The 57,671-nt window shown below is 58.2% G+C and carries 47 protein-coding genes and 1 tRNA gene (2 of these 48 cut by a window edge); 33 read left to right on the top strand and 15 right to left on the bottom strand.

What is annotated here, in order from left to right:
• Positions 1-744 carry the start of an HD domain-containing phosphohydrolase gene (locus tag C7H09_RS19160; protein WP_165794848.1) on the bottom strand. The gene continues 2,058 nt to the left of window position 1, outside the view, so the window shows 744 of its 2,802 coding nt (coding positions 1-744); it begins with the start codon at positions 742-744; its stop codon lies beyond the left edge, outside the window.
• Between the two features lie 132 nt (positions 745-876).
• On the opposite strand from C7H09_RS19160, the gene alkB reads away from it, so the two are divergent.
• Positions 877-1,518 (top strand): DNA oxidative demethylase AlkB, encoded by a 642-nt coding sequence (alkB, locus tag C7H09_RS19155; RefSeq protein ID WP_106765650.1) that lies wholly within the window; start codon positions 877-879, stop codon positions 1,516-1,518.
• 11 nt (positions 1,519-1,529) lie between these two features.
• Here the strand turns inward: alkB and C7H09_RS19150 are convergent, their stop codons facing one another.
• Positions 1,530-2,810 (bottom strand): MgtC/SapB family protein, encoded by a 1,281-nt coding sequence (locus C7H09_RS19150; RefSeq protein WP_106765649.1) that lies wholly within the window; start codon positions 2,808-2,810, stop codon positions 1,530-1,532.
• Positions 2,811-3,128: 318 nt separating this feature from the next.
• Here C7H09_RS19150 and C7H09_RS19145 point away from each other — a divergent pair, with 318 nt between their 5' ends.
• The 3 genes from C7H09_RS19145 to C7H09_RS19135 all read left to right on the top strand — a co-directional run bounded on the left by C7H09_RS19145 (position 3,129) and on the right by C7H09_RS19135 (position 7,119).
• Positions 3,129-4,616, top strand: a complete 1,488-nt coding sequence (locus C7H09_RS19145; RefSeq protein WP_106765648.1) for a SulP family inorganic anion transporter — start codon at positions 3,129-3,131, stop codon at positions 4,614-4,616.
• Positions 4,617-4,692: 76 nt separating this feature from the next.
• Complete coding sequence (locus C7H09_RS19140; protein WP_240616669.1) at positions 4,693-5,556, top strand: universal stress protein; 864 nt, start codon at positions 4,693-4,695, stop codon at positions 5,554-5,556.
• A 9-nt stretch (positions 5,557-5,565) separates the two neighbouring features.
• Positions 5,566-7,119, top strand: coding sequence for a phospholipase D family protein (locus tag C7H09_RS19135; protein WP_240616666.1), 1,554 nt, complete (start codon positions 5,566-5,568; stop codon positions 7,117-7,119).
• On the opposite strand, the gene C7H09_RS19130 is transcribed toward C7H09_RS19135, so the two are convergent.
• Genes C7H09_RS19130 through C7H09_RS19115 form a run of 4 tightly spaced genes read right to left on the bottom strand, consistent with a single transcriptional unit; the run spans position 7,114 to position 11,019 of the window.
• On the bottom strand, positions 7,114-7,608 hold the full coding sequence (locus tag C7H09_RS19130) for a DUF2478 domain-containing protein (protein WP_206074364.1): 495 nt from the start codon (positions 7,606-7,608) through the stop codon (positions 7,114-7,116). The two genes, C7H09_RS19135 and C7H09_RS19130, sit on opposite strands and share 6 nt — an antisense overlap.
• 25 nt (positions 7,609-7,633) lie before the next feature.
• On the bottom strand, positions 7,634-8,824 hold the full coding sequence (locus C7H09_RS19125; RefSeq protein WP_106765645.1) for a BaiN/RdsA family NAD(P)/FAD-dependent oxidoreductase: 1,191 nt from the start codon (positions 8,822-8,824) through the stop codon (positions 7,634-7,636).
• Positions 8,825-8,866: 42 nt separating this feature from the next.
• Complete coding sequence (locus C7H09_RS19120) at positions 8,867-9,523, bottom strand: response regulator transcription factor (RefSeq protein WP_106765644.1); 657 nt, start codon at positions 9,521-9,523, stop codon at positions 8,867-8,869.
• Entirely contained in the window at positions 9,523-11,019 is a 1,497-nt protein-coding gene (locus tag C7H09_RS19115; protein ID WP_106765643.1) for a PAS domain-containing sensor histidine kinase, read from the bottom strand. Before C7H09_RS19115 ends, C7H09_RS19120 begins: the two co-directional genes overlap by 1 nt.
• A gap of 146 nt (positions 11,020-11,165) precedes the next feature.
• Between C7H09_RS19115 and C7H09_RS19110 the strand changes: the two genes are divergently transcribed.
• Both C7H09_RS19110 and C7H09_RS19105 read left to right on the top strand, forming a co-directional pair.
• Complete coding sequence (locus C7H09_RS19110; RefSeq protein WP_106765642.1) at positions 11,166-12,794, top strand: acyl-CoA synthetase; 1,629 nt, start codon at positions 11,166-11,168, stop codon at positions 12,792-12,794.
• Between the two features lie 92 nt (positions 12,795-12,886).
• Complete coding sequence (locus tag C7H09_RS19105) at positions 12,887-14,263, top strand: solute carrier family 23 protein (RefSeq protein WP_106765641.1); 1,377 nt, start codon at positions 12,887-12,889, stop codon at positions 14,261-14,263.
• Between the two features lie 85 nt (positions 14,264-14,348).
• On the opposite strand, the gene C7H09_RS19100 is transcribed toward C7H09_RS19105, so the two are convergent.
• From C7H09_RS19100 to C7H09_RS19085, 4 genes are all read right to left on the bottom strand, one after another.
• Positions 14,349-14,936, bottom strand: coding sequence for a DUF6448 family protein (locus C7H09_RS19100; protein WP_240616665.1), 588 nt, complete (start codon positions 14,934-14,936; stop codon positions 14,349-14,351).
• 189 nt (positions 14,937-15,125) lie between these two features.
• The gene (locus C7H09_RS19095) at positions 15,126-16,289 is read right to left on the bottom strand and encodes a helix-turn-helix domain-containing protein (protein WP_106765640.1); all 1,164 of its coding nucleotides are present in this window, start codon (positions 16,287-16,289) and stop codon (positions 15,126-15,128) included.
• Positions 16,280-17,629: an ATP-binding protein gene (locus C7H09_RS19090; protein WP_106765639.1), complete on the bottom strand. Its 1,350-nt coding sequence runs from the start codon at positions 17,627-17,629 to the stop codon at positions 16,280-16,282. Before C7H09_RS19090 ends, C7H09_RS19095 begins: the two co-directional genes overlap by 10 nt.
• The gene (locus C7H09_RS19085) at positions 17,619-18,284 is read right to left on the bottom strand and encodes a response regulator (RefSeq protein ID WP_106765638.1); all 666 of its coding nucleotides are present in this window, start codon (positions 18,282-18,284) and stop codon (positions 17,619-17,621) included. The genes C7H09_RS19090 and C7H09_RS19085 overlap by 11 nt, the downstream gene beginning before the upstream one ends.
• A gap of 163 nt (positions 18,285-18,447) precedes the next feature.
• Here C7H09_RS19085 and C7H09_RS19080 point away from each other — a divergent pair, with 163 nt between their 5' ends.
• The 5 genes from C7H09_RS19080 (at position 18,448) to C7H09_RS19060 (ending at position 24,122) form a co-directional block, all read left to right on the top strand.
• Positions 18,448-19,752 carry a ferredoxin reductase family protein gene (locus C7H09_RS19080; RefSeq protein WP_106765637.1) on the top strand — a complete coding sequence of 435 codons (1,305 nt, stop codon included), beginning with the start codon at positions 18,448-18,450 and terminating at the stop codon, positions 19,750-19,752.
• 77 nt (positions 19,753-19,829) lie between these two features.
• The gene (locus C7H09_RS19075) at positions 19,830-20,228 is read left to right on the top strand and encodes a PepSY domain-containing protein (RefSeq protein WP_106765636.1); all 399 of its coding nucleotides are present in this window, start codon (positions 19,830-19,832) and stop codon (positions 20,226-20,228) included.
• A 58-nt stretch (positions 20,229-20,286) separates the two neighbouring features.
• Positions 20,287-20,757 carry a DUF2271 domain-containing protein gene (locus C7H09_RS19070; RefSeq protein WP_106765635.1) on the top strand — a complete coding sequence of 157 codons (471 nt, stop codon included), beginning with the start codon at positions 20,287-20,289 and terminating at the stop codon, positions 20,755-20,757.
• A 21-nt stretch (positions 20,758-20,778) separates the two neighbouring features.
• Positions 20,779-22,998, top strand: coding sequence for a PepSY domain-containing protein (locus tag C7H09_RS19065; protein ID WP_106765634.1), 2,220 nt, complete (start codon positions 20,779-20,781; stop codon positions 22,996-22,998).
• A 173-nt stretch (positions 22,999-23,171) separates the two neighbouring features.
• Positions 23,172-24,122, top strand: coding sequence for a DegV family protein (locus C7H09_RS19060; protein ID WP_106765633.1), 951 nt, complete (start codon positions 23,172-23,174; stop codon positions 24,120-24,122).
• 67 nt (positions 24,123-24,189) lie between these two features.
• Here C7H09_RS19060 and fdxA read toward each other — a convergent pair whose 3' ends face one another.
• From fdxA to C7H09_RS19040, 4 genes are all read right to left on the bottom strand, one after another.
• A complete protein-coding gene (gene fdxA, locus C7H09_RS19055) occupies positions 24,190-24,513 on the bottom strand; it encodes a ferredoxin FdxA (RefSeq protein ID WP_023009330.1) in 324 nt (107 codons plus the stop codon).
• Between the two features lie 177 nt (positions 24,514-24,690).
• On the bottom strand, positions 24,691-27,309 hold the full coding sequence (mutS, locus tag C7H09_RS19050) for a DNA mismatch repair protein MutS (protein WP_106765632.1): 2,619 nt from the start codon (positions 27,307-27,309) through the stop codon (positions 24,691-24,693).
• 77 nt (positions 27,310-27,386) lie between these two features.
• A complete protein-coding gene (locus tag C7H09_RS19045) occupies positions 27,387-28,031 on the bottom strand; it encodes a TIGR04282 family arsenosugar biosynthesis glycosyltransferase (protein ID WP_106765631.1) in 645 nt (214 codons plus the stop codon).
• Positions 28,028-28,735: a TIGR04283 family arsenosugar biosynthesis glycosyltransferase gene (locus C7H09_RS19040; RefSeq protein ID WP_106765630.1), complete on the bottom strand. Its 708-nt coding sequence runs from the start codon at positions 28,733-28,735 to the stop codon at positions 28,028-28,030. Before C7H09_RS19040 ends, C7H09_RS19045 begins: the two co-directional genes overlap by 4 nt.
• A 118-nt stretch (positions 28,736-28,853) precedes the next feature.
• Here C7H09_RS19040 and C7H09_RS19035 point away from each other — a divergent pair, with 118 nt between their 5' ends.
• From C7H09_RS19035 to C7H09_RS18995, 9 genes are all read left to right on the top strand, one after another.
• Complete coding sequence (locus C7H09_RS19035) at positions 28,854-29,978, top strand: FAD-dependent oxidoreductase (RefSeq protein WP_106765629.1); 1,125 nt, start codon at positions 28,854-28,856, stop codon at positions 29,976-29,978.
• Positions 29,975-30,475 (top strand): nicotinamide-nucleotide amidase, encoded by a 501-nt coding sequence (pncC, locus tag C7H09_RS19030; RefSeq protein WP_106765628.1) that lies wholly within the window; start codon positions 29,975-29,977, stop codon positions 30,473-30,475. The genes C7H09_RS19035 and pncC overlap by 4 nt, the downstream gene beginning before the upstream one ends.
• Before the next feature lie 156 nt (positions 30,476-30,631).
• Positions 30,632-31,675, top strand: coding sequence for a recombinase RecA (gene recA, locus C7H09_RS19025; RefSeq protein WP_106765627.1), 1,044 nt, complete (start codon positions 30,632-30,634; stop codon positions 31,673-31,675).
• A gap of 22 nt (positions 31,676-31,697) precedes the next feature.
• The gene (locus tag C7H09_RS19020) at positions 31,698-32,159 is read left to right on the top strand and encodes a flavodoxin family protein (RefSeq protein ID WP_106765626.1); all 462 of its coding nucleotides are present in this window, start codon (positions 31,698-31,700) and stop codon (positions 32,157-32,159) included.
• Positions 32,160-32,267: 108 nt separating this feature from the next.
• Positions 32,268-34,676, top strand: coding sequence for a Lon protease family protein (locus tag C7H09_RS19015; protein WP_106765625.1), 2,409 nt, complete (start codon positions 32,268-32,270; stop codon positions 34,674-34,676).
• 38 nt (positions 34,677-34,714) lie between these two features.
• Entirely contained in the window at positions 34,715-35,335 is a 621-nt protein-coding gene (gene fixJ / locus C7H09_RS19010) for a response regulator FixJ (RefSeq protein WP_106765624.1), read from the top strand.
• A gap of 50 nt (positions 35,336-35,385) precedes the next feature.
• On the top strand, positions 35,386-36,957 hold the full coding sequence (locus C7H09_RS19005; RefSeq protein ID WP_106765623.1) for an ATP-binding response regulator: 1,572 nt from the start codon (positions 35,386-35,388) through the stop codon (positions 36,955-36,957).
• A 282-nt stretch (positions 36,958-37,239) separates the two neighbouring features.
• On the top strand, positions 37,240-38,271 hold the full coding sequence (locus C7H09_RS19000; RefSeq protein ID WP_106765622.1) for an AraC family transcriptional regulator: 1,032 nt from the start codon (positions 37,240-37,242) through the stop codon (positions 38,269-38,271).
• 139 nt (positions 38,272-38,410) lie between these two features.
• Positions 38,411-38,487 (top strand) — tRNA-Asp (locus C7H09_RS18995).
• Positions 38,488-38,510: 23 nt separating this feature from the next.
• Here the strand turns inward: C7H09_RS18995 and C7H09_RS18990 are convergent.
• Complete coding sequence (locus tag C7H09_RS18990) at positions 38,511-39,551, bottom strand: AraC family transcriptional regulator (protein ID WP_106765621.1); 1,041 nt, start codon at positions 39,549-39,551, stop codon at positions 38,511-38,513.
• A gap of 138 nt (positions 39,552-39,689) precedes the next feature.
• On the opposite strand from C7H09_RS18990, the gene C7H09_RS18985 reads away from it, so the two are divergent.
• The 13 genes from C7H09_RS18985 to C7H09_RS18925 all read left to right on the top strand — a co-directional run.
• A complete protein-coding gene (locus C7H09_RS18985; RefSeq protein ID WP_106765620.1) occupies positions 39,690-41,753 on the top strand; it encodes an NADPH-dependent 2,4-dienoyl-CoA reductase in 2,064 nt (687 codons plus the stop codon).
• A gap of 97 nt (positions 41,754-41,850) precedes the next feature.
• Positions 41,851-43,092: a coiled-coil domain-containing protein gene (locus C7H09_RS18980; protein ID WP_106765619.1), complete on the top strand. Its 1,242-nt coding sequence runs from the start codon at positions 41,851-41,853 to the stop codon at positions 43,090-43,092.
• A 140-nt stretch (positions 43,093-43,232) separates the two neighbouring features.
• Entirely contained in the window at positions 43,233-44,117 is an 885-nt protein-coding gene (locus C7H09_RS18975; RefSeq protein ID WP_106765618.1) for an NAD(+) kinase, read from the top strand.
• 2 nt (positions 44,118-44,119) lie between these two features.
• Positions 44,120-45,133 carry a metallophosphoesterase gene (locus C7H09_RS18970; protein ID WP_106765617.1) on the top strand — a complete coding sequence of 338 codons (1,014 nt, stop codon included), beginning with the start codon at positions 44,120-44,122 and terminating at the stop codon, positions 45,131-45,133.
• A gap of 18 nt (positions 45,134-45,151) precedes the next feature.
• A complete protein-coding gene (locus tag C7H09_RS18965; RefSeq protein ID WP_106765616.1) occupies positions 45,152-45,832 on the top strand; it encodes a rhomboid family intramembrane serine protease in 681 nt (226 codons plus the stop codon).
• Positions 45,833-46,000: 168 nt separating this feature from the next.
• On the top strand, positions 46,001-46,291 hold the full coding sequence (locus C7H09_RS18960) for a YeaC family protein (protein ID WP_106765615.1): 291 nt from the start codon (positions 46,001-46,003) through the stop codon (positions 46,289-46,291).
• Positions 46,288-47,124, top strand: a complete 837-nt coding sequence (locus C7H09_RS18955; protein ID WP_106765614.1) for a DUF2797 domain-containing protein — start codon at positions 46,288-46,290, stop codon at positions 47,122-47,124. The genes C7H09_RS18960 and C7H09_RS18955 overlap by 4 nt, the downstream gene beginning before the upstream one ends.
• Before the next feature lie 33 nt (positions 47,125-47,157).
• Positions 47,158-49,800 (top strand): aminopeptidase N, encoded by a 2,643-nt coding sequence (gene pepN / locus C7H09_RS18950; RefSeq protein ID WP_106765613.1) that lies wholly within the window; start codon positions 47,158-47,160, stop codon positions 49,798-49,800.
• A 173-nt stretch (positions 49,801-49,973) separates the two neighbouring features.
• Positions 49,974-51,362 (top strand): DUF1329 domain-containing protein, encoded by a 1,389-nt coding sequence (locus tag C7H09_RS18945; protein ID WP_106765612.1) that lies wholly within the window; start codon positions 49,974-49,976, stop codon positions 51,360-51,362.
• Between the two features lie 75 nt (positions 51,363-51,437).
• Positions 51,438-52,586, top strand: coding sequence for a WD40/YVTN/BNR-like repeat-containing protein (locus tag C7H09_RS18940; protein WP_240616664.1), 1,149 nt, complete (start codon positions 51,438-51,440; stop codon positions 52,584-52,586).
• A 48-nt stretch (positions 52,587-52,634) separates the two neighbouring features.
• Positions 52,635-55,025, top strand: a complete 2,391-nt coding sequence (locus tag C7H09_RS18935; RefSeq protein WP_106765610.1) for an efflux RND transporter permease subunit — start codon at positions 52,635-52,637, stop codon at positions 55,023-55,025.
• Between the two features lie 184 nt (positions 55,026-55,209).
• Positions 55,210-56,193, top strand: coding sequence for a TAXI family TRAP transporter solute-binding subunit (locus tag C7H09_RS18930; protein WP_106765609.1), 984 nt, complete (start codon positions 55,210-55,212; stop codon positions 56,191-56,193).
• A gap of 81 nt (positions 56,194-56,274) precedes the next feature.
• Positions 56,275-57,671 carry the 5' portion of a TRAP transporter permease gene (locus C7H09_RS18925; RefSeq protein WP_106765608.1) on the top strand. 1,204 nt of this gene lie beyond the right edge of the window, so the window shows 1,397 of its 2,601 coding nt (coding positions 1-1,397); the start codon lies at positions 56,275-56,277; its stop codon lies off the right edge, out of view.

The raw sequence follows: 57,671 nt of genomic DNA, 5'->3' as shown, positions 1-57,671 counted from the left end.
CCGGCTGCCGGGGGTCTGCCTCAGTTCCCCGAGTTTGGTACCCAGGTCGGTGACGGTAACATCCACACCCAGCACGGTACCGGGTGCCGCTTGAGCATGGCGTGACAGGGTCAGGCCGGTTTCCTGAGTGGTGAAAAAGACGTAGGGTGATGACAGTTGCAGTCTGTCGTTATGCCGGGCTATCCGGTACCAGGGCCGTTGCCGCGGGTCGTAGTCGTAGGATGCCAGAGGGCGATGTTCCAGCAGCTTTAAATCCGCATCGTAGAACCGCCAGACCCCGTGCCGTTTGCCATTGACCACTTCCAGGCTTTGCAACAGGTAACGGCTTTGCGCCGGTATGTCGGTAAAGCGTTTGGAATCTGTGGAGCGAAGTTTGCGGAACAGAAAGAAATCGCCGGTGTCATACCCGGCGTATACCGCACTGACAATGTCGCTGCTGAGCAGCACATCGGCAATTACCGGCAGGCGTTCCAGGCGCCCGGCCAGTGAGGATTGTTGGACGAGTGGGTCGTGCCGGAGTACCGCCAGGGCGGTCGATGGCGGTTGGGTGATGGCCCGGATGCGGTCATCGACACTCACGGCCAGTTGCCTGGCGGTGCTGGCAGCGGCGGTTACCTTGGCTTCTTCCATGCCCCGATAACTTTGTGCCACCAAGACAATGGCAAGGGCCAGCATACCCAGGGTAATGGCCGAGGCAATCAGAAACGCCAGCGAAACCCGGGCACTTTGGCGGTTGGTCTGCATGGAATGATTCCGGCCCAGAAGAAGTTTCAACCCGGTCGCCCGGCCTCAGGGTTCAGGCGAGGGGTGTTGATTGGGTAAGTGTAGACCTTGCCGGGCACATTGGCTGGAATTTATCAGAAGAATGATTGGCTTATGACTCAGGATCTGTTTTCCAACCCGGCGGGCCCGGAACCGCTCGATGAAGGTGTGGTGCTGCTGCATGGTTATGCCCTGGATTGTGCAGAGCCGTTGATGGAGAGTATTCATCGGGTTGCTGAAAAAGCGCCTTTTCGCCATATGGTCACGCCGGGCGGGCATGCCATGTCCGCCGCCATGACGTGCTGCGGGCCGCTGGGCTGGGTTACGGATGCCCGGGGCTACCGTTATCAGGCGCAGGACCCCGAATCCGGTGTGCCCTGGCCGGAAATGCCGGAGGTATTCCGCCATCTGGCCTGGGCGGCAGCGAAAGAGGCCGGGTTTCCGGGGTTCAAGCCGGATGCCTGCCTGATCAACCGCTATGGACTGGGGGCCAGAATGGGCCTGCATCAGGACAAAGATGAACGGGATTTTGCCTGGCCTATTGTTTCGGTGTCGCTGGGGCTGCCGGTGGTATTCCAGTTGGGCGGCCTGCGCCGCAGTGATCGCCCCCAGCGGGTTTTGCTGGAACATGGCGACGTGCTGGTGTGGGGTGGCCCGGCGCGGATGCGGTATCACGGCGTGTTGACATTGAAAGCCGGAGCGCATCCGTTAACCGGTGCTAATCGCTATAATCTGACCTTCCGGAAGGCCGATTAGCGGTCTTCTGGTTACTGTAGCCAGGCCACCAGCAGCCCCGCCAGCAGCGACAGCACCATGGGGCCAGCTACCAGCATACCGGTGTGTCGGTTGCCGATGCTCCAGGCCATGCCGGATTTCACCAGGTTATTGACCGCTGCGGCCACCACAATACCCAGTACCGCCGTGCCCATGGCCAGGCCGTCGTTGGACATGCGGGTGAGGGACAGGGTAATGGCGTCGACATCGGCGACACCGGAGGTAGCGGCCAGCGCAAAGATGCCCGCGTCACCGAAAGCGTTCTTGAGAAATTCTCCCAGCAATAAAATGGCGGTCAGCAAAAAGCCGAACACCAGCGCCGAAGACAGATCCAGCGGGTTCTGGTTCATGGTAGGCTGGCTGACGTGTACTTCTTGTGCGTTGCGGCGCCAGATCAGCCAGGCCGGGGCATAGAGCAGCGCGGTCATGGTTACAACCGGCCACACCAGGCTGGGCAGCAAGGCTTTGTTGATCACCAGGCAATACACCAGAATCCTCGGGAACATGGTGCCGCAGGCAATCAGAATACCAGCGGCATATTGCGGGCTTAGCTCCGGTGTTTTCGCCGATTGCCGGGCAAAATGCAGGGTCAGGGCGGTGGATGAGCTCAAACCGGCAAACAGGCTGGTGAACAGGATGCCCTTCTGGGTGCCAGCTACCCGGATGGCGAAGTAGCCAACGAAGGAAATCGACGCAATCATCACCACCATCCACCAGATTTCCCGGGGATTGAGCACGCCCCCCGGGCCCATGGCGGCATTGGGTAGCAGCGGCAACATCACCACCGAGATCAACAGCAGTTTGAGGGCGGCATCCAGTTCGCTGGCCTGCAGCTTGTGAACCCAGCCGTGAATTTCTTCCTTGTTGTCCAGAATAATCGCGGTAATTACCGCCGCTGTGGAGGCCATTACCGGATCAACCGCTACCGCCATAGCCCCGAAACAGAAGGTGAGCAGCATGCCGACCATGCCGGTGATGCTGAAATTGCGAATGTGCTCCAGACGCTCGCTGTACGACACCAGGGACATGGCCACCACGCCCACCAGCAACACCGGAAATGCCCAGGGCGTGAGAGCTTCTGCCAGTACTGCAGACACACCCCCCAGTAAACCGATCAGAGAAAAGGTGCGGATCCCGGCAATGCGGTCGCCGGATTTCTGTTCCCGGGCATCCCAGCCCCGCTCCAGGCCAATGATCGCCCCCAGCAGCAGGGCAACCGCCAGGTTCAGGGTGGTCTGGTTGTTGGCAATAAACTGGCTGGCAACATCATCCATGGAGTCGGATCCGTTCTGGTGGCTATGGGGTGGCATTCTAGGCGTTCCGGTGCGGGTTGGTCACCTTTCTGTCGCCGAACCGGCCCGGCTCTGGTTACTTTGTGGCCGCTAATCTGCTAAGCTTCGCCGCCCTGATTTACGCATTAACTGATATTCATCAAAGCCGGACAGACCGTGACGATTCTTCCGCCCTAGCGTTTTATCTACTCCAAGCTGGCCACGCCAGGCTCCCACGCAGACATCTCAGGTAAGTCCGTGCCCGGGCTCGGTGCCATGAGACTGTATTACTCGATTTTCAGCCATAACCGGATCCGATTCATGGTGAATGCACTCAAGCAAAACTGGTTTTCCAACGTTCGCGGCGATCTGCTTGCCGGCACCGTTGTTGCGCTGGCCCTGATCCCCGAGGCCATCGCCTTTTCCATTATCGCAGGGGTTGACCCCAAAATCGGCCTTTACGCCTCTTTCTGTATCGCTGTGATCATTGCCTTTGTCGGTGGTCGCCCGGGCATGATCTCGGCGGCCACCGGCGCCATGGCGCTGCTGATGGTGACCCTGGTGAAAGACCATGGCCTGCAGTACCTGCTGGCGGCGACGCTGCTGACCGGTGTGATCCAGATCGCCGCCGGTTTCCTCAAGCTCGGCGGCCTGATGCGATTTGTTTCCCGCTCGGTGGTCACCGGCTTTGTGAACGCCCTGGCCATTCTGATCTTCATGGCCCAGCTACCGGAACTGACCAACGTTACCTGGCACGTGTACGCCATGACCGCGGCCGGGCTGGGCATTATCTACCTGTTTCCGCTGATACCGACCATCGGTAAACTGATTCCCTCGCCGCTGGTATGCATTGTTGGCCTGACCCTTGTCTCGATGATGCTGGGGCTGGATATCCGCACGGTGGGCGATATGGGCGAGCTGCCGGATACCTTGCCGATCTTCCTGTGGCCGGATGTGCCGATGAATCTGGAAACCCTGATGATCATTTTGCCGTACTCGGTGGGGCTTGCCGTGGTGGGTCTGCTGGAATCGCTGATGACCGCCACCATAGTGGACGATCTCACCGACACCACCAGCGACCGCAACCGGGAGTGCAAGGGCCAGGGCATCGCCAACATTGGCGCCGGTTTGCTGGGCGGTATGGCCGGTTGTGCCATGATCGGTCAGTCGGTGATTAACGTGAAATCCGGTGGCCGAACCCGTCTGTCGACCCTGACCGCCGGTGTCTTTTTGCTGATTCTGGTGCTGGTGCTGGATCAGTGGCTGGTGCAGATCCCCATGGCCGCGCTGGTGGCGGTGATGATTATGGTGTCCATTGGTACCTTCAGCTGGGATTCCATCCGCAATCTGAAGGAATATCCAGTGTCCACCAACATTGTCATGCTGGTGACGGTGATTGTCGTGGTGGCCACCCATAACCTGGCGTTCGGGGTACTGGCCGGTGTGCTGCTGGCAGCACTCTTCTTCGCCAATAAAGTGGGCCACTACATGGTAGTGACGTCGGAGCTGGAGGAAGCCAGCAACACCCGCCGCTACACCGTAACCGGCCAGGTATTCTTCAGCTCCTCGGAAAAATTCCTGGAATCGTTTGACTTCAAGGAAGCGGTCGATAACGTAGTGATAGATCTGAGCCGTGCGCACTTCTGGGACATCACCGCCGTGGGCGCTCTGGATAAAGCGGTGATCAAGTTCCGCCGGGAAGGCTCGGATGTGGAAGTGATTGGCCTGAACGAAGCCAGTGCCACCATCGTTGACCGCTTTGGGGTGCATGACAAGCCGGAGTCGGTCGATCAGTTGATGGGCCATTAACATGACCTGGGCCCGCGACAACGGCAGTAATCGCGGCGATACTGAACGCCGGAACCACCCGCAACGAGAGGCAGATATGTCGGCAGCGAATTTGAAAGTAGTGGCCTGTATTGATGGCTCCCGGGCGGCGCCTGCGGTGTGTGATTATGCGGCCTGGGCCAGCCGGCACATGAACACGCCGCTGATGCTGCTGCACGTGCTGAGTGAAGACCACTACCCGGCGGAGCCGGATCTGGCCGGCAATATTGGCCTGGGCAGTCGGGAGCAACTGCTGGATGAACTGGCCGAGCTGGATCGCAAACGCGCCAAACTGGCCCTGGAGCATGGCCATCATTTGCTGGATGAGGCCGAGGCGCGGGTGCAGCAGGCCGGTATTGCTGAGACCATAAAACGCCAGCGCCACGACAAGCTGGCGGAGGCCCTGACAGCGCTCGAAGGCGACACTCGCCTGTTCGTGATGGGGCTGCATGGCGAAAGCAGTTCCGACCGGGATGTGCATATCGGAAGCCAGCTGGAGACCGTTATTCGCAGCGTTCATCGCCCGGTGCTTCTGGTGCCTGATGATTACTCAGAACCTCGCAGTGCCATGGTTGCCTTTGATGGCAGCGCCACGGCGTTCAAAGGGATCAATATGATTGCGGCCAGCCCGGTGCTGCGGGGAATGCCTCTGCATCTGGTGATGGTGGGTGAGGACACCGCGGAAACTCGGCAGCAACTGGAGAGCGCCAAGGATGTGCTGGCGGGCCTCGGCGTGGAGATTACCGCCGCCATTCGCCAGGGTGACGTGGAGCCTACCCTGCACGCCTATCAGGATGAACACGACATCGACATGCTGGTGATGGGGGCTTACGGCCACTCCCGGATTCGCCAGTTCCTGGTGGGCAGCACCACCACAACTATGCTGAAAACCGCGCGCAAGCCGCTGGTGATCCTGAGATAAGGCGCCGGTTTGCGAACCCTGAAGTGTTCAACCAGTGTCATTGCCGGGCGTGTATTCACGCTGTTGCTGGCACTGGCGCTTGCCGGTTGTGCAGGAGGCATCAGACCCATGGAACACGGGCCGGAGCTACCGGTAAGTTCGGAACCTGACCGGTTTCTGCAAGACCAGGCTCAAGCTCATGGAGCCGAAGGCCTGGCGTCTGTTCGCTTGCTCAACACCGGGCAGGAGGCCTTCGAGGCCCGGGCGGCGCTGATTGAAACCGCCCGTCAGCGCATTGATGCCCAGTATTACATCTGGAACGACGACGCCACTGGCCGCTACCTGGCCAGCCGATTGGTGGCGGCGGCCGACCGGGGCGTGGTGGTTCGACTGTTGCTGGATGACATCAACGTTGCCGGCAAGGAATCCCTGTTTGCCTTGCTGGATGCCCACCACCGCATTGATGTCCGTATTTTTAACCCCTCCCGCGCCCGGGACGGTTTTGGCCGCTGGCTGTCGTTCATTACCGATTTCGATCGCATTAACCGGCGCATGCACAATAAAACCTTTGTGGCCGACGGGCTGGCAGGCATTGCCGGTGGCCGCAATATCGGTGATGGCTATTTCGACCAGCACCCGACCCTGAATTTCCGGGATCGGGACGTACTGGTGCTTGGCGATCTGGCCAATGCCATGACCGACAACTTCGAGGCCTACTGGCGCAGTGCCTGGACACTGCCGTTGGCGGCGCTTTATGAACGCCCGGAAGCGCACAGCGCGGAACCGGATCTGGCGACGTTGGCGGTGGCCGGGTCGCAACATCTGGTGGTTACGCCGCCGGCTGACCGGGACACTGCCCGCCGTTATTTGGTGGAGAGTTTTAATAGCCTGGTGCAGGCGCCTGCCGACCTAGTGTTCGACCCACCCCCGGAAGACCCTGCCGCCCCGGCCGACAAGCCCCAGCAAACGGCACAAGCGCTGTACCGCCTGATGGATAGCGCCCGTTCCGAAATTCTCATTGAGTCTGCCTATCTGGTTCTGGATGACCAGCAGATGAAGATTATGGACAGCTTCGGCAACAGTAAAGTCGACGTTGCCGCGCTGACCAATTCCCTGGCCACCAATGATCTGGTCACCAACCACTCCGGCTACGCCCGCTGGCGAAAAGCCATGCTGCGACAAGGCATCGATTTACACGAACTGCGCCCGGATGCCCCGGCCTGCCACCGCTGGGTGGCGGCGAATGCTGCTTGTCGGGCGGGCGAAGTGAGCCTGCACTCCAAGGCGGTGGTGTTCGATAGGCAAACCCTGTTTATCGGTTCGTTCAACGTAAACCTTCGGTCTATCTACCTGAACGGTGAAACCGTGCTGATCATCCGCAGCCCGGAACTGGCCGGGCAGGTGGCCGACGACATCCGCTATGCCATGGAGCCGGAGAACAGCTGGCAGGTAACCCTGGATGACCAGGGCGGTCTGCTCTGGCACGGCGGCGCTCAGCAGTTTGCCCACGAGCCGCGGGTCGGCTTCTGGCGCAGGGCCATGTCGCGGGTGTTGTCCTGGTTGCCGATTGAGAAGTATCTATAGTGTTTTTGCCCACTGCAGTATGGTGTCGATACTCTGTGGTAAAAGCCCGCCCTGCTCGCCGGTGAATGCCAGCCACTGTTGCTGATACTGATGGCTGGTAACGGTCAGAACCGGAATATCCTCCGCCATGATAGCCAACATTTCGGCAGCGAACCCCTGGCCTTTGGCTTCCATATTCCCGAAACGGTTCACGATGACCAGGTCCGGCTTATCTGCTAAAGCTGCGCGCAACACGGCGCTGGCATTGGCCAGTGCGCCGGGATTCAGGCTGCAGGATTGAGATCCGCTACCCAGGGGCTGAGAAATTGGATAGATATCGCCCGTGTGAATATCCTGAATCAGCATCGGCAATCGCCCGTTCGGGTCTTTGCCGCGCCAGGTTTGCAGACCACGAATGGGCAGCTGGCTTGCTTTTAGTTGTTCTACAACGGCCTGCATCAGCGCATCGCAGCTGCCATGGCCCTCGTGTAAAACAGCTGCAAAACGCATAAGACTCCCCTTATATCTGGAATTTTCAGGCCTCATTACCCGCCGCCACTCCGGACGCCCAGGCCCACTGGAAGTTATGGCCGCCAAGATGACCGGTAACGTCAACCACCTCGCCGATAAAGAACAGATTGGGCCTGTCGAGGGTAGCCATGGTTTTGGAGGATAGCTGGCGGGTATCGATGCCGCCGAGGGTGACTTCGGCCGTCCGGTAACCTTCGGTTCCGCCGGGCTTGATGCACCAGTTGCCCAAGGTGCTGGCGATCTGTTCAATGTCCTGATTACGACAGGCCTGCAGCGGGCCATGCCAGCCATGCAGTTCATTGAATGCTTGCGCGAAGCGTTTGGGCAGATGCTGGTTGAGGTACTGGGCCAGTGTGGACTGGGGTTTTTCCTTACGCAGCGCCAGAAGGTCGTCCTGAATGCTGCGCCCGGGTAACAGGTTGATGTGAACATCGTCCCCGGGGTGCCAGTAGCTGGACACCTGTAACATGGCAGGCCCGCTCAGGCCCCGGTGGGTCACCAGCATGGGCTCGCGAAAATGCTGGTTATGGCAGTGAGCATCCACCGGGCAACTGACGCCTGATAGCGGCGCCAGTTGTTGTTTAAGCTCCGGCTGGAGCGTGAAGGGCACCAGTCCCGCCCGGGTGGGTAACACTCGCAGTCCGAATTGTTTTGCCAGCTCGTAACCAAAGCCGGTGGCGCCCATGGTGGGAATCGACAGGCCGCCCGAGGCGACAACCAGAGAATCACAGGTGAGCAGTCCACCACTGGTGGCCACCTGATATCCGCCACCGGTCTGGCGCACCTCCCGCACCTGGGTTTTCAACCGGATTTCCGCCCCCGCCCAGTCACATTCGGTGAGTAGAAGGTTCAGGATATCTTTGGCGCTGTCCCGGCAGAATAGTTGGCCGGGTCCCTTTTCCTCGTAGTCCACGCCATGGCGATCCACCAGTTCCAGAAAATCCTGGGGCGTATATCGCTTCAGTGCCGAGATGCAGTAGTGGGGGTTGTCCGAGAGGAAATTGGCAGGCGTGCTGTTCAGATTAGTGAAATTGCAGCGCCCGCCTCCGGACATCAGGATTTTCTTTCCCGGCTTGTTGGCGTGATCCAGCACCAGCACACGTCGGCCACGGTAACCCGCAGTAGCCGCACACATCAGCCCGGCTGCGCCTGCACCGATAATAATCACGTCGTATGCTGATGAAGAACCTGCCATGCCACTGCCCGCTGTTGAGGAAAACGGTGGGCAGTATATCAGTCAATTCTCATCGGCACGCAAAGCCAGGGGATCAAGCAAGCCCGCCGCAATCGCCAGCCCGGTAACATCCGGCAGGCGCTCGGCACCCAGGCGTTTCATTACTCTGGCGCGGTAGAGGTCGATGGTTTTTACGCTTACGTCCAGTTGTTCGGCAATTTCCTTGCTGGTGTAGCCCTGAGCCAGGGGCAGGAATACGTCTTTTTCCCGGCGGGTAAGGCTGGCCAGTAGGCTTTCGGTGTTGCCGTCAGGCACGAAGTCGGGGGTGTTGCCGGGCGCGTCCTGCAATGCCTGTTGCACGCTGTCCAGCAGCAACTGTTCGTTGAAGGGTTTTTCGATAAAGTCGAAGGCACCGGATTTGAAGGCGCGCACCACAATGGGCACATCGGCGTGGCCGGACACAAAGATAATGGGTACGTCGATACCCCGTTTCTGCAGTTCTTCCTGAACGTTCAGTCCGCCCAGGCCCGGCATGCGGATATCCAGTACCACGCAACCGGGGCGCCGGGTTTCCACTGCATCCAGAAACTGGCGCCCGTCGCTGTAAGCTTTTACCTGCAGGCCCACGGACTCCAGCAGCCATTGGGTGGATTCCAGCATGCCGGCGTCGTCATCCACTACGTACACGGTATTGGTGTGCGTTGTCTGGCTCTGGGGCATTAGGGGGTTTCTCCTGAAGATGGGGTGGTGTTTCGGTTGCAGCCCTGTCGGTGTTGATTGGGGGGGAAGCGGCAGATCAGGGACAGGCCGCCGGTACTGGCCGGGACAGCATCCAGAAAACCACCGAAACCTTCAATGATTGAACGGCTCATGGATAAGCCCAGCCCCAGGCCTTTGGGCTTGCTGGTGTAAAATGGCTGAAACATCTGGCGTATGCCTTCGTCGTCCAGGCCGGTGCCTTCGTCGGTCACCTGAATCAGGGTTTCCTGCTGCTCGTTGATGCAGGTGCTGATGGTGATTCTGGAGGGCCCCCGGGAGCTAGCTTCCACGTTGGCCTCAATACCGTTGCGGATGAGGTTGATCAGCACTTGTTCCAGCAATACCGGGTCGGCGTTGATCACCGGTGTGTCAGCAGCCAGGTGTTCGCGCAATCGTACGCCGTTTTTCTCGGCCTCCCAGTGGCACAGGCGAACCACATCGCTGATCACCGCATTCAGGGCAATCGGCGCCATACGTTTCTGGCCTTTGCGCAGAAAGGCCCGCAGTCGTTTGATCACTTCCGAGGCCCGGTTGGCATGGTGCACGATCTTTTGCAGGCCGTCGTCGACTTTCGCCAGGCGGTCTGGCTGGTGCCGGGCCTCCCGTAAGAAGCGCTGACTGGCACTGGCAAAATTTACAATCGAGGCCAGTGGCTGGTTCATTTCATGGGCAATGCTCGATGCCAGTTCGCCCAGAGTGGCAAGCCGGGCGGTGTGGGCCAGTTCGTCGGCCAGTAACCGGTTTTGTTCTTCCGATTCAACCCGGGCGGTGATATCCCGGGACACACTGATGACCTCCACCACGGCGCCGGTGTAGGTTTCCCGGATGGCGCGGCTGGCAATTTCGAACCAGCGGCGGTTGCCGTTGCGATGGGTAATTTCCAGGGTCATGGTGGCGTAGCCATCTTCCCGCAACCGGTGCCGGGCAATGGCCAGTTGCTCGGCTACGTTTTCGCCCTCGAAGATCTCTTCCAGAGCCTTGCCCCGGAGTTCCTCAGGCCAGAAACCCAGAAGGCGCCAGGACGCCGGGGTGGCGTCGATAAAGCGCCCGTCCGGAGCGTGGCGTGAGATCAGGTCGGTGGTGTTTTCAGTAATCAGCCGGTAAAGCCGGTTCGAACGCACCGCCTGCTGCTGCCGGGTCACTTCCTCTGTGGCATCGCGGCCACGGGCCAGCAGCAGGGCGGCATCTACCGGGATAAACGTCCACAACAAAATCCGGTCACCAACCCGGGCTTCCACATTTTCAATCGCCCGGCCCTGGCTCAGTGCCGATTGCACCAGCGCCGCCGAGTTTACGGGCAGCAGGTGCTTGCGGGTACTGCCTATACTGGTGGGTACCAGAGCCTGGGCGGCGCTGTTCAGGCCCTGGATCTGCAGTTGGCTGTCCACAAGCAGCGCGGGCTGTGGGTCGCTGTCGAGTAAGGCATTGATTTTCGGCGTCTTGGTAGTGGGTGTCATTTTTTATAGTGTTTGTACCATAATACCATGGTAGAGTTTCTAGTAAGGTTTCTGTGATCTACTATTTTTGGCAATTCCGAGTATAGCTGCTTTAGCGATTCTTCTGAATACGCCACAAAAACAACATCAGAGTAAGAGGGCCACACATGACTTCGATCTTTGACAAGGGCCTTGAGCCCCAGGGCGCCAACTACGCCGTCCAGTCCCCCATTGATTTTATCGAGCGCACCGCCAACGTTTACCCGGACTACCCGGCGATTATCCATGGTGCCATCCGTCGCAACTGGGCAGAAACCTACGACCGTTGTCGTCGCCTGGCCTCGGCCCTGAAGGGTCGCGGCATTGGCCGCGGTGATACGGTGGCGGCCATGCTGCCGAATATTCCCGCGATGGTGGAGTGCCATTTCGGGGTGCCGATGATCGGTGCGGTACTGAATACCCTGAACGTGCGTCTGGACGCGGAAGCCATTGCCTTCATGCTGGAGCACGGTGAAGCGAAAGTGGTGATCGCCGACCGCGAATTTGGTGAGGTTATCAAGGAAGCGGTCAGTCACCTTGAAGACAAGCCCCTGGTGATTGACGTTGACGACCCGGAATACGGTGAGGGCGTTCAGGTGAGTGATCTCGATTACGAGGCCTTCCTGCAGGAAGGGGATCCGCAATTCCAGTGGAGCTTCCCGGACAACGAGTGGGACGCCATTTCTCTGAACTACACCTCCGGCACCACGGGTAACCCAAAAGGCGTGGTGTATCACCATCGTGGCGCATACATCAATGCCCTGGGCAACCAGACGGTCTGGTCTATGGGTATGCACCCGGTGTACCTGTGGACGCTGCCCATGTTCCACTGCAACGGCTGGTGCTTCCCCTGGACGATCACGGCCATGGCCGGTACTCATGTGTGCCTGCGCCGGGTAGACCCGGAAAAGATTCTGAAGCTGATTCGTGATCATCAGGTAACTCACATGTGTGGCGCGCCGATTGTTCTGAACGCGCTGCTCAATGCCTCGCCGGAAGCGAAAGCTGGTATCGATCACGAAGTGAAGTCGATGACCGCCGGTGCGGCGCCCCCCGCGCAGGTAATCGGTTCCATTGAGGAGATGGGCATCAAGGTGACTCACGTATACGGCCTGACCGAAGTCTATGGCCCGGTGACGGTGTGCGCGTGGAAATCCGAGTGGGATGAGTTGCCGCTGCAGGAGCGTGCCAAAATCAAAGCCCGCCAGGGTGTGCGTTACCACACGCTGAGCGGCACCATGGTGGCAGACCCGAATACCATGCAGCCAGTGCCGAAAGACGGCAAGACCATTGGTGAGATCTTCCTGCGTGGCAACACCGTGATGAAGGGCTACCTGAAGAACCCGAAGGCCACCGAAGAAGCCTTCAGGGGTGGCTGGTTCCACACCGGCGACCTGGCGGTCTGGCACGAAGACGGTTATATGGAAATCAAGGATCGTCTGAAGGACATCATTATTTCCGGGGGTGAGAACATTTCCACCATCGAAGTGGAAGACACGCTGTATCGTCACCCGGCGGTGATGGAGGCGGCGGTTGTGGCCCGTCCGGATGAAAAATGGGGCGAAACCCCCTGTGCCTTCATTACCCTGAAACCGGAGGCCGGTGATGTCTCCGAGGACGACATCATCAACTTCTGCCGGGAGCATCTGGCCCGGTTCAAGGTGCCGAAGACCGTGGTCTTCACCGACCTGCCAAAGACCTCAACGGGCAAAATCCAGAAGTTCGTCTTGAGGGACCAGGCCAAAGAGCTGAGCTGATTCTCTGAACGGCTGCGCCCACCGGCGCAGCCAACCTCTCCACAAAAACAACACAGGCTGGCATCTGAAACACGGTGTCTGGAGGTCTCGTTATGCAAATGTTCCACAGAAAGAATGGTGAAGAGCAGCCGTACTGGCCTGCTGGTCCCTTCAAAGTCCGACTGCCGTTTGTCCATTACCGCTGGGAATTTGCGGAAATGGTGCAGGCGCTGATTATGTTCGTGGTCAGTCTGGCCATGATCCCGCTGCTGGAAAAATATCTGGGCGTTCCCTACGACGTGGCGCTGGCCTACGTGGTGGTGTGTGGCATCGGCTTTATGCTGCCCGCTTTGCTGGGTGTGCCGCTGGTACCTGGCTGGATCACCCCCGGTATTCCGGTGGTGTTGCTGTTCCTTTCTGACTATGAGCCGGGCCCCGAGGCCATCCAGGCGCTGTTCGCGTTACAGTTTCTGGTCTTCATCATCTTCCTGGTCCTGGGTGTAACCCGCCTGGGCAGCAAGCTGGTGGAGTGGATTCCCCGTTCCATGAAAGGCGGCATCATCATTGGCGCCGGTATCGCCGCTCTGATGGGTGAGATTGAAGCCGGTGGCCGCCTGGCGAATACTCCGATCTCGCTGATTGTCGGTGGGCTGGTGTGTCTGTACCTGATGTTCTCGGTGTCGTTCAAAGGCTTTGTCGACAAGAGCAACATTGCCCGCAAGATTGCCAACTACGGCATGGTGCCGGGCATGGTGGTTGCGATCCTGGTGGGCTTTGCTACGGGCGAGTACGACGTTCCGAATGTGGAGTGGGGCATCACCAAACCGGCTTTTGACCAGCTCTGGAACTACCTGCCGTTCAGTGTCGGTTTCCCGGATATGAGCGTGTTCCTGTACGCGATTCCCACCGCCGTGATTGCTTATGTGATTGCCTTCGGTGACATCGTGGTGGGTCAGTCCCTGATGAACCGTGTGGATCACCTGCGTAAAGACGAAGACATCGACAACAGCATCGACCGGGTGCACCTGGTAACGGCGATCCGTAACGGTGGCCATGCCTTCTTCGCGCCATACCCCGGCCTGGCTGGCCCGATCTGGACGGCCGTTACCGCCACTATGGCTGAGCGCTACAAGTACGGCCGCAACGCCATGGACTCCATCTACAGCGGTGGCGGCACTTTCTGGATTACCGGTTTCATTGCGCTGTTCGTACTGCCGCTGGTGAGCTTCTTCCAGCCGGTACTGCCGATTGCACTGTCGCTGACCCTGCTGCTGACCGGTTACATCTGTCTGATGGTGGGCCTGGAGCAGCTGGAGAACAACACCGAGCGTGGCATTGCCGGCACCATGGGTGTAGTCCTGGCGGTGTACGGTGCAGGCTGGGGCCTGGCCACCGGTGCGGTGCTGTACTTCCTGATTGAGCGCACCCGCTTGCTTGGCTTCACGCCAGACCCCGAAGCCCCGGGTGTTGAACCCATCAAAGAACACTGAATCCGATGCCGCCGTGTTCGGCGGCATCTACCCTCTGTGTGTCCTTGGGAGGCCTTCGTGCCTTCCTTTTTTTTTGGGGGCCAGTTCAGTGCCCGTGCCCACTTGCCCCGGCGGCATGGTGAACGGCTTCTACATAATGAATGTAATCCACATAGTCGGTGACGTAGTGACGACCTTCATCGACACCCTTGCTGGCCGTGCTTAACGAGAGGTGTGCCTGGTCGTAACGTTCCCGAATCCCGGTTTCTATTTTGTGTGTGATCTTCGCAATCAGCTGGTTAATCTCGCCGTTGTTTAGTGCCGCATCCGCAGCCTTGATGGCGGGATCAATGTTGCCTGCGGGTTTGATGCCGGTGTAGGGCGCGCCCTCGGATGCCCGGTGAACCTTTACCAGCGTTGCAAACAGGTGTGTGTCTGCAATCTTCTGCACCTTCTCACTCTGGCTCCGTATGTCGCGGACATCAGCGAACAGACGCCTGATCTCTGCTTCGTTCTGAGCAGGGACCCATTTCAGAAGAGGGGTAACATCACCGGCCTCCAGTGCTGCCCTGGCCTCGGTAATGACAGGGCCATCCATCGCATCGCAATGTGCCTGAGCCTGGCTGGTCAGCAGGAGTCCCAGGACGAAGGTTGCGCTGGTGGCAAAGGTGGCTTTTCGTAGTTTGATTGTCATGGACATTTCCTCGCGTTTGATGACGGATACAGGCTCCGGATAAACCGGAACCCGAACGTCAGCTTACGGAAAATGCTCCGGCCGGGCGTTCTAGAACCTGCAGTCAGACCAATAATCCGCCGGCATGGAAATGCTTTAAAAACAGAGGTTTGATGGTTCTGGTTTGCGAATGCAGAAAGCCGAACCCGATCAGTGGCTTTCCGATGACACCTCGTTACTACGGTTGGAGTCACGGGTATGCAGCCGCCGGTATTCGCTGGGGGTCAGACCGGTGGTGTTTTTGAAAGCTGTGTTGAAAACGGATTTGGAATTGAAACCCGCATCATACATCACCTGCAGAATGGTGGACGTATCCGCGGGATCGGCCAGGCGGAGTTTCGCTTCCTCCACACGAAAGCCACTGACAAACTCGAAGAAATTACACCCGAACCCCTGGTTGATGGCCCGGGAGACTTCTTTGGGATGGGCGCTGACTTTTTGGGCGAGTTGATCCAGGGTCAGATTCGAGAACAGATAGGGTTTGTCCTCCGCCATGAACCGGGCCAGTTTTTGTTTCAGGTGCTGATTGAATTCCGGTTCGCTAGTTTCGGCTAACAGTGCTTCTTCATCTGCTGCCAGTCCGGTGAAGATAGCCGGTTGTCGAAGCGCGTTGACCGTCAGGAAATTGATGAAGAAAAAGCCGGTAAGGGCGCCAGCCCCGGCCACCCATTCAGTGCCCAGTGAGCTCTTGAAAACATGGGCTGTCAAGCAATAGAACATACTCACAGTCCAGGCAATGGCGTAGCCGATCAGCAGTATTCTCAGCCAGGAAAGCTGTTTGTTTTCGATGCTTGAGAAAATCTGTCGGAGGCTGAGGCCGAAATGATTGATTGTGCGAATAGTGGCATACAGGTATCCGAGAAAAACGGCGTGAATTGCGACGGCAAGCAGGGGCGAGGTCAACACACCGGGGTGGTCACGTTCGTTAAGAATCCGCAGTTTTACGTCGTCAGGTTGTAAATAGTATTCGACCAGGAAAATGGCACCGAGGACCCAGAACAGCAGGGTGTGCACGAAATGGGCCCGGCGCAATCGGAACTCTCGAAACATCAGTGATTGGGCGTACAGAAACAGGGTGCCCGCCTGTAATAGTCCGATCAGGGTGCCCAGGTAGGCCAGATTTGGGTGTTCAAGGGCCAGGTTGCTGCTGTAGAGAAAAATTTCTCCGAGCCCGGCTGCGAAGCAAATCAGTGTTGCAACAAGAAGTTGATTGCTTGTCAGTCGACAGTTGGATGGAAGCAACAGGAAGCTGGCCAGGCTCAGTGCCTGAATAATGCTGGTCAGCAGGATGAGGTCGGTCAAGGTCAGGTACACGGTTCAGAATTCCTGCCGGCATGAGCGATATTGACCTCAACCTCAAAACCGTCTGCCTGCCCGGTTGCCGGTGAGCGGATAGCCAGGGGCATGCCGGAACCCGAGGCAATGGCCTCGGCAATCGCAAGCCCGAGGCCGGAACCCGAGGGTCTGGTGTGATAGCGGGTAAATCGGTTACGAAGCCGGGCCAGCCGTTCCGGGGGCACCACCTCTCCAGCATTGCAGACTCTGAGCCTGCCGTCGTCGTTCAGGGTGACCTCGATGGGGTGGTGTGTCGCGCCGTACTTCAACGCGTTCTCAATCAGATTACGCACAAGGATTGCAAAGGCATCCGGGTCGAGGAGAGACGTCACCGGCAGGCCGGGAAGCGACAGCCGAAGCCTGCCGGGTGCCCGGAATTCAAAATCCCGGGCCACCATCGCCAGAATGGGCACCAGATCCTGAGGATGCTCTGAGAGTGCAGCGCCACCTTCGGCCTTGGCCAGCTCGAGCAGTTTTTCCGACAGCGTTGATAGCCCGCGCAGGGCATTTTCAATCTGCACGGTATCTTCGAACAAGTGATGGCCTTCAAGTTGTTTTTTCAGACGTTGCACTTTGGCCAGCGCGGTTGCCAGAGGGGTTCTCAGTTCATGGGCGCTATTGGCGGTGAAACTTCGCTCAGCATCAAGTGCCCGGTTCAGGCGCTTCAGTAACCGGTTTACCGCAATGGCTGTGGGCTGAAATTCCGTGGGTAGTCCATCGGTATCAACGGGAGACAGATCACTGACGCCTCTCGCTTCGATCGAATGCTGAAACCTCGCCACCGGGCGCAGGGACAGCCGCACGATCCACCAGATGCCCAGCAGACTGACCGGGACCAGAAAAAGTAGCGGAACCAGCAACGCCACGCCAGCCTCCATGGCGGCTTCGCGCCGGTGCGCCAGAGGTTCTGCAATCTCAATGAACAGCGTATCGCTGATGGCCGAGGCGCCGTAGATTCGGTGGCTCCCGGTGGTGTGGAAGCCTTCTCTGGGGGGACCCTGGAACACGCTCAGGTCGGCGTCGTGAGACTGAAGCAGCAGCTGGCCCTGACGGTCGCGAACTACATAGGTGAGGTATTCGTCGTGTTCTTTCAGGGCCGGGGCGGTCTGGCTGCCGGTGTCGGTTTCCCGGTTCAGGATATCCGTTACCGCCAGCGGCAGAATGCGCTGGGCAGTTTCTTCCAGGGCACTGTCAAAAACCTCGTCCATTTCGTGCTGGGCCACCAGGCCGGAGGCGGTCACGCCCAGTAGCCAGAGCAGTGTCGCGCCCACCGTGAGGCTGATGCCCAGTCGCTTTTGCAAGCTGCGATCAGATTTCATGGGTTTCCAGTCGATAGCCCATCCCCCTGACCGTGACAATGGCATCCCGCCCCAGCTTTTTTCGCAAACGGCTGACATAGACTTCAATGGTGTTGCTTTCAATTTCTGCCCCGAAGGCATAGAGCCGGTCCTCCAGTTGCTGCCTTGAAAGCAGCATGCCGGGCCGCTGAATAAACCCTTCAAACAGTGCCCATTCACGGGCAGTCAGCTCCACAGGCTGGTCGTTACGGCGGATGCGGTGATTGTGCAGGTCTATTTCCAGGGTGCCGAGGTGAATCAAAGGATTTGGGTTGCCCCGATAGCGACGGCCGACGGCTTCCACCCGGGCCGACAGCTCCGACAGATCAAAGGGCTTGACCAGATAGTCGTCGGCTCCGGCATTGAGGCCATTGATTCGGTCTGATACCTGATCCCTGGCGGTGAGGATGATGACCGGAGTACTGTTTCTTCGGGCCCTGAGGCGTTTCAGAAGATCCAGTCCATGACCATCGGGGAGCATCAGGTCGAGCAGGATCAGGTCATAGGGGGTAGTCTGCAGGCTGTTTTCGGCAAACCGGAGCGACTGAACCCAGTCCACGGCGTGGCCATCGTCGGTAATCTGGTCTCTTACGGCCTCGCCGAGCCCCGCAGTGTCTTCAACCAACAGTATGCGCATAGCCCACCTTTGAAGCGATTTCCAGAACGATACTACAGCCGGAAGCTGACGGCAGCCTGAAAAATCAAGGAAAAGGCCGGTTATATGATCCGCTTCAGCTGGCTGTCAGGTTCCGGCGGTAGCCTGACACTGAACATTCCCGGAGCTGATCGGAGGAAACATTATGATTCGGCTGATATTACCGTTTGTCGGTCTAACGACTGGTTTGTGGGTCTGGCATCTGGCAACGACGGATGTGCCCTGGTCAGTCTACGACCAGAGTCTGTTACTCAGTGGCTGGCTATCGATTGCCCTGTTGTCGCTGGCCATGTTGCTGGCTTTGCGCCCCGGCTGGCTTGAGCGGCCAATGGGTGGGCTGGACAAAATTTATCGCAGCCACAAGTGGGCGGGCATTCTGGCGGTGATATTTGCCGCCGCCCACTGGTTGATCGAAATGGGTGACGATGCCATCGAATCGCTGTTCGGTGGCGCCAGCCAGCTTGGTGACCTGCATGGCAGCGGGTTCGTTGAGGCCATGCGAGACACGGCAGAAGATCTGGGGGAGTTTGCCATCTATGTGCTGTTCGCCATGCTGCTGATCACGCTCTGGCGCAAGTTCCCGTACCGGTACTGGCGCTATCTGCATCGGGCGATGCCAGCCCTGTATCTGTTGCTGGCCTTCCATGCTGCATGGCTGGCGCCTGTGGACTGGTGGCAGCAGCCTATCGGTTGGGGCATGGCCGTGCTGTTAGTGGGCGGTAGTATCGCCAGTGTGCTTTCGCTGACCGGGCGCGTGGGGCGTCAGCGCCAGATGCAGGGCACCATTTCCGCCATCCAGGCGCCTGAACTCCGGATCACCGAAGTGACGGTCAATCTTGGCAATGCCTGGCGAGGCCACCGGCCTGGCCAGTTCGCGCTGGTGACGTTTAACCGGCTGGAGGGCGCACACCCGTTTACCATTGCCAGCGCCGATGCCGGTGATGGCCAGGTGACCTTCCTGATCAAGTCCCTGGGGGACTTTACCCGCAACCTCAGCCAGAAAATCCGTGTGGGGCAACGGGTAACCGTGGAGGGGCCTTATGGCTGCTTCGATCTTAACCGAGTCAATCGCAAGGCCCGCCAGATCTGGATTGCTGGTGGCATCGGCGTCACACCCTTCCTAGCCTGGCTGGAGGCCGCGGCCAGAGATCATCTGCCGATGCCGGAGGCCGACCTGCACTACTGCACACGCAATGCAGGGGCAGATCCTGTGGTGGAGCGGCTGCAAACCCTTTGCAGTAATCATCCCTCGATCAAATTGCAGATCCACGACAGCGGTAAAGGCGAGACGTTGTCTGCAGATGCTCTGTCTGCCAGTAACCATTCTGGCGACCGGGCAGAAGTCTGGTTCTGTGGTCCAGCGTCTCTTGGGCGAGCACTGGAGCGTGGATTGCGGTCGGCACCGATGCGTTTGTTGCGCTTTCATAAAGAGGCGTTCCAGTTTCGGTAATAACTGCCGGGGGCATTCAGGCCATTGTCAGGTTGATGCCCCAGACTGAGCCTTGAAGACAGAACAGGAGACATCCCATGAAAACCAAACCTGTGATGATCAGCCTGGTGGTGCTGTGCCTGAGCGCACCGGTGCTGGCCGATGATGACTGTGACGAACCGATGGCTGAATGGCAGCCACGGGAACACCTGCGCCAGAAGCTTGAATCGGAGGGCTGGACGGTTTACCGGATTAAGGTGGATGACGGTTGTTACGAGGTTAAGGGCGTTGCACCGGACGGCTTTCGCGCTGAGGCTGAGTTTTCTCCGGCCACGTTCGAGCTGATGGAATTGGAGCGGGAGGATGACGATGACGACGAGGATAAAGACCGGCGGCGCGACCGCGAGAGCAGTAAGGCCCGGAAAAATAGCCAGGCAGATCGTCCGCTGCCGGGTAATGGCATTGTCAGCGGGCGTCCCTCGGTGACGGTGGAGTAAACCCGTCGTTGTGGTGTTGATCGTTTATGAAGTTAGGCGTTTTTGCCGGAGGTGCGGTATGAAAAAGATCCTTGTTGCTTTGGGCCTGGCGAGTTCCATTGCCTTGAGCGCACAGACACAAGCGCGGGAAGTCACGTTTAGCACTGAGTTGCTCGATTACGGCGGTGAGGGTGCCTACATGGCACTTTACCTGACCGATGCCGCCGGAGCCTATCAGGGTACCCTCTGGGTAGCCGGGGAGAAGACCAAGTATTACAAGCACCTGAGCGGTTGGGCCCGGGGTAGCCGGTTGAACCCGGCAGAATACGACGGCCTCACCGGGGCCAGCATCACCAGCGGCCGTACGCTGAAAATAACGCTGGATCTTGACGATTCCCTGATCGATAGCGGCCATGAAATCCGAATCGACACAGCTGTGGAGGATATGCGTGACAACCGGGCGGACGTAGCTGTGCCTCTGACAACAGAGGGCTCGGGTATCCCGGTGTCAGGGCGGGGGTATGTCCGTTCCTTCCGCTACGACTTCTAGGGACGGGCGGGAGAGGGTGTGATGTTACGAAAACTGCATGGCTTGCCCGGGCTTCTGGTCGCACTGCTGTTGGTGGTGCTGGCCGTCAGCGGCAGCATTCTGTCGGTGGTGCCTGCCCTGGACCGGGCCAGGGCGGTGGTGCCAGCGACGGATGAGATTCATGTTGCAGAGCTGGCCGGGCGGGTGGTGGCGCATTATCCGGGGGCTGAGCAGATAGTGCGGGATCTGTCGGGCCAGGTGGTGGTCTATTTCAGCGAGGATGGCCAGGCGGGTGCCGATCGGATTGATCCCCGCACCGGGGCCTCTCTCGGGCCCTATCAACCATCGCCGTTTTGGGGCTGGGTGAAGAACCTGCACCGCTCTTTTCTGCTGGCGTCCCCGGGGCGTTTTATGGCCGGCATGCTGGCCGCCATGATGGGGTTTCTGTGCGTGTCCGGGGTACTTTTGCTGGTTCGGCGAAATGGCGGCTGGAAGGCTTTGATGCAACCGATGGCAGGCACTGGCAGTCAGCGGATTCATGCGGTACTGGCCCGGCTGGCGTGCCTCGGGTTGTTGCTGTCGGCGGTCACAGGCGCCTTGCTTTCGGCACAGCGATTCGGGCTACTCCCGGAGGCGTCGGACTCCGCCCCGGCGTTTCCTGCGGAGGTCTCCGGTGGGCAGCCGGTTGCGGTGAGTCAGCTCAAGGCGCTCGCGCAGGTTGACCTTAACGAGCTCCGGGAGCTGGTGTTTCCCTATCCGGATGATCCGCAGGATGTCTATTCACTGACAACCGCCCAGGGCATGGGATTTGTGGATCAGTCCAGCGGCGAGTTGTTACAGTTCCAGCCCCATGCTATCGGTGGCGTGGTTCAGCATTGGATTCTGCGTTTACATACCGGTGAAGGCTTGTGGTGGCTGGCGTTGCTACTGGGGGTATCGGCACTGTCCGTGCCGGTTTTGTCGGTAACCGGCGCCAGGATCTGGTGGCATCGGCGATCTTCAGCCACACCCTGTGATAGCGCTAATATTCCGGACGCTGACATGGTCGTTCTGGTGGGCTCCGAAAGCGGAACCACCTGGGGCTTTGCCCGAGCGTTGCAGCGCAGCCTGTCCCAAGCCGGGTTTCGTGTCCATTGCGCAGATATGAACGCGCTGGCCACCGACTACCCAAAGGCGTCTACCCTGTTGTTGCTGACCTCGACCTATGGCGATGGTGAGGCTCCCGCGTCGGCCGGCCGCTTTCTGGAGCGCTTGCAGGCGTTTCAGCCTTCAAGCCCACTGGATTATGCCGTGCTCGGGTTCGGAGACCGGCAATTCACGCACTTTTGCCGGTATGCCTTGCGGGTGGACGAAGCTCTTTCCAGCAAAGGCCTGAATCCGATGTTGCCGCCTGAACTCATCGACCGATGCTCTGTGGAGAAGTTCTGTGACTGGGGGCGCCAGCTCGGTGCACGACTGGGTGTTGACCTCGCGCTTCACCACGATCCGGTGCCACCCGCTACCTTTGAGCTTGAATTGGTCGAGCGGGTGGATTACGGGTGTGCGGTGCAGGCACCGACCAGCATTCTCAGGTTCCGGATGGCGGGGGCTGAGCTGCGTTTACCCTGGCTCCGGAGCTCTGGGCCTCGGCGATTGCCCGCATTTGAAGCTGGCGATCTGCTTGGTGTGCTGCCGCCCGGTGCAGAGGCCCCGAGATTTTACTCCCTGGCATCGTCCCGAAGTGAAGGCGTGTTCGAGATTTGCGTCCGCAAACAGCCGGGCGGGCTCTGTTCTGGTTTCCTGCACAGTCTGAAACCGGGTGACACGGTAGCGGCCTTTGTTCGGCCTAATCCTGGGTTTCGCCCGGCTGCCGATACCCGGCCCGTCATTCTGATTGGCGCCGGGGCTGGAATCGGCCCTCTGACCGGCTTTATCCGCAAGAACAAGGCTCGTAACCCCATGTACCTGTATTGGGGTGGGCGTAGCCCGACTTCGGATTTTCTCTATCAGCCCGAGCTTGGCGATTATCTGGAGGACCATCGGCTAACCGGCCTGAGCACGGCGTTTTCGCGCGCCGACGGCGGCTCTTATGTTCAGGACAAGCTTCGCCAGGATCAGAAGGCGTTGAGGCAACTGGTTGAAACCGGTGCCCAGATTCTGGTGTGCGGGGGAAGAGAGATGGCCAATGGGGTAAGGCAGGTATTTGATGATCTTCTTGCGCCACTGCGCCTGAATGTTGATGTCTTGCAACAGCAAGGGCGCTATCTGGAAGACGTCTTTTGACAAGGAGCCCTTGGTGTTTTGTGGTTTCGAGAATTCGGTGGTGGATATGTCGCTGACAATTTGTCATATTTTGATCAGCTGACAGTCCGCCCCGGTAATGTTCGGCGGTATCAGAATAATCACAATAAAGGGTGCGCCCGACTGCGCAGCACCCATGCCCGGAGACAAACAGCATGCGAGTTGGTCTGATCGTTGACAGCGCCTGTGACCTGCCTTTTGAATTTGCCCGAAAACACGATCTGTTCGTGCTGCCTGTGACCGCTATCATTGATGGCCAGACATACATTGATTATCACGATCCCGTGCGTACTCAGGAGTTTTACCAGAGTGGCCTGCTGGATAAAGGCCATGAGGCGGAAACCGAGGCGTTCAGCACGGAGCAGATCCAGAAGCTGTTTCTGGAAAAGATCGTTACCGAATTTGATGTGGCTTTTTGCGAGACGGTTACCCGAAGCCGGAGCCAGATCTTTCAGAATGCTTCGGAAGCCATGAATGCGGTGATGGCCAATTATGAGCCAGCCCGGAAGGCGGCGGGGCGGGATGGCAAGTTCTCTATGCGGGTGATCGACAGCAAGCAGATCTTTGCGGGCCAGGGCTTGCTGGCGGCCCACACCCTGAAACTGATTGGTCAGAATTTGTCGAAAAACGCCCTGCGCCATGAAGTGGAATCGTTCACCGACAAGATCTACACCTGTGTGATTCCCCGGGATTTGCATTATATCCGGGAGCGTGCCAGGCGCCGGGGCGACAAGACGGTGTCTGCGTTTGCGGCCTTCCTGGGTAAAGCCTTGAACATCAATCCGATTATTTTCGGGCAGGGCGTTGAAGGTAAGCCGGTGGCTAAAACCCGGGATTTCAATGTGGCGGTAGAGAAGGTGATGAACTACGCCGTGGCACGGGTTGAGGCGGGGTTGCTGACGCCCTACGTGAGCCTGTCTTGCGGCCTGAGCTGGACGGAGATTGAGGATTTGCCGGGGCTGAACCGGCTGCGGGATGCCTGCGAGCAGAACGGCGTTGAGCTGCTGCTTTCCCAGATGGGCATTACCAGTGCCATTTATGTGGGGCCAGGGAGTATCTGCCTGGCGCTGGCGGCGGAGCCCCATGAATTTTCCGAATACCAGTAATCGCGGGCCCTGAACAAAAAAGGCCGGAGGTTGATTGCCTCCGGCCTTTTTACTGTTCGGGCCTGACTCAGCGCTCCAGGTACTGGAGCTTGTCGGGCTTGCCATCCCACTCTTCTGCGTCGGGCAGCGGGTCTTTCTTTTCGGTGATGTTCGGCCACTTGCCAGCCAGATCGGCGTTGATTTCCACGAAGGCTTCCTGGCCGGCAGGCAGTTCGTCTTCGGAGAAAATAGCTTCCGCCGGGCACTCAGGCTCACACAGTGCACAGTCGATACACTCGTCCGGGTCGATGACCAGGAAGTTGGGGCCTTCGTAGAAACAGTCCACCGGGCAGACTTCCACACAGTCGGTGTATTTGCACTTGATGCAGTTATCAGTAACGATAAACGCCATAGTCAGATCCCTGGTTCGTAAAAGATTCAGTCTCATCAGGAGCCAGGTATTCGTTCGGCCCCGTTTATAATTTGGTGCAATATTGTAGGGAGCCCCCGACACTGCCGCAAGCATTGGCCTGCTATATCCTTATTACACAGGTCAATTTCCAGCGATTTTTAGCACCGCTTGCGTGCGTTAGTGTGATCTTTTCAATAAGGCTTTCCATTCATACAGTTGGTTCAGAGCTTCCCGCGGGCTCAGGCCATCCAGGTCAAGTTTATCCAGCGCCTGTTCCACCGCACTTGGCTCCAGGCTGGCAAACATATCACCTTGCATGATCTCGGGCGCTTTGACCGCCGCGCCAGCCCGGGGCTGTGCGGGCTCGGCAATTTGTGGCGCTGCCTGAACACCGGTTGAGGCACTGCCTTCCAGCTGGCTGAGCTGGGCTTTGGCGTTGTTGATCACGCCCTGGGGCACGCCAGCCAGTTTGGCCACCTGCAGCCCGTAACTCTGGCTGGCGGGGCCGTCGTGGACATTGTGCAGAAACACAATGGAGTCGTCGTGCTCGGTGGCGGTCAGGTGCACATTGACCGCGTGTTCCAGGTCATCCGCCAACTGGGTGAGTTCGAAATAGTGGGTAGCGAACAGGGTGTAGCTGCGAATCTGCCTCGCCAGATGCTCGGCGGTGGCCCAGGCCAGTGACAGGCCATCGAAGGTGCTGGTGCCCCGGCCTACTTCGTCCATCAGCACCAGGCTGTTTTCGGTGGCGTTGTGTAGGATATTGGCGGTTTCGGTCATCTCCACCATAAAGGTGGAGCGGCCGCCGGCAATGTCGTCCGAAGACCCCATGCGGGTAAAGATGCGGTCGATGGGGCCCAGCACCGCCTTGTCGGCGGGCACGAAGCTGCCGGTATAGGCCAGCAGGGCGATCAGTGCGGCCTGGCGCATATAGGTGGACTTACCGCCCATGTTCGGGCCGGTGATCACCAGCATCCGGCGCTGGGTGTCCATCAGCAGGTTATTGGGCACGAAGGGCTCGTCCAGTAACTGCTCCACTACCGGGTGTCGACCTTCTTCCACCTTGAAGCCCGGTTCCTCAGAAAATTCCGGGGCGGCAAAGCGCAGCGAGGTGGCGCGCTCGGCGAAGTTGCTGAGCACGTCCAGTTCGGCCAGAGCCTGGGCGGCATCCTGCAGGGGCGCAAGCTGTTCGGCAACGGTTTCCAGTACCTCGTCGTACAGGCCTTTTTCCCGGGCCAGGGCACGGCTCTTGGCGCTCAGGGCCTTGTCTTCGAATTCTTTCAGCTCGGGCGTAATAAAACGCTCGGCATTTTTCAGGGTCTGGCGCCGAATGTAATCCGCCGGCGCCTGGCCAGACTGGGCCCGGCTGATTTCAATGTAATAGCCATGCACCCGGTTATAGCCCACTTTCAGGGTGGAGATGCCGGTGCGCTCCCGCTCCCGGGTTTCCACATCCAGCAGATACTGGCCAGCGTTTTCACTGATGTTGCGCAGCTCGTCTAGTTCTTCGTCAAAGCCATCGCTGATTACCCCGCCGTCGCGGATGACCACTGGCGGGTTCTCGATAATGGCTCGCTGTAACAGGTCGGCCAGTTCCGGGTATTCGCCGATGGTGGTCGCCAGTTTCACCACATGCTGAGAATTGACGGGCTTCAGTGTCTCCTGCAGATCCGGCAGGCTCTGAAAGGCATCTCGGAGCCTGGCCAGATCCCGTGGCCGGGCCGAGCGCAGGGCCACCCGTGCCAGAATGCGTTCGATATCGCCCACCCGCTTCAGCAGATCGTGTACCGGTTCGTAGTGGAAGCCGTCCAGCAAGGCCGACACCGCTTGCTGGCGCTGCCGTACCCGGTCGAGATCCCGCAACGGGCGGTTGAGCCAGCGCCTTAATTCCCGGGCACCCATGGCAGTGGCGGTGCGATCCATCACCCAGGCCAGGGTATGTTGGTGGCCGCCCATCAGGTTGGTGTCGATTTCCAGATTGCGGCGGCTGGCGGCATCCAGAATCACCGCATCCTCGCGCCGTTCACGGGTCAGCTTGCGAATGTGGGGCAGGGCAGTGCGCTGGGTTTCCTTGGCATACTGCAACAGGCAGCCAGCCGCGCAGATAGCCAGCGACAGGTCTTCGCAGCCAAAGCCGGTCAGATCACGTACCTGCAACTGCTGGGTGATGACTCGCAGGGCGGTATCCGACTCGAACAGCCAGGGGCCCTGGCAGCGAACGCCGGTAAAGCCGTCCAGCAGTTCGCCATAGGGAAAGTCTTCGCTGATCAGAATCTCTGCCGGGCGTAATCGCTGCAGCTCGCCCTGCAGTGCTTCCAGGCTGTCCAGTTCCGACACCGCAAAGCGGCCGCTGGAGATATCCAGCGAGGCGAACCCGAACTGTTCTTTATGGCTGAAAATAGCCGCCAGCAAATTGTCCCGGCGGTCTTCCAGAAAGGCTTCGTCGCTGAGGGTGCCCGGAGTGACTACGCGCACCACCTGCCGTTCGACCGGGCCCTTACTGGTGGCCGGGTCGCCGATCTGTTCGGCAATGGCGATGGACAGGCCCGCGCGAACCATGCGGGCAATGTAGCCCTCCGCAGCATGAAACGGCACGCCCGCCATGGGAATAGGGTTCCCGCCGGACTGACCCCGGGCGGTTAATGTGATGTCCAGCAGCTCCGCGGCTTTTTTGGCGTCGTCGTAAAACAGCTCGTAAAAGTCCCCCATGCGGTAGAACACCAGTTCGTTGGGGTGTTCGCCTTTGATTTTCAGGTACTGCTGCATCATGGGGGTGTGCTTGGACAGATCCGTCATAATTCCTCAGGGGTTCCGGGCAGTGTTCTGGGTTGTTAAGGCATCGGCCAATCAGGCGGATAAAGCCCGCGATCTTATCATGGAGCAGGTGTGGGCAGCAGCCGATCTGTCAGCTGGGGATAGCTCATGGCCAGCCCATTCAGGTCATCCGGTTCGTCGATATCCTTCAGAGTGTCACTTTCGGCCCAGCTCCAATCCAGCGTTTTCAGGCGTTGCCGGGTGAGCGCGGCCACCTGGCTGGTGCTCCAGGGGATGTTTTCGAACAGGCTGGAGTCAAATCGCTGCAAACCCAGCAGCGAATAGCCGCCGTCGGCGACCGGGCACAGGCAGCTGTCGTGAGTTTGCAGCAACGCTGCCATCTGCTGCAGTTTGTGGGCCGTGAGATCCGGGCAGTCGGTACCGATCAGCATGGCGGGGGTGCCAGCATTCAAAGCTCTCGAGATCGCTGCGGCCATGCGGGCGCCCAGATCACCTGATACCTGGCTGGATATCCTTGCCACACCCCGTTGCAGCCAGGGCTGCCAGTATGCGTCCGCCGCGCTTGGGCTGACGCACAGTTCTACCGGCCCGATGTCCGCTGCGATTGCCTGCTCCAGCGTATATCGCAGCAGCCGGTGCGCCAGCTCCGCGGCGGCCTCGGCGCCGAGTGCCGGAATCAGGCGGGTTTTGACCTGGCCGGGCCGGGGTTCTTTGGCCATGATAATGATGCGGGTTGATGTCATTGGTAGCGCGCCGCCAGTTGTTCTGCCGGTACACCCCGCCAATAGGCCCAGCGCAACTGCCACATCAACAGAATGGTGCGCCAGCTGCCGCGCTCGTCCCAGCGGCGGCCCGAGGTGGTTACCCGGGCTCTCAGGCAGATTGGCCGGGTGACCCGTTTCAATTGTTTGCTCAGCTCAATATCCTCCATCAGCGGTTGCTCCGGAAAACCGCCGGTTCTTATAAACAGTTCCCGGTTTAGAAACAGTCCCTGGTCGCCGGTGGCGATGCCGGTCAGTCGGGAGCGCCGGTTCATGAACCAGGCAATAACGGGTAAGAGCCTGGACGCTCCCTCAATCCGGACATCAAAGCGTCCCCAGGCGAGGGGGCTGGATTTCAGTGCCTGGCTGATCAGTGCAAGGGCGTTGTCGGGCAGTCGGGTATCAGCATGGAGAAACAGCAGGCCTTCGGCCCGGGTTGCGCGGGCGCCAGCGTTCATTTGCCGGGCCCGGCCGGGGCCGGAGTCTATTACCCTGAACCCCTGGGCGCGCGCCGCGTTCGCGGTGCCGTCCTGGCTGCCGCCATCGACGATCACTACCTCGGTTTTTTGCCTGCGCAAAACGGCCAGTTGAGCCAGTAGCGTTGGCAGGGTTTTTATCTCGTTCAGAACCGGTACGATGATCGCAAGGCTGGTATCGTCTGTCTGGCTTTGGTGGTGTGTGCTCATCCGCGCCTCCTGCTTTACAGAATACCAGAGCGATGCCGGTAACTCTCCCCGGGCAAATGCACACCGGGGCGCTGGCGTATAACGCATCTCGGCCTATAAAAATCGTACAGAGACCATAATGAAACGACTGGTTTTACTGGGGGCGGGCCATGCGCACCTGGTGGCTTTGAAGCAGTTTGTCAGGCAACCTTTGCCGGATACCGAGTTGGTGGTTATCTCGCCCTCCCGCTGGCAATACTATTCGGGCATGGTGCCGGGTTGGATTGCCGGCCATTACCGGTTGGAGCAGTGCCGTATTCCGGTACGGCCGGTGATAGAGGCTGCCGGGGGCGGGTTTATGGCTGGCCGGGCCAGGGCGATAAACGCATCGGCCAACGAGGTGCTGTTGGAAGATGGTCGGAGCATTGGCTACGATTTTCTGTCCATTGACGTGGGCTCCAGGTCGGTGATGCCGGATTTGCCCCCGGATCACGGTCTGGGCGTGAAGCCGATTGAAGATTTCAGTGAGCAATGGCTGGCCGCAGATTACGGTAGCTTGCCGGGTTTATCGGTAGCGATTCTGGGTGGCGGTGCCGCAGGTACCGAAGTGGCCATGGCGATTGCCCACGCCCGGAGGCATCTGTCAGGCACGCGCCTGGTTCTTATGGCCGGTGAAAAGGGGATATTGCCGGGCTTTCCAGAGGGCTTCCGGAAACGGGCTGGCAAGCGATTGACGCAGTGCGGGGTGGAGGTGGTAAATGCCTACGCTGAGGCTGAGCCGTGCGGCCGGATACGGGCGGGTGATGTTGAGTTCACGGTGGATCTGGTGTTGGCGGCAACCGGAGCACAGGCTGTTCCGTTTCTTCGAACCAGCGGCCTTGAAGTGGATGGGCAGGGTTTTGTCAGCGTGGACAGTGACCATCGCAGTGTCTCTCATCACAATGTGTTTGCCGCCGGTGACGCCTGTAGCAGGGTTGATGGTCAGCTTGACCGCTCGGGCGTCCACGCGGTTCGCGCCGGGCCGGTGCTGGCGGCCAATCTGGCGGCGGCTCTGGCCGGGCAGGCCACCAAGCCATTCCGGCCGCGGCGTTATTCTCTGTATTTGCTGGCGGGCGGAAGCCAGTGGGCCATTGGCAGTTACAGCCCGCTGGTGTTTTCCGGGGGCTGGGTGTGGCGCTGGAAAGACCGGATAGATCGTGGCTTTTTGGCAGGTTTTCCTGGTGTAAGGTCGGGCTCGGAACAGTTGGAGGAGAACGCATCATGAGGGTGACAGATGAGCAGTTGGCGGCAGCAGGCGATGCTTTGGGCCAGTTGCTGGAACGCAAACAGCGGATGATGGTGACCGCCGAGAGTTGTACGGGCGGCTGGGTGGCGAAAATACTGACGGATAGGGCGGGTTCCTCCGCGTATACCGAAGGTGGACTGGTCACCTACAGCAATGCCGCCAAGCAGGCGGTGCTGGGCGTGGCCGAGGATACCCTGCTACAACACGGTGCGGTTAGTGAGCCGGTGGTGCGGGAAATGGTGGCCGGGGCGTTGAGGTTAACCGGTGCCGATGTGGCGGTTGCCATCAGCGGGGTTGCGGGCCCCGGTGGAGGCAGTGAAGCCAAGCCGGTAGGTACGGTGTGGTTTGCCTGGGGCACTGGCGAAGATCAAACGCAGGCTTGTCTGCAGCACTTTCAGGGTGACCGGGATGAGGTGCGCCGACAGGCCGTTTTGTTTGTGTTAGAGGGAGTTGCCCGATTTGTGGAAACCCTGTGAAGGTTTTCACCGAAATGGGGGTTGGTCTCTCTCCGGCCTTGTGTTTTAATACTGTTCAAATATACAGGAAAGTGCTGGATGGCTGTTCAGGCTTTCCCAACGTTTTGCTGCTTTGCCGTAACGGCTGAGCGGCTCAGGTAACGAGGGTTTACAGCAATGGAAGATAATCGCAAGAAAGCACTCAGTGCCGCCTTGGGCCAGATTGAGCGTCAGTTCGGTAAAGGCGCGGTAATGAAGATGGGCGACCAGCCCAGAGAAGCCATTCCTGCGGTATCTACCGGCTCGTTGGGGTTGGATGTTGCACTGGGTATTGGTGGTCTGCCTTACGGGCGGATTGTGGAAATCTACGGGCCGGAGAGTTCCGGTAAGACCACACTGACTCTGCAGGTGATTGCCGAGGCGCAGAAGCAAGGCAAGACCTGTGCGTTCGTCGATGCCGAGCACGCGCTGGACCCGGTGTACGCTGAAAAGCTGGGCGTAAACGTGGATGAGTTGCTGGTTTCCCAGCCGGATACCGGTGAACAGGCGCTGGAAATTGCCGATATGCTGGTGCGCTCCAACGCGGTGGACGTAATCATCGTCGACTCCGTTGCTGCCCTTACGCCGAAAGCGGAAATCGAAGGGGAAATGGGCGACAGCCACGTTGGTTTGCAGGCTCGCCTGATGTCCCAGGCGCTGCGTAAGCTCACCGGTAACGTCAAGCACGCCAACTGTCTGATGGTGTTCATTAACCAGATCCGGATGAAGATCGGTGTCATGTTTGGCAGCCCGGAGACCACCACCGGTGGTAACGCGCTGAAATTCTACTCATCGGTACGTCTGGATATCCGCCGCATCGGTGCTGTCAAAGACGGTGATGAGGTGGTGGGTAACGAAACCCGCGTAAAGGTGGTCAAGAACAAGGTGTCGCCGCCGTTCCGCCAGGCCGAGTTCCAGATCATGTACGGCAAGGGCATCTACCACATGGCCGAAGTGCTCGACATGGGCGTGAAGGAAGGCTTCGTAGACAAGTCCGGTGCCTGGTACGCATACAATGGTGACAAGATCGGCCAGGGCAAGGCCAATGCCTGCAAGTTCCTGGAAGAAAATATGGACATCGCCAACGAAATTGAAGCCAAGGTACGCGACAAGCTAATGCCGAAGCCGGACAAGAAAGAGGCTGCCGAGGCGCCAGCGGAAGCGAACGGCGAGCTGCTCTGATGCCCTGATTCGGAGGTGCAGAATGAAGCGACTGCTGATTGTTGCCCACGCGCCATCACCGAACACTCTGAGGTTGCGAGGTGCCGTTGAACGCGGCGCCCGCCACCCGGATATTGAAAATGTTGATGTGGTCTCCAAAGCTCCCCTGGAGACGCAACCCCAGGATATCCTCGACGCAGACGCCGTTATAATCGGCACCACGGAAAACCTGGGTTACATGGCCGGTTTGATCAAGGACGTTTTCGATCGCTGCTATTACCCCTGCCTGGAACACACCCAGGCCCTGCCTTTTGCCTTTTATGTACGCGCCGGGCACGACGGCACCGGAACTCGCCGTGCCATTGAGAGCATCACCACAGGGTTGCGCTGGAAACTGGTGCAGGAGCCCCTGATATGCCGGGGTGAATACCAGGCTGCCTTTGAAGAACAATGTCAGGAGCTGGGCATGTATGTGGCCGCTGGCCTGGATGCCGGGTTATTCTGAGCGACTGCTTGCGGGCGGATAAAACCGCGGGGGCGCGACAGGCGGGCGCGCAGGCACTACAATGGCCGGCCGGATTCCGGAAATTGTCCATAAATACAGGAAGTAAATTTGAAGTCTCTGCCGCTGAACCAACTCTACAAAGCCTGCGTTCTTAAGGATTTGCCGTTCAAAACCACCCGACAGCTGGAGCCGTTGGCGGAAATTGTTGGCCAGAATCGTGCCCAGGAAGCTGTCCGGTTTGCTCTTGCCATGCCCCATGGTGGCTATAACGTGTATGCCGTTGGGCTGAACGGTCTGGGCAAGCGCACCATGATGTTGCGCTTCCTTGAACACCACGTGGATACGGAGCACCAGAGCCATGACTGGTGTTACGTGGCAAATTTTGAAGAACCCCGGAATCCGAAACTGTTGCAGTTGCCTGCTGGCATGGGCACCCGCCTGAAACAGGACATGGAAAAGCTGATGTCGAGGCTGGTGAAGATGATTCCCCAGACGTTCGACAGCGACAGTTTTCTTGAACGCGCCGAGCAACTGAAAGACGAGTACGGGCGTAAGCAGGAAGAAGAGTTAGCCCGGGTCGCCCAGCAGGCAAAGCGAAAGAAAGTCAGCCTGACCGTGACCACGCCCGGGGGCTATCGCCTTGTGGCCATGAACGGTGAGGAACCGCATACCGCCAAGAGTTTTCAGGCGCTGACCGACGCCCAGCGCAACAAATTCGAAGAAGTCATCAATAAGTTGGAGAAACGCCTGCGCCAGGCGCTTCGCAAGATGGCAGACTGGGAGCAGGAATACGCCGAGAAGCAGCAGGCACTGAACCAGGAAACCCTGGAGGGGATCTCCCGCCACCAGATTGATGAGCTGATGGAAAAGTATCGCGACCAAAGCGATGTGGTGGCTTATCTGGAAGCGGTGCGTACCGATCTGGCAGAGAACCTGGACATCTTCCTCGATGAAGACGAGGAGCAGACGGCGATTGCCTGGGCGGCAATGGAAAAGAAAATGCCCCGGCGTTATCTGGTGAATGTCCTGGTTCACCAGAAGACCAACGAAGTGCCGGTGGTGGTGGAAGATAACCCGAATTACCACAATTTGTTCGGGTATGTGGAAAGCGTTACCTACAAGGGCACCGTCTTTACCGACTTTTCTCTGATCCGCTCGGGCAGCCTGCATCGGGCCAACGGTGGTTATTTGCTGATGGACGCCATCAAGGTGCTGGAACAGCCCTTTGTCTGGGATGGGCTCAAACGCGCCCTGCGCTCCCGCACCATCCAGATCAATTCCCTGGAGCGTGAGCTTACTCTGTCGGGCACCATTTCCATCGAGCCCCAGGGTGTGCCGCTTAACGTGAAGATTGTGCTGTTTGGCGACCGGGAAACCTGGATGCTGCTGCAGGAGTACGATTCGGAATTTGCGGAACTCTTTCGGGTGACGGCCGATTTCGAGAATGAAATGTACCGCAGTGAAGAAAGCCAGCTTATGTACGCCAAGTTCATCGCCAGCCTGGTGGTGGAGAAAAAGCTGCTGCACTGCAGTAACAAGGCCGTGGCGCGGATTATCGAACACAGTGCCCGCATGGCCGATCACCAGGATCGCCTGTCGTTGCACGCAGCCGACATCGCCAACCTGCTGCGGGAGTCTGATTTCTGGGCCCGCCAGGCCGGTGCGCGGCTGATCTCTGATATTCATGTAGAGCGGGCTTTAGAAAGTGCCCGGTATCGCAGCAGCCGGATTCGGGATCAGTTTTACGATTCCATCCGCGACGGCTCAACACTGGTGACCACCACCGGTACCTGTGTCGGCCAGGTGAATGCTTTGTCGGTGTTGTCCACCGGTGGCTTCGAGTTTGGCTTGTCCAATCGGGTAACCGCAACCTGCTATTATGGCGACGGTGCGGTGATGGACATCGAGCGGGACGTTAAGCTCGGCGGCAACATCCACAGCAAGGGTGTGCTGATTCTGAGCTCCTGGTTGGCGTCGCATTTTGCGGTGACCGACCCCATGCATCTCTCTGCCAGTCTGACCTTTGAGCAGAACTACGGCGAAGTGGACGGCGACAGTGCCTCGCTGGCTGAACTTTGCGCTCTGGTGTCTGCGCTGTCTGGCCTGCCGGTTCGCCAGGATCTGGCAATTACCGGCTCGGTGAACCAGTTTGGTGAGGTGCAGCCAATCGGCGGGGTTAACGAGAAAATCGAGGGCTTCTACGCTACCTGCTGGCTTAAGGGTGAACTCACCGGAACCCAGGGCGTCATTATTCCGGCCACCAACGTGCAGAACCTGATGCTCGACAGCGAGGTGGTGAAGGCTGCTCGCAATGGCAAGTTTTCGGTGTATTCGGTTGCCCGGGTGGAAGAGGCGATTACACTGTTACTGGGTAAACCGGCCGGTAAGCCGGACGCCAAGGGCCAGTATCCCAAGCAGAGTGTTTTTGGCATTATCCAGCAACGGCTTGAAAAAATGCGCGAGCACGAACGGGAAGAGCAAAGCCGGGACGATCAAAAAGATGCGTCCATCCACTGACCGGCCCCATAACAAAACGGACAGGAGAGTACAGATCCATGACTGATATCCAGCAAACGGTTTTTGTAGTAGAGGATGACGAGGCGGTCCGCGATTCACTGGAACTCCTGCTGAAATCCGATAGCAAGCCGGTGAAAACCTATGAAAACGCCATGGCGTTTCTGAAGGATTACTCCGACAAGATGGCGGGCTGCATCGTGCTTGATATCCGGATGCCGGGTATGGATGGCATGGAACTGCAGAAAAAACTCAACGACAAACATTCCATTTTGCCGATCATTTTTGTGACCGGACATGGTGATGTGCCCATGGCGGTGGATGCCATGAAAGAGGGCGCGGTCGATTTCATCCAGAAGCCGTACCGTGAAGAGGCGTTGCTGGAAAAGATCGAAGCGGCGCTGGCTCAGGATCGGGAGCAACGCAAAACCCTGGATGAAAAACAGGAAATTATTCGCCGGGTGAAGAGCCTGACGCCCCGCGAACGGGAAATCATGGATCGCATGATTGCGGGCCAGGCCAACAAGGTAATTGCCATCGAGTTGGAGATCAGCCAGCGCACAGTGGAGATTCACCGCTCCCGCGTGATGCACAAGATGGGCACCCATTCTCTGGCCCACCTGGTACGTATGGTATTGTCCGTGAAGGACCTTATCGACTAACTTGGCCGGCACCGCCATGATGTTTGAATGTTAATAACCGGCCATATTCTATGACTGACGTTGTCAACGAGAACGCAGAGGTTACGGTTCTGCTTGTGGATGATAATCCGCAGAACCTGAAAGTCCTCTACGAGACCCTGAAAGACAAAGGTTACCGGTTGCTGATTGCCAACGAAGGCGAAAAGGCTCTGGACCTTGCCCACCGCCACCACCCTGAAGTGATTCTTCTCGATATCATGATGCCCGAGATGGATGGTTATGAGGTGTGTGAGCGTTTGAAAGCGGACCCGAACACCGCCGATTCGGCGGTGGTTTTCCTGTCTGCACTGGATGATCTGCAGGCCAAGGTCAAGGGCTTCGCCCTTGGTGGCGCCGATTATATTTCCAAGCCGTTTCAATCCCAGGAGGTTATTGCGCGGGTAAAAACCCACGCTCAGGTTATTCGCCTGGAGCGCGAATTGCAGGCTCGAAACCGCGAGCTTCAGGGCGACCAGACCCGCATCCTAAACGCGATCAGTGAAGGCATCTACGGGCTTGATGAAGACGGTATTATCGAATTCGCCAACCCGGCAGCGGCCCTGATTATGGGCTGCCCGGCAGAAGACCTGATCGGCAAAAGCTTTTTCGCCCTGCATTTTTCAACCGCGGCAGACGCCGAGGACAACCTGCCGGTGATGGCAACCTGCCGACAGGGTGTGGCTGAACATCAGCGGGATATCCGTATGCTGAAGGCCGATGGTACCGGGTTCTCGGCGGAGTACCGTGCGGCTCCCAAGCTGGACGATGAAGAGCTGCACGGCGCTGTGGTGGTGTTTCGCGATATCACGGTCGAGCTGGAAAACGAGCAGGCTCTGGAGGACGCCCGGGCCATGGTGCAGGAACAACGCGACCAATTGGCTCACACCTCGCGCCTGAGTACCATGGGTGAGATGGCTGCGGGCTTTGCCCACGAGGTGAACCAGCCGCTTACCGCCATCACCAATTACGCCCGGGTGGCCAAGCGTATAATGGCGAAAGAGCAGCCAGACCCCGAGCTGTTGCAGCAAACACTCGACAAGATTGAAGCCCAGTCCCATCGGGCCAGTGAAATTATTCGCCGTATCCGTCGTTTCATGAAAAAGCCTGCCACCGGCAAGGAAGTGTTGTCGTTACCAGATCTGCTGGAGGATACCCGGCAGTTTGCCGAGGTGGATATGCGCAATAACGAAGGCGGCATCGATGTCTGGGTTGAGGAACAGCTACCGGATGTATTGGCCGATCCGATACAGGTTCAGCAGGTAGCCTTGAACCTGATCCGTAACGCACTGGAAGCCACTCGCAGTGCCGACTCCAGTGTTCCGGTAGAGGTCAGCGCCAGCCGCTGCGGCATCCAGTGTGTCCGTGTGGAAGTGCGGGACTATGGCGTAGGCGTGGCCGAAGAAGCTGAAGATAAACTTTTCCATCCGTTCCATACCACCAAAGACGATGGCATGGGCATTGGCCTGGCTACTTGCCGGTCATTGATTCAGGCCCAGGGTGGTGAAATCGGATACCAGCGACCAGAGGAGGGGGCAGGCGCCTGCTTCTGGTTTACCTTGCCCGTTACTGGCGTTGAAGGCGAACCCTGCGCGCCGGAAGCCTGATCCAACCGATGCGCCCTGCGGCAAGGGGCGCATCGCCTGTGCTGTTTGATTCCTGAAATTCCCTCCAGCCAGACAAGTCACGAGTTCACCAACAGTGTGATTGGTTTGGCTTAAATCATATCCACTGCGGTGGAACCTGTGGTTCTGACCCTGGATATGCTCTAATCTACGACTAAAGTCTGGCAAGCCCGGCCAGACGGGGCACCACGCATGGATCCGGCTTGCGCCGAAGGCTGTCCGGTGGGCCGAAGCCGTCAACCATGAATAAAAAAGCGGGACACTATGCAGGAATTACGTGATGCAGGCGTTATGTTGCGCTTGATTTACGAGGCTATGAAGCGCAAGGGAGTGGATACAGGCGCCATCTTCGACCGCCTGGGTGTTGACGAGACTTACGTTTATACCGATCAGTTAAGAACGCCCCATAATGCCCAGCTTTACTTCTGGCAAGTGGTGGAGGAGGTCTCCGGCGATCCTGATATCGGGCTGCATCTGGGCAGCCTGTTGCCCGCGTACAAAGGGCAGGTGCTTGAGTATCTCTTTTTGAGCAGCCCCACCTTCGGAGAAGGGTTAAGGCGGGCCCAGAGTTACCAGCGCCTGCTGAGCGACGCCGCCAAAGCCGACTTTTTCATTGAAGGCACAGAAGTGTGCATGGTTCTGGAGACCGCCTCGGACGAGGTTCGGCGCCTGAAGCATTTCAACGAGTGTTTTGTGCAGGGGTTGATTACGTTCTTCCGCTCCATTACCGATGGCTGTTTTCAGCCTGTCCGCATAGAGTTTGAGCACCAGCGTGATCGGGGGCAGCATCATGTGCGCGAGGTGTTGGGGTGCGATGTGGTGTTCGGGGCGGAAGAAAACCGGCTCTATTTCCCGGCAAACCTTTTAAACCATGCTTCCGCACACGCTGAGCCGGAACTTCTGGCGCTGCACGAACGCTTTGCCAGTGAGCAGGTGGCCCGGCTGGAGAAAAAGGATATCGTCGGCCAGGTTGAGCGTATTGTGGCGGAGCTGCTCGATGGCGGTGAGGTGACTCTGGATGCGGTAGCCGCCAGGCTTGGAATCAAGGCCCGAACGTTGCGTACCCGCCTGACTGAGGCCGAAACCAGCTTCAATCAGGTGCTGGCGGATTTCCGGTATCGCCTGGCCCGGCAACTGCTGGCCACCACCGATGAATCCATCGACGAAATTGTATACCTGACCGGCTTTTCAGAGCCCAGCACCTTCTATCGCGCTTTCAAGCGCTGGTCCGGCAACACGCCCATTGAATACCGCAAACTGGCCAGTGGCCGGGATGTGATGGTTGATGCGCTGTAGTATCAACGACAGTCCCGGAAGCCTGATTTTCAAAAAAAATAAAATTAATTCAGAAAAAGCGTTGACATGCCGGGGGCGATCTTTATAATGCGCCCTCGTTGTCACAGAGCAATCAGCAGAAAGTTCTGTAAGACTACGCGGAGCGGTAGTTCAGTTGGTTAGAATACCGGCCTGTCACGCCGGGGGTCGCGGGTTCGAGTCCCGTCCGCTCCGCCAACTTTTCTCTAGTTTTTCTCGCTTTATCTCTCTGAAGTTCTGGTTCTGTATTCTCCCGGGCTCATGCCTTGCCATCTTCGAAACGCCTTGTGAAATGCGGGCGGGTTAGAGAAGCCGAGCAGCCAGGCGATTTCTGACAGTGAGCTGTCTGTTTCCCGAAGATATTCCACCGCCAGTTGTTTGCGGGTGTCGTCCAGAAGCTGGCGAAAACCGCTGCCTTCGTCTGCCAGTTGCCGTTGTAGCGTCCAGGGTGACAGGCCCAGCTTTGCTGCCAGCGTTTCCAGCGACAGACTGCCCTCTACCAGCAGCGGTGTCAGCTGCATACGGGCCCGATCAGTCATGCGCCAGCCCCGTTTTATCTGCTGTAACTCCTGCTCGCAGAGCCCGGCCAGTTTTTCATGCATACCGGCGTGAGCCTGAGCAGGCGCACTGGCCCAGATCGGTTCCCTCACTCTGATATCGTTGGTTGCGGCGCCAAACTCGACCGGGCAGCGAAACCAGCTCTCAAACAGATCGTCCATACCGATAGACGGGTACTCAATCCTTACCCGTTCAAGCACGTCGTATTGCCCCGTCATGTGCCGGATCAGTTGAGTCCAGGCCGAGAGTACCGAGTCCACCACAAAATAGTTGTATGCGTTGTACGGGCTGATCGAGTAGAAATGAAGAACTCTGCTCTGGGCAATCAGGCCGGGAGCACCCCGGGAATTCTGGCTCGACAGGGCAGAGTAGCGCACCAGCGTGGCCAGGGCCCCGGCTACGCTGTCTGCAGTTTCTGCAGCAAGCCCGGCAATACCGGCATCTACAGGCCGTGTCAGGGCTCCCATGCGCAAGCCAAGAGCGCGATTGCCGGTTAGCTTGATGGCGGCGTGGCCAAGCCGCATGAATCTGGGGATGCTGATTCTGGCTTCGGCTGCAGCGCCCTCCGGTTCAGGCAGATGAAACTGGCTGGTCAGGAGGTCGGGGCGGGCGCCTTCCGCCGCGGCCGCCCGCAGCAGGGTTGCCACGTACAGCAGGCTGATATCACCCAGTGAGTTTTTTAGAGGGCGTGGAGCGGAGTTCATTCTCAATTTCAAATGTCGTTAAAAGATAATCAAATGTTATCTGGGGATATTGTTGGTGTGCAAGGGGCGGGGTAATGTAATGCCATAACCGGGGAAGCTTATGCTTCCTGATAATCAGAATTGATGAGGAGCACACCCATGGCCGACGCACCTGGCATCAGCAAGTACCCGAACCTTCTCAAGCCGTTGGATCTTGGCTTCACAACGCTGCGTAACCGCACTTTGATGGGCTCCATGCATACCGGGCTTGAAGAGGTTAAAAACGGTTTCGAAAGGCTTGCTGCTTTCTATGCCGAGCGTGCCCGTGGAGGCGCCGGATTGATTGTGACCGGAGGCATAGGCCCGAACAGTGAAGGGGCTGTGTTCCAGAATGCCGCCAAGATGAGTACGGAAGAAGAGTCGGATCGGCACAAGGTCATTACTCAGGCAGTACACGAAAATGACGGCAAGATCTGCATGCAGATTTTGCATGCGGGCCGGTATGCATACTCGCCGCAGTTGGTTGCACCGTCTGCCATCAAGGCCCCGATCAACCCGTTTACGCCCAAAGAGCTGGACGAAGAGGGTATCCAGAAGCAGATCGAGGACTATGTGAACTGCGCGGCTCTGGCTCAGCGGGCCGGGTACGATGGCGTTGAAATCATGGGGTCTGAAGGCTACTTCATTAACCAGTTTATTGTCTCTCATACCAACCACCGCACCGATCACTGGGGCGGCAGCTATGAAAACCGCATTCGCCTGCCGCTGGAAATCGTGCGCCGGGTACGCGAGCGCGTGGGCGAGAACTTTATTCTGATCTATCGTCTGTCCATGCTGGATCTGATCGAAGACGGCAGCACCTGGGAAGAAGTGGTGCATTTGGCGAAGGAAATCGAGAAGGCCGGTGCCACCATTATCAATACCGGCATCGGCTGGCACGAAGCCCGGGTACCGACCATTGCCACGTCCGTACCCCGTGCGGCGTTCACCAAGGTAACGGCGCGTCTGAAAGGCGAGGTCAGCATTCCTCTGGTAACCACCAACCGGATCAATATGCCGGATGTGGCAGAAAAGGTTCTGGCGGAGGGTGATGCCGACATGATTTCCATGGCGCGGCCGTTCCTGGCAGATGCTGATCTGGTGCTGAAGGCCGAGCAGGATCGGGCGGAAGAAATCAACACCTGTATCGGCTGTAACCAGGCCTGCCTGGATCACACCTTCAGTGGCAAGCTTACCTCCTGCCTGGTAAACCCCCGTGCCTGCCATGAAACCGAGCTGACCTATGTGAAAACGGCCAGGCCCAAATCCATTGCGGTGGTGGGGGCAGGGCCCGCAGGCTTGGCGGCATCAACAGTGGCCGCAGAGCGTGGGCACAAAGTCACATTGTTTGATGCGGGTAGCGAGATCGGCGGGCAGTTCAATGTGGCCAAGCTGATCCCGGGTAAAGAAGAGTTTTACGAAACCCTGCGTTACTTCCGCAAGATGATCGACAAAACCGGCGTCGATGTGCGCCTGAATACCCGTGTTACCGCTGAAGACCTGAAAGCCGGTGGTTTCGATGAGGTGATTCTGGCCACGGGTGTTGAGCCGCGTACGCCAGATATCGAGGGCATCGACCATCCGAAAGTGATCGGCTACCTGGACGCCCTGTTGGAGCGTAAGCCTGTCGGTCAGAGAGTGGCGGTTATCGGGGCTGGCGGTATCGGCTTCGACGTGTCTGAGTTTATCGTGCACAAGGGCGAATCGCCGTCTCTGAATACCGAACACTTCATGAGAGAGTGGGGCGTAGACCTGACGGTTGAGCACCGGGGCGGTATCAAGGGCATGACAGCGGAGGTTCCGGCTCCGGCCCGGGAGGTCTTCCTGTTGCAGCGTAAAGCGTCCAAGGTGGGTAAAAACCTGGGTAAGACCACCGGCTGGATTCACCGCACTTCCCTGAAAAACCGGGATGTTCAGATGGTGCCCGGTGTCAGCTATCGCAAGATTGACGACGAAGGCCTGCACATCACGGTTACGCCGAAAGGCGCCGAACAGGGCGAGGACAAGCTGCTGCCAGTGGATACCATCATTGTATGTGCCGGCCAGGAGCCCCTACGGGAACTGCAGGCAGGTGTTGAGGCGGCCGGTATTCCAGTGCACCTGATTGGTGGTGCGGATGTGGCGTCTGAGTTGGATGCCAAGCGCGCCATCAACCAGGGTAGCAGGCTGGCAGCGGAACTCTGATCACAAAACGTTGCAGATTTTCTCTATGCTTCGGCCCCGCTCTGGCTAGACTGTAGCAAGGGTATCAGCCGTAAAAGGCGAAGCGCGGAGAAAATGGATGGTGATTGCCAGTGAGGCGGCCGAAGGGTATTCGGCCGTCTTGTTTATCGAGGAAGGCCAGGTGGCCAGGCAGATGCGGTGGTCGGAATTCGGCGCCTTTCTGGATGGTTATGTTGGTTTGTCAGATCTGGCAGAAACCGATGTCCGCGCTGTTCTGGTCAACCTGAACACAGATCTGACCGTAAGCGCTTTGGTGTTCTTTCGCATCTGGTTTGATGAAGAAGGGCGGGCAGACAGCAGCTGGAGCCTTCCCATTGAAGCCCTTGCCGAGAAAGGCGCCAAAGGGCCGAATCTCGGGGGCGGCCCCATTCGGCTGGTCTGCCGCAGCCAATGCCCGGATCCTGCGTTCGCAGATGAGCTTTGGGACCCGGACATGACGCCCGGAAGCAATCACTTTCAGGTGATCCGAAAAGCGGTAGACGCCAACGCACTTCGGTTCCGGAAAGCGGAAACCGTCAGCGACGACGACATCCCGGTACTGACCGCCACGGAGGAGCCGTCTGGCAACTCTGGCGACAGTGATCGCTCCCGTATTGCCCAGTTGCTGCGCGAGCAGCGCCTCAGAATCAAAACCCTGCAAAGCGTGCACCGGGACTCCGTGGCAGATCTGAACCGTGAGCACCGGCTTGAGTTACAGGGGCTGCGGGCAGACATTGCCCAGATCGAGCAGCAGTGTGAGCGGCTGAAAGTCGCCAACGAGCAGCTGAAACGGATGTTGTCCCAGCGGAACGAGCAGTACCTCGCCATGCAGGAAGAAATCGCCAGTGGTGATTTTGCAGACCAGGACAACGGCGAAGGTGCCCGTGTCAGCGCAGAAACGGTACTGCTGCAAGAGCAGTTGGAGCGTAAACAGCGGGAACTGGAATTGCGGGGCGACAAGCTTGTGGTGCTGGAGCGGGAGAATCACGAGTTGCGCCACCGGCAGCCGCCGGAAGAGTCCCTGCTGGAAGAGCTGCGCAAGCAGACGGTGTTCCTGGTGGCCTACCACCCCGGCGTTGGCCACATTAACCTGCCTTACGACGATATCGAAACCTATTTCAATCACCCGCTTGCCTATGCGGCTGAACGCTGTGGGTTGAATGAGCCTGCCTACAAGGAATGGCTGGCCCATTACGAACACCCGGTGTGCACGCACACAGACGCCAGCGGTAACCCCTGCAATGAGCCGATCATGAGGGTTACCCAGCCTGCAGAATTCGAATCCGGTGTCAGTGACCGGTGCGAGGAGCACGCGGGATAAACTTCATCTTTTCCGAAACGCGCCGAGTTTCGTTAAACTGTAGCCCTGTTCCAGGCAGAACAGGGGCTCGCCCGCGACTTCTGGCCATTCAGCCAGCCCCGGGATGACCCCTGTCTCATTCAGACACCACGGGATACCTCATGGATCAGTTCAGGAATATCGGCATCGTCGGTCGCATGGGCAGCGTCAAGGTTGTGGAAACCCTGCGCCAGCTCAAACAATACCTTACCGCCAATAATTACCAGGTAATCATCGAAGAAGGCACGTCCAGCATGATCCCCGGGCATGGCCATCAGGTGGCCAGCAAGAAACTGCTGGGTGAAATCTGCGATCTGGTCATAGTGGTTGGTGGCGACGGCAGTCTGCTGGGGGCAGCGCGGGAACTGGCCAAATCGAAAATACCTATCCTGGGCGTCAATCGGGGGCGGCTGGGCTTTCTGACTGATATTTCTCCATCCGACCTGGAAGAGAGGCTGGCGCAGGTGCTCGCCGGCGAGTACATCGAGGAAACCCGCTTCCTGCTGGACGGTCATGTGGAGCGCAACGGCCAGCCACTTGGTTACGGTTCTGCCCTGAACGACGTGGTACTGCATCCGGGCAAATCCACCCGAATGATCGGCTTTGATCTGTACATTGATGGCCACTTTGTCTACAGCCAGCGCTCGGACGGGCTGATAGTGGCCACGCCAACGGGTTCAACGGCCTACTCGCTGTCTGCCGGTGGCCCCATCATGCATCCGAAGCTCGATGCGGTGGTGCTGGTGCCCATGTTCCCTCATACCCTCAGCAGCCGGCCGATCGTTGTAGATGGCAAGAGCGAGATCAAGCTGGTGATCGGGGAAACCAACGAGGCGTATCCGCAGGTGAGTTTTGATGGCCAGATGAACATAGCCTGCGCCCCGGGGGATATCATCCGTATTACCAAGAAACCCTTCAAAATCCGTCTGATTCACCCCACAGACCATAATTTCTACGCAACCTGCCGGGATAAACTAGGCTGGGCAAGCGAAATAGCAGCGAGTTGATCATGGCGGCGATAAAAACCACCGCAAACCGCGGTTACGACATCATCGGTGATATTCATGGCTGTGCCCATACACTGGAGCGTTTGCTCGAGCAGATGGGCTACCGGAAAATCAGTGGCATATACCAGCACCCCCGCCGGCAGGCGATCTTTATCGGAGACATTATCGACCGTGGCCCGCGTATACGCGAGTCACTCCACCTGGTGCGGGATATGGTGGAGCACGGGGCGGCGCGCATGGTGATGGGCAACCATGAATACAACGCGCTTGGATACTGCACCCGCGCCCGCCCGGGCAGCGGCAAAAAATTCCTGCGGGAACACAACGCCAGGCACAACCGGCTGATCAAGGAAACTCTTGAGCAGTTCCATGCGTATCCTCATGAGTGGAACGAGTTTCTGGAGTGGTTCTATACCATTCCGCTGTTCATCGAAGAGGAGGATTTCCGGGTGGTGCATGCCTGTTGGGATCAGACCCTGATCGATCAGTTCCGTGAACGCCAGAAGGGTGCCTGCATTGATGAAGATTTTCTGCATGCGTCGTCTGCAATCGAGTCGTTTGCGGGCCAGGTAATGGATACCCTTCTAAGGGGAACAGACCTGCGCCTGCCAGACGGCATGAGTATTACGGGCCGGGACGGCTACGTGCGGGAATTTTTCCGCACCAAGTTCTGGGCAGATGATCCCCGCACCTATGCTGATGTGGTGTTTCAGCCGGATCCTTTGCCGCGCCCGGTGGCTAAAATGCCGATTGGCGAAGAAGAGCGAAAACAGTTGCTGAGCTATCCGCAGGACTTGCTGCCGGTATTCGTTGGCCATTACTGGATGGACGGTGCTCCGGCGCCCCTGAAGAACAATGTCGCCTGCATTGATTACAGCGCCGTCAAATACGGTAAGCTGGCCGCGTACCGGTTTGACGGTGAGAAAGCCCTGTCAGCAGACAAGTTTGTCTGGGTAGATGTAGACCGGCCGGAGCAGCCGGATTATCCCACCAGTGAAGACAGCGTGGCCCGTTAACCGGCCAGAGAGGTACTCTTGGATTCTTCAACGTCATCTCCGATAACTCCCGGCGGCCGCTGGCAGCCAGCGCCACGCCATGCTCCGATCGTTGCCGGGGTGATTGCCCTTGCTGTGGTGGCTGTCTGGCTGACCAGAATGGGGCAAAACTCAGTGGCTGCATCACTGATGATAGTGGACCCGCGCTGGTTTTCCTGGGAAGATTTCAGCACCCTGACCGGTCGGCTGGACGCGCTGGCGATTACCTTGTCCGGCGGCCAGGTATGGCGGTTGCTGACCCCGGATTTTCTTCACTTCAGCTGGACCCACATCATTTTCAATGCGGTCATGCTTTGGTTTCTGGGCAGTCAGATTGAATGGATAGATGGCAGGCCCCGGCTGATACTGCTGTTGTTGATCACCAGCCTGGGCTCCAATGTGTTGCAGTACCTGGTATCCGGCCCCCTGTTCGGCGGCTTGTCCGGTGCGGTATACGGTGTTCTCGGGTACTGCTGGCTTAGCCAACGGCGTATGCCCAGGTTCCAGTTTCCCCCGGCGCTGATGACCTTTGCGGTTGCCTGGATGGTGATTGGGTTTACTCCCTTGCCGGAACTGCTTGGTCTGGGGCGCATGGCCAATGAGGCTCACCTTGGGGGCTTTCTGGTGGGATTGCTGATGGCTTTCGCATTGCCGTTGCCGGGGTTTCGGGGGCGCAAATAAAAAAAGCCCCACCAAAAGGTGAGGCTATAAATGAGCTATTAAGCTCCTGATGAGAGAGACCAAATGATTACGACCGTCCTCATTTGGTGAATTAATGATAATCGTTATCATTCTTGATTGTCAAAGGGTATTGGCTTTTTTTTATAAATATTTGTTCGGGAGGCACTGATGACCTACGAAGAACTGATTGAGCGGCTGGATCCTTCGGTCTACCGGAATCTCAAGCAGGCCATAGAGCTGGGCAAGTGGCCCGATGGCCGGCCGATGAGCCGCGAGCAGCGCGAAATCAGCCTGGAGGCAGTGATTTATTACGAAAACAAACACAATGTGCCGGAAACCGATCGAACCGGGTATCTGGATCGTGGCGAGAAGGCGGGCACAGCTTGTGATCCTTCGGTACGCAGGAAGCAGAGTGGAGATCAGATCGATCCCGACCAGTTTGTTGAGGTAAAGGCTTGAGTGATTCTGTCGATGTAACCGGCCGTTTGCGAAAAATGCCGGCAGAAGCCGGTACCCCGGTGACCTATACCCTGAAAGTAGGGGATGCAGATGTCGCCCTGAATGATCTGATAGGGCAGCACATACGGCTGGACTATGAGGGTGTCATCCGCTGTATCCATTGCAACCGCGCTACCAAAAAAAGCTTCAATCAGGGCTACTGTTACCCCTGTTTCCGGAAGCTGGCGGCGTGTGACTCCTGCATCATGAGCCCGGAAAAATGCCACTACCATCTGGGCACCTGCCGCGAACCCGAATGGGGAGAGCGTAACTGCATGGTTGGCCACGTGGTGTATCTGGCCAACTCCAGTGGCTTGAAAGTCGGCATAACCCGGGCCACCCAGGTGCCTACCCGGTGGATTGATCAGGGTGCGGTGGCGGCTATACCTATGGCCCGCGTAACCACCCGTTATCTTGCCGGGCTGGTGGAAGTAGCCTGCAAGGGCCATGTGGCAGATCGCACCAACTGGCGCGCCATGCTCAAGGGCGACGTGCCGGAGCTTAACCTGGCGGAAGAGCGTGCCCGGGTGCTGTCGCTGATTGCGGGCGATCTGGAGCAACTGCGCAGTGAGCATGGTGCCGACAGCATCACCGTGGTGGATGAGCACAGCCTGGAGCTGGGTTACCCGGTCGACGTCTGGCCTGCGAAAGTGAAAACCCACAACCTGGACAAGAGCCCCCAGGTAGAGGGCACGCTTGAGGGCGTCAAGGGGCAGTACCTGATGCTTGATACCGGGGTCATAAATATCCGAAAGTTCACCGGCTACGAAGTCCGGTTCCGGGTTCTCGACTGATCCGGCGCACTTGTTTTTATCTGGAGACTTTTCATGCGTACCAACCAGCCACAAACCATTTACCTGGAAGAGTATCGTGTTCCACAGTATCTGGTGGAGCACGTGGATCTTCGTTTCGAGCTGTTCGAAGACGGCGCCCGGGTGCACAACACCCTGACCATTCAACGCAATCCCGCTGCCGATGGTAACCCCGGCCCGCTGGAGCTCGATGGTGACAGTCTCCGGCTGGAGTCGGTAGCACTGGATGGCGAGCAGCTGCCGGCAAGCCGGTATGAGGATGAGGGCAGCAAGCTGCGGGTAAAAGACGTTCCGGCGCGGTTCGAATTAACCGTTGTTACCTGGATCGAACCCCAGAACAATACCCGGCTTGAAGGTCTGTACAAGTCTTCTGGCATGTTCTGCACTCAGTGCGAGGCCGAGGGCTTCCGTTGCATTACTTATTACCCGGATCGCCCCGATGTGATGGCTCGCTTTCGTACCCGGGTAGAGGCTGACAAAGCCGCTTATCCGGTTCTGCTGTCCAACGGTAATCCGGTGGCGCAGGGCGAGCTGGACGACGGTCGCCATTTCGTTACCTGGGAAGACCCCTTCCCGAAACCGAGCTACCTTTTTGCCCTGGTGGCGGGCGATCTGGTCGAGAAAAAAGACCGCTTCACGACCTGTTCGGGGCGCGAGATCGACCTTCGCATGTATGTTGAGCCGCGCAATGTCCACAAATGCGACTTCGCGATGGACGCTCTCAAGCGATCCATGCGCTGGGACGAAGACGTGTATGGCCGGGAATACGATCTGGATATCTTCATGATCGTGGCGGTCGACGACTTCAATATGGGGGCGATGGAAAACAAGGGGCTGAATATCTTCAATTCCTCTTGCGTACTGGCCAGCCAGGACACCGCCACCGATGCCACGTTCCAGCGTATTGAAGCCATTGTCGCCCACGAGTATTTTCACAACTGGTCCGGTAACCGGGTGACCTGCCGCGACTGGTTCCAGCTGAGCCTGAAAGAAGGCTTTACCGTGTTCCGGGACGCCCAGTTCTCGGCCGACATGGGTTCGCCCACGGTCAAGCGCATTGAAGATGCAACCTTACTGCGCACCGCCCAGTTTGCCGAAGATGCCGGGCCCATGGCACACCCCGTTCGCCCTGCGTCTTACATGGAAATCTCCAACTTCTACACCCTGACCATCTACGAGAAAGGGGCGGAAGTCGTGCGGATGATTCACAACCTGCTGGGTGAAACCTTGTTCCGCAAAGGCAGTGACCTGTACTTCGAGCGCCATGATGGCCAGGCAGTCACTACCGATGATTTTGTCCGGGCGATGGAAGATGCCTCGGGCAGAGACCTGAGTCAGTTCCGGTTGTGGTACCAGCAGGCCGGTACGCCGGTATTGACGGTGCAGGATGATTACGATCAGGCCGAAGGCATCTATCGCCTGACGATCCGGCAGGCAGTTCCGGATACGCCCGGGCAAACCGATAAACAGCCGCAGCACATTCCGTTCGCGCTTGGCCTGTTGGGAAGCGAGGGTCAGCCTCTGCCTCTGCGCTTGCAGAGTGAGAGCCCGGAGGCACCGCAGGAGCGGGTTCTGGAACTAACCCGGGCCGAGCATTGTTTCGAATTTCATGGTCTGACAGAGCGCCCGGTACCGTCGCTGTTACGGGGTTTTTCGGCGCCAGTGCGCGTACATTATCCGTGGACTCGCGAGCAACTGTTGTTCCTGATGAGCCACGACCCGGACGGCTTCAATCGCTGGGATGCCGGGCAGCGTCTTGCGGTAGATGTGATTCAGTCACTGCTGGGGGCCGCGGATGATGCCGAAATAGAGCCACGTCTGGTAGAGGCTTATCGCGCTTTGTTGCAGGACCCCAGTCTGGATCAGGCGCTGGTGGCAAAAATGTTGCAACTGCCGTCCGAAGCCTATCTGATCGAGTTGTCAGACTCGGCAGACCCGGCAGCCATTCATCGTTCCAGAGACCGGGTTCTGGCGTATCTGGCCGAGAATCTGCGAGACGACCTGATGGCCTGTTACCGGCGCCAAACGGGTACGGTTGACTACGAGCTGACCCCGGAAGCGATTGCTCAGCGAAGCCTGAAAAGTACGGCGCTTGGCTGGCTGTTGCACATCGGTGATGAGCCCGCGCTGGAGCTGGCAAAGGCACAGTATGCAGAGGCCGACAACATGACCGATCGGCTGGGAGCTCTGCGTGCGCTGGTGAATTCTGATTTCCAGCAGGCCCGTACAGAAGCATTGGCATCGTTCTACCAGCGTTACAGTGAAGACCCGCAGGTGGTTGAGCTGTGGTTCTCGGTTCAGGCCGGCAGTGATCGCGCAGGCCAGTTGCCGCAGGTTCAGCAACTGCTGGCGCACCCGGCGTTTGACTGGAAAAACCCGAACAAGGTACGTTCTGTGGTGGGGGCTTTTGCAGGCCAGAACCTGGCCGCGTTCCACAACCCTGATGGTAGCGGATACGAGTTTCTGGCAGAGCAGGTGTGCAGGCTCGACGACAGCAATCCACAGATTGCCTCTCGCCTGGTGGCACCCCTGACACGCTGGAAGAAGTTTGCGCCGAACTACAGCACGCAGATGCGCACCGCGTTGGAGCGGGTGCGCGACAAGCCCGCGTTGTCCAGGGATGTCTACGAAGTGGTGCACAAAAGCCTGGCTGGCTAACCCCGGGGCGGGGCAGTCAGGGCTGCTCCGCCTTCAACTCCGGAGACAAAATCGCACTTTTGGTCGATAGACAGGTTTTCCGGAACGCAGCTAATCTGTCACAAGTTCTGAAACTGTATCAGATCATAATAAAAAAGCCCGAAGAGGCTTCCAGACGGATTGAAGGTTGCACCATGACACACAACAAAAATGTTTTGTTTGGCGGGCTTCTGGCGTTGTCGCTTGCCGCTGCACCGGCTACTGCGGCAGTGTCTGCGTCTGAGGCTGCACGCCTTGGCCAGGATCTAACGCCGTTCGGCTCCATCAAGGCTGGCAACGAAGCTGGTACCATTCCCCCTTGGAACGGTGGTCTGAGTGAGCCTCCGGCGGGCTATGAGGGTACCGGCCAGCATCACATCAATCCGTTCCCGGATGATGAAGTGCTGTTTACCATCACCGCCTCCAATCTCGACAACTACAGCGAGCATTTATCGGAAGGTATTCGTGCCATGCTCGAAACCTACCCGACGACTTTCCGTATTCCGGTATATCAGTCGCGCCGCACCCATGCCGTGCCGGACTGGGTCGAGGAAAATATCCGGGAAAACGCCACCAGCGCCAGCATTGTCGGCGAGTCGGAGGGGCTAAGTGGTGCCTACGGCGGCTATCCGTTCCCGATTCTGCACGGGAACAATGAGGAGAAAGCCTGGCAGGTCATGTGGAACCACCTCACCCGCTGGCGGGGTATCTCCGGTACCCGCCGTACCAGTGAGGTTGCGGTGCAGGCCAACGGTGAATACAGCCTGGTGACCTCTCAACAGGAAGTTTTCTTCAACTTCTATAATCCGGACGGCAGTGAAGAAGAGCTGGACAACGTCATTTTCTACTACCTGTCGTTTACCCAGTCGCCACCCCGCCTTGCCGGCGGAGCGATTCTTGTACACGAGACCCTGAACCAGATCATCAGCCCCCGTAATGGCTGGGGCTATAACGCTGGCCAGCGCCGTGTGCGCCGTGCGCCAAATCTGGGTTACGATTCGCCCATCGCGGCCGCAGACAACCTGCGCACGGCAGATGATACCGATATCTTCAACGGGGCCATGGATAAGTACACCTGGTCTTACAAAGGCCTGAAAGAGGTCTATATTCCCTACAACAATTACCGGATTGGCGAGAAAGGCACGCCCTATTCGGAGATTCTCGGGATGTCACATCTGAATCCGGATCTGACCCGGTGGGAGCTGCACCGGGTGCATGTGGTGGAGGCCGATCTGAAAGAGGGTGAGCGCCACATTTACGCCAAACGCCGATTCTATGTGGATGCCGATAGCTGGAACGTGGTACTGATGGATCAGTACGATGGCCGTGGTGAACTCTGGCGAGTGACCGTTGGTATGCTGAAAAACTACTACGAACTGCCCGGGGTCTGGACGGTGCTGGATGTCTACCACGATCTGCAGGCGCGGCGTTATCACGTTCTGGGGCTGGATACGGAAGAACCGACCACCCGGGTCTTCTCCGACGATGTGCCCAACAAGCGATACTTTTCTCCGTCGTCGTTACGGCGCAGAAGTGTGCGTTAACTAAGGCGCACAATGGTTGCCCGGCACGCCGGGCAATGGGTGTATCAGAATTCTAACAACGTAAAGGCAATCTGAATGGCTAGAAGGTTCATGTGCGAAACGCTGGGTACAGTCTGTCTGGGGCTCTCGGCAGCACTGGTGGCACCCCGGGCGCTGGCATTGGCAGATATTCTGGAGACGCCCGCCCGGCCAACGGAGCTGGCACCGCGGTCGCTGCTTACGGATGCAACCCGAGCAGGCGACCGGATTGTGTCTGTGGGTGAGCGGGGGCACATCATCTATTCCGATGACCAGGGCCAGAGCTGGACTCAGGCAGAGGTGCCGGTGTCGGTTACCCTGACCGCCGTCGATTTTGGCACCGCTGACAGTGGCTGGGCCGTTGGTCACAGTGGCGCAGTGTTGCATTCCAGTGATGCCGGAGAAACCTGGCAGCTGCAGCTGGATGGCATTCGCGCTGCGGAACTGGTGATTGCCAGCAAGGAAGAACAGATTGCCGAACTGGAAGCGCAGATCGAGCAGGCACCCGAAGACCAGAAAGAAGATCTGGAGTGGGCGCTCGACGATCTGTATTTCGCCATGGAGAACGCCCAGTCAGACATGGATATCGGGCCGGTAAACCCGTTGCTGGATGTCTGGTTCGAGAACGATCAGCATGGTTTCGTGGTGGGTGCTTACGGCATGGTGCTGCGCACCCGGGATGGCGGCAACACCTGGCAGGACTGGGCGCCGCAGCTGGATAACCCCACCAACTTCCACTACAACAGCATCTCTGAAGTTGCCGGTGGCGGCCTGGTCATTGTCGGTGAGGCTGGCCAGATTCACGTATCGACCGACGGTGGCGAAACCTGGCAGAAGCGTGAAAGCCCCTACGATGGCTCTCTGTTTGGTGTTTCCGGAACCAGCCGGGTAAACGAAATTCTCGCCTTCGGGCTGCGTGGCAATGCCCTGCTTTCTACCGATCTGGGGCGCACCTGGACAATGGTGCCGAACGAAGCCAACGCCACGCTGAACAGTGCGGCCGTTGCGGCTGACGGCCGGATTACCCTGGTGGGCAACGGAGGCGCTGTGTTGATGAGCAGCAATCACGGAGAAACCTTCCGGCCTCACTTCCGGGAAGACCGGGCCGGCGTGATGGCGGTGGTGCCGATCTCCGGAACCAACCTGTTGCTGGTGGGCGAGGGTGGTGTAAAAACCACAGACGCCCGCGGCCGGAATCTGAAATAAACGCCCCGAGTGTGGCATCAACAGAACAAAGGATAGAGGGGTTTATTAATGTCTGACCCGATGCATGACAGGGGTGAACATTACCTGACAACGCCCAAGGCGGAGCCGTTTCTTGAGCGTGCGATCTTTAATAACCGGGCGCTGATTCTTATCGCCTTTTTCATCCTCACGCTTTTTCTTGGCTATAACGCCATCAAAATCCAGCCGGATGCCAGCTTCGAGCGAATGATCCCGCTGGAGCATCCTTATATCGTCAACATGCTGGAGCACAGGGACGATCTGGACAACCTCGGTAACTTTGTCCGGATCGCCGTGGCTGTGGAAGAGGGAGATATCTTTACTGCCGAGTACATGGAAACTCTGAAGCAGATCACGGATGAGGTGTTCTACTTGCCGGGCGTTGACCGATCCGGGCTGAAAACCGTTTGGACGTCCAATGTGCGCTGGGTAGAGGTAACCGAACAGGGCTTCCAGGGTGGCACCGTGATTCCCGATGGCTATGACGGCTCCCGGGACAGTCTCGAGCAGTTGCGGCAGAACGTGTTGCGATCTAATGAAGTAGGCCGCCTGGTATCTGATAACTTCAAGTCCACCATTGTCTACGCACCGCTGTATGAAAAGAATCCGGAGACGGGCGAGGCGCTGGACTACGCGGCCTTCTCCCGTGAGCTGGAAGAGAAAATCCGGGAAAAATACGAAGCCCAGAACCCCAATGTTCAGATCCACATTGTTGGCTTTGCCAAAAAAGTAGGTGATCTGATTGAGGGCATAGGCTCGATTGCCTGGTTTGCGGGTATCACCATTGTGCTCACCACGCTGCTGCTGTTCTGGTATTCCCGCTGCATCGCAGGGACTCTGGTGCCCGTGTTTACGTCGATCATCGCGGTCTTCTGGCAGCTGGGTGCACTGCGCCTGCTGGGTTATGGCCTGGACCCCTATTCGGTGCTGGTGCCGTTCCTGGTGTTTGCCATTGGTATCAGCCACGGGGTGCAGATTGTTAATGCCATGGCCGTCGAGTCTGCCAAAGGCTTTGATGCGGTCACCTCGGCGCGCCTGGCGTTCCGGGCGCTATACATTCCGGGCATGTTGGCGCTGATTTCCGATGCGGTTGGCTTCCTGACCCTGGTGTTCATCGAGATCGACGTTATCCGTGATCTCGCCGTTGCGGCAGGCCTTGGGGTGGCGTTCGTCATCATCACCAACCTGGTGCTGCACGTGCTGATCATGTCGTACATCGGTATCTCCAAAGGTGGCGTCAGGCACGTTCAGAACCATACCGAGGAAAAAGACCGCAAATGGCGTGTGTTGTCTTACTTTGCGCACCCGGGAGTGGCGCCGGTTTCTCTGCTGATTGCCGTAATTGGCCTGGGGCTTGGCCTTTACTACAAGCAGGATCTGAAAGTGGGGGACCTGGATCAGGGTGCGCCCGAGCTGCGCCCGGACTCCCGTTACAACAAGGATAATGCCTACATTATCAACAACTACTCGACCAGTGCCGATGTTCTGGTAGTGATGGTGAAGACGCCGGTTGAGCAATGCACCCAGTACAATGTTCTGAGGGCCATGGACAGCCTGCAGTGGGACTTGCAGAACACTCCGGGTGTCCAGGGCTCAGCGTCGCTGGCGGATGTGTCCAAGGTGGTTACCAAGGCATTGAACGAGGGCAACTGGAAGTGGTATGAAATCTCCCGCAACCAGACCATCATTAACGCCTCTATCCGGGAGGCCCCGGCAGGCCTGATCAACACCAACTGCAGTCTCACGCCGGTGCTAGTGTTCCTTGAAGACCACAAGGCGGAAACCCTCGAGACCGTGGTTGAGCAGGTTGAGCAGTTTGCGGAAGCGAACAGCAATGAAGAGCATACCTTCCTGCTGGCGGCGGGTAATGCGGGTATCGAATCGGCCACCAATGAGGTGATCTCCAACGCCAAAGACGTCATGTTGATGCTGGTGTACGGCGTGGTGAGTTTGCTTTGTTTCCTGACCTTCCGTTCGATCCGTGCCGTTGCCTGTATTGTGGTTCCGCTTGGCCTCACATCCATTTTGTGCGAAGCGATCATGGCGGTATCCGGTATCGGTATCAAAGTCGCCACCTTGCCGGTCATCGCGCTGGGTGTCGGTATTGGTGTGGACTACGGTATCTACATCTACAGCAAACTCGAGAAGTTCCTGCTGGAGGGCAAGCCGCTCCAGGAAGCCTACTACGAAACCCTTCGCTCCACGGGTAAGGCGGTTATCTTTACCGGCGTAACCCTGGGCCTGGGTGTGGTTACCTGGATCTTCTCACCGATCAAGTTCCAGGCTGACATGGGCTTTCTGTTGTTCTTCATGTTCCTGTGGAACATGGTGGGCGCTATCTGGTTGCTGCCAGCGCTGGCAAGATTCCTGCTGCGCCCGGAAAAAATGCTGGAAAAGGCAAGGGCGGCTAACAGGGCCTGACTGCAACTACGTAAACATCATTGCCCGCGCAAGCGGGCTTTTTTGTTTGAAGGTCAGCTGGTTAGCGTGCTAATCCTTCCTTTATTTATAGCCCGAAGTGTTCTATGTTCTATCTCGAACGTGATGTTTGCCTGGCAAGGTTGCCAGCGGACAAAAATAAAGACCAAGAAAAGGAAGAGCACACATGACTTTGAAATTAAAAGCCTCCGCTTTTGCTGTTGCCGCTGCAGTCAGTCTTGGCGCCGCTTCTTCAGCCGTCTCTGCGCAAGAGCAGCGGTTTGTCACCATCGGCACCGGTGGTGTCACAGGTGTTTACTATCCGGCGGGTGGCGCCATTTGCCGTTTGGTCAACATGGATCGCAAAGAGCACGGTATCCGCTGCTCCGTTGAGAGTACCGGTGGTTCGGTATATAACCTCAACGCTATTCGCAGTGGCGAACTCGATCTCGCCGTTGCTCAGTCTGACTGGCAGTTCCACGCCTACAATGGCAGCAGCCAGTTTGAGGATGCAGGCAAGAACGAGAAGCTGCGTGCCGTATTCTCCCTGCACCCGGAACCGTTTACGGTCGTTGCCAGTAAGGGCTCCGGCATCAAGAACTTTGAAGACCTGGAAGGTAAGCGGGTCTCCGTGGGTAACCCGGGTTCTGGCCAGCGCGCGACTGCAGAAGTCCTGATGGATGCCATGGGCTGGGGCATGGATAAGTATGCCCTGGCGGCTGAAATCAAGGCAGCGGAGCAGTCCCAGGCGCTGTGCGACGGTAACATCGATGCCTTTTTCTACACCGTTGGCCACCCGTCCGGTGCCATCAAGGAAGCGACGACTTCCTGTGACAGCGTGCTGGTGAACGTGGACAACGCAGCCACCAAAAAACTCATCTCCGATAACCCGTACTATCGTAAGGCGGTGATTCCAGGTGGCATGTATCGTGGTTCTGATGAAGACGTCACCACCTTTGGTGTAGCGGCTACCTTCGTCTCCTCCACCGATGTACCGGAAGACGTGGTGTATGAAGTGGTCAAGGCAGTCTTCGAGAACTTTGACAGTTTCAAGCGCCTGCACCCTGCCTTTGGCAACCTGAAGAAAGAAGAAATGGTCTCGGACGCTCTGAGTGCGCCTCTGCACCCGGGTGCGGCCAAGTACTATCGTGAAGCCGGCCTGATCGACTGATCGGCCAGGGTATCCCGGTAGGGTGGGCGCCAGCCCGCTCTACTGGCGCAGTACGGATATCTTTCATCACAGGACAACTCTATGGCAAAGAATGATCCCGGAACCGGAACGGGTGTGGATGCCAGCCAGGTTGAGCAACTCTTACAGACCGAAACCGGTGGCCGGGCACTCACAGGCCCAGCGGCGGTTATTCTGTTTATCGTTCCGGTGTGCTGGTCATTGTTCCAGCTCTGGATTGCCTCACCTCTGCCGTTCACTCTGAACTTCGGTATTTTCAACTCCACAGAAGCGCGCTCGATCCATCTTGCATTTGCGGTGTTTCTCGCGTTTTCGGCATTCCCGATGATCAAAGGGGTGCATGCCAACAAGGTGCCCGTTTACGACTGGGTGCTGGCATTGGCCGCTGCGTTTACGGCCTCTTATCTGTATGTATTTTACGACCAGCTGGCTCAGCGCCCGGGAGCGCCGATAACGGCAGACCTTTGGGTGGCTCTGGCAGGGCTGGTGTTGTTGCTTGAAGCGACCCGCAGAGCCCTTGGCCTGCCGCTGACCATTGTTGCTGCGGTCTTTATTACCTACTCGCTCGCGGGACCCTACATGCCCGATGTCATCTCCCACAAGGGGGTGAGCCTGAGCAAATTATCATCGCACCAATGGCTGGGCACAGAGGGTGTGTTTGGTGTGGCACTTGGTGTTTCCACCAGCTTTGTATTCCTTTTTGTGCTGTTTGGAGCGCTTCTGGAGCGTGCGGGTGCGGGCAACTACTTCATTAAGGTTGCCTACGCCATGCTGGGGCATATGCGCGGCGGGCCTGCGAAGGCGGCCGTGGTCTCCAGCGGCCTCAGCGGTGTCATTTCCGGTTCGTCCATTGCCAACGTGGTAACCACGGGCACCTTTACCATTCCGCTGATGAAACGGGTGGGCTTTCCGGCCACCAAGGCGGGTGCTGTGGAAGTGGCAGCATCCACCAACGGCCAGCTGACGCCGCCTATTATGGGTGCTGCTGCCTTCCTGATGGTTGAGTATGTCGGCATTTCCTACCTGGAAGTGATCAAGCATGCGATCTTGCCTGCGTTGATTTCGTATGTGGCGCTCATCTATATCGTTCACCTGGAAGCCTGCAAGCTGAAAATGGAGGGCATGGAGCGGCCCAATCGCCCGACCCTGGCTCAGCGCCTGCTGAACTGGGTGGTCATTTTGATTGGCCTGTCGGTACTGACCTTTGCCGTTTACTACGGCGTTGGCTGGGCCAAAGGTGCACTGGGCGCCGCGGCACCCTGGGTGTTGGGGCCGCTGTTGATCGCCATCTATGTGGCTCTGGTAGGTTACGCCACAAAGTTCCCGGAACTGGAAGAAGACGACCCGGAGAAAGAAATGGGTGAGCTTCCGGAGGTGGGGCCAACGGTCAAGACCGGTCTGTACTTCCTGTTGCCGGTTGTGGTTCTGGTGTGGTGCCTGACCGTTGAGCGCTTCTCGCC

The organism is Marinobacter fuscus, from assembly GCF_003007675.1.
In the GTDB taxonomy this organism is placed as follows: Bacteria; Pseudomonadota; Gammaproteobacteria; order Pseudomonadales; family Oleiphilaceae; genus Marinobacter; species Marinobacter fuscus.
This window is presented reverse-complemented; position numbering and strand designations above follow the sequence as displayed.

Bases quoted from the DNA above. Each gene is read 5' to 3' on its own strand.
- alkB (WP_106765650.1), top strand. From the start codon at position 877: ATGACTCAGGATCTGTTTTCCAACCCGGCGGGCCCGGAACCGCTCGAT.
- C7H09_RS19150 (WP_106765649.1), bottom strand. From the start codon at position 2,810: ATGGATGATGTTGCCAGCCAGTTTATTGCCAACAACCAGACCACCCTG.
- C7H09_RS19145 (WP_106765648.1), top strand. From the start codon at position 3,129: ATGGTGAATGCACTCAAGCAAAACTGGTTTTCCAACGTTCGCGGCGAT.
- C7H09_RS19140 (WP_240616669.1), top strand. From the start codon at position 4,693: ATGTCGGCAGCGAATTTGAAAGTAGTGGCCTGTATTGATGGCTCCCGG.
- C7H09_RS19130 (WP_206074364.1), bottom strand. From the start codon at position 7,608: ATGCGTTTTGCAGCTGTTTTACACGAGGGCCATGGCAGCTGCGATGCG.
- C7H09_RS19125 (WP_106765645.1), bottom strand. From the start codon at position 8,824: ATGGCAGGTTCTTCATCAGCATACGACGTGATTATTATCGGTGCAGGC.
- C7H09_RS19120 (WP_106765644.1), bottom strand. From the start codon at position 9,523: ATGCCCCAGAGCCAGACAACGCACACCAATACCGTGTACGTAGTGGAT.
- C7H09_RS19115 (WP_106765643.1), bottom strand. From the start codon at position 11,019: ATGACACCCACTACCAAGACGCCGAAAATCAATGCCTTACTCGACAGC.
- C7H09_RS19110 (WP_106765642.1), top strand. From the start codon at position 11,166: ATGACTTCGATCTTTGACAAGGGCCTTGAGCCCCAGGGCGCCAACTAC.
- C7H09_RS19105 (WP_106765641.1), top strand. From the start codon at position 12,887: ATGCAAATGTTCCACAGAAAGAATGGTGAAGAGCAGCCGTACTGGCCT.
- C7H09_RS19100 (WP_240616665.1), bottom strand. From the start codon at position 14,936: ATGACAATCAAACTACGAAAAGCCACCTTTGCCACCAGCGCAACCTTC.
- C7H09_RS19090 (WP_106765639.1), bottom strand. From the start codon at position 17,629: ATGAAATCTGATCGCAGCTTGCAAAAGCGACTGGGCATCAGCCTCACG.
- C7H09_RS19085 (WP_106765638.1), bottom strand. From the start codon at position 18,284: ATGCGCATACTGTTGGTTGAAGACACTGCGGGGCTCGGCGAGGCCGTA.
- C7H09_RS19080 (WP_106765637.1), top strand. From the start codon at position 18,448: ATGATTCGGCTGATATTACCGTTTGTCGGTCTAACGACTGGTTTGTGG.
- C7H09_RS19075 (WP_106765636.1), top strand. From the start codon at position 19,830: ATGAAAACCAAACCTGTGATGATCAGCCTGGTGGTGCTGTGCCTGAGC.
- C7H09_RS19070 (WP_106765635.1), top strand. From the start codon at position 20,287: ATGAAAAAGATCCTTGTTGCTTTGGGCCTGGCGAGTTCCATTGCCTTG.
- C7H09_RS19065 (WP_106765634.1), top strand. From the start codon at position 20,779: ATGTTACGAAAACTGCATGGCTTGCCCGGGCTTCTGGTCGCACTGCTG.
- C7H09_RS19060 (WP_106765633.1), top strand. From the start codon at position 23,172: ATGCGAGTTGGTCTGATCGTTGACAGCGCCTGTGACCTGCCTTTTGAA.
- fdxA (WP_023009330.1), bottom strand. From the start codon at position 24,513: ATGGCGTTTATCGTTACTGATAACTGCATCAAGTGCAAATACACCGAC.
- mutS (WP_106765632.1), bottom strand. From the start codon at position 27,309: ATGACGGATCTGTCCAAGCACACCCCCATGATGCAGCAGTACCTGAAA.
- C7H09_RS19045 (WP_106765631.1), bottom strand. From the start codon at position 28,031: ATGACATCAACCCGCATCATTATCATGGCCAAAGAACCCCGGCCCGGC.
- C7H09_RS19040 (WP_106765630.1), bottom strand. From the start codon at position 28,735: ATGAGCACACACCACCAAAGCCAGACAGACGATACCAGCCTTGCGATC.
- C7H09_RS19035 (WP_106765629.1), top strand. From the start codon at position 28,854: ATGAAACGACTGGTTTTACTGGGGGCGGGCCATGCGCACCTGGTGGCT.
- pncC (WP_106765628.1), top strand. From the start codon at position 29,975: ATGAGGGTGACAGATGAGCAGTTGGCGGCAGCAGGCGATGCTTTGGGC.
- recA (WP_106765627.1), top strand. From the start codon at position 30,632: ATGGAAGATAATCGCAAGAAAGCACTCAGTGCCGCCTTGGGCCAGATT.
- C7H09_RS19020 (WP_106765626.1), top strand. From the start codon at position 31,698: ATGAAGCGACTGCTGATTGTTGCCCACGCGCCATCACCGAACACTCTG.
- fixJ (WP_106765624.1), top strand. From the start codon at position 34,715: ATGACTGATATCCAGCAAACGGTTTTTGTAGTAGAGGATGACGAGGCG.
- C7H09_RS19005 (WP_106765623.1), top strand. From the start codon at position 35,386: ATGACTGACGTTGTCAACGAGAACGCAGAGGTTACGGTTCTGCTTGTG.
- C7H09_RS19000 (WP_106765622.1), top strand. From the start codon at position 37,240: ATGCAGGAATTACGTGATGCAGGCGTTATGTTGCGCTTGATTTACGAG.
- C7H09_RS18990 (WP_106765621.1), bottom strand. From the start codon at position 39,551: ATGAACTCCGCTCCACGCCCTCTAAAAAACTCACTGGGTGATATCAGC.
- C7H09_RS18985 (WP_106765620.1), top strand. From the start codon at position 39,690: ATGGCCGACGCACCTGGCATCAGCAAGTACCCGAACCTTCTCAAGCCG.
- C7H09_RS18980 (WP_106765619.1), top strand. From the start codon at position 41,851: ATGGTGATTGCCAGTGAGGCGGCCGAAGGGTATTCGGCCGTCTTGTTT.
- C7H09_RS18975 (WP_106765618.1), top strand. From the start codon at position 43,233: ATGGATCAGTTCAGGAATATCGGCATCGTCGGTCGCATGGGCAGCGTC.
- C7H09_RS18970 (WP_106765617.1), top strand. From the start codon at position 44,120: ATGGCGGCGATAAAAACCACCGCAAACCGCGGTTACGACATCATCGGT.
- C7H09_RS18960 (WP_106765615.1), top strand. From the start codon at position 46,001: ATGACCTACGAAGAACTGATTGAGCGGCTGGATCCTTCGGTCTACCGG.
- pepN (WP_106765613.1), top strand. From the start codon at position 47,158: ATGCGTACCAACCAGCCACAAACCATTTACCTGGAAGAGTATCGTGTT.
- C7H09_RS18945 (WP_106765612.1), top strand. From the start codon at position 49,974: ATGACACACAACAAAAATGTTTTGTTTGGCGGGCTTCTGGCGTTGTCG.
- C7H09_RS18940 (WP_240616664.1), top strand. From the start codon at position 51,438: ATGGCTAGAAGGTTCATGTGCGAAACGCTGGGTACAGTCTGTCTGGGG.
- C7H09_RS18935 (WP_106765610.1), top strand. From the start codon at position 52,635: ATGTCTGACCCGATGCATGACAGGGGTGAACATTACCTGACAACGCCC.
- C7H09_RS18930 (WP_106765609.1), top strand. From the start codon at position 55,210: ATGACTTTGAAATTAAAAGCCTCCGCTTTTGCTGTTGCCGCTGCAGTC.